The following is a 56,461-nucleotide window of genomic DNA, read 5'->3' as shown; positions in this document are numbered from 1 at the left end:
GCGGCGCGGACCATGGGATACGGCGCGCGTCTACGGCATGTTCCCGCGCCTCAAGGAGCGCAGCCGCAACCTCGGCAACCAGCTTTCGGGTGGCGAACAACAGATGTTGGCCGTCGGCCGCGCGTTGATGCTCAACCCCAAGATTCTACTGCTCGACGAGCCACTCGAAGGCCTCGCCCCGATCATCGTCGATGAACTCTTGGCAGCGCTCCGCAACATCGTCACCGGCGAAGGCATGTCGGCGATCATCGTCGAGCAGAAGGCACGCAAGGTGTTGCCGTTGACCGACGAGGTGATCGTGCTGGAACGCGGCGGCATCATCTATCGCGACACGTCTGCGGCGCTGCTTGCCTCGCCCGAGACGCTGGAAAAGCACCTGAGCGTCTGATCACTCCAGGTTTCACTGTGGCCTTTCTGCACTTCAAGAGATGAGCAACCTCTGCTATCTCTCATCATGAAAAGCTTGGCATCCTGAGGTTCTGCTTTGCCGTCGTAAACACCGGTCTCATCCAGATTCACCCGCATGGGGCAGGATAGCATCCGCTATTCTGGCTCGTGATCTGTTCGCGGGGTGGTGGTCTGAGACCGGTTTGGCATCGTTGAAATGTGCCATGCGCAGCGCACCTGCTGCCGCCAACTCTTCAGTCACCCGAAACCTCGCCATGCCGTGCCCGTAACGGGCTGTCCCTGCCGCCATCCTGGTGAACTTCCCAAGGGAAGACCAAGACGGCATGTCCAATATCCTCAATGTAAAATGGACCATCATTCCGACCAACGCACCGCAACCATGGATGACCTGCAGCGGATGCGGCGGGCCAAGACCCTTCAAATGCAGTGACAAGCCGAGGCTCAACGCCAACGGCAGGCGGCTCGACGCGTGGCTGATCTACAAATGCACCGGTTGCGACAAGACTTGGAACCGCACGCTGTTCGAACGCCGAAACGTGCGGGATATCGACCCCGCCACGCTCGAGGCACTGCAAAGCAACGACCCGAACTGGATTCGCGGCCATGCATTCGACATTGGCGCGCTCGGCCGTTTTGCCAAGCGCATCGATGCGTGCGCGGATTGCCTTATCGACAAGTCGGAGGCATGCGATATCGAAGGATGGAACATACTCCAGATCGATCTCTCGGCGCCGTTCACCACTAGTCTACGGCTCGACCGCATGCTGGCGAACGAACTCGGCCTGTCGCGCAGCCGACTTCAGGCATTGCATGAAGCTAAAGCTCTGAGGATCGAGGCGTGTCGAAAACAGGCACTGAGGCGGCCAGCCCAGAACGGATCGCGCATCACACTCGATCTGCCTGATGAGGCCGATCGTCGATCGATCGGCGAACGCGCAACTGGCTCGTCGACCACAGAATAATAGTGTCGCGAAAAATAGAAACGGCGCCCTACCCCATAGGACGCCGCTCCTTCGCTGATCGCAAATCCGAGAAAGCGCTACGAGGCCTTCTTTGTCCGCCAGCTATCGGCATAGTGCTCACGGGCTTCCGCCGCATAAGGTGTCGGCGACACGCGCACGCGGATTTCCTTCTGCTTGTGGCGCTCGGTCGAGGTCTTGCCGGAGCCGCCATTCGGCTCGCCCCAGACCAGCGTCAGCACCTCGCCGACCTCGATATCGTGATTGACGATGCCGAGCGACAGCATGCAGCGTTCGTTGTAGGAATAGCCGTTGAACATCGACATGCCGACCTTCTTGCCGCCCTTGAGGATCAGGTCGGCGCTGGTCGAGGCGTAATTCGGCTGCGGGAAATCGATCCACTTGTAGTGATCCTCGCCCGGCCGGAAGGCGGAGGCGATGACATCGACGACGTCCTCGGCGTTCCACTCGAATGTCACCTTCTTGCGGTGCGTCTGGCCCTTCATCTTCTCGAGCGCGGCCTTGCCGATGAAATCGTCCTTCTTCCAGCCGACATAGAAATCATAGCCGAGTTCGAACGGATTGACGTAGTAGTCCTCGATATTGTCGGACACGAAGCTGCCGCCGATCGCCCCCATCGCCTCGTAGCTGTCTGCGCCGAGCCAGTCGCGATAGGCCGCCAGCATGCCGTCGCCGGTATAGATGCCCGGCAGCGGCGACGGGATCCAGCCCGATTCCAGCGTATTGGTCGAATAGGCGCGGCTGCCGCAACGGACAATATCGACGCCCGCGGCCTTGGCCGCTTCGAGGATGCAGGACAGGATATAGCTCTTGTCCTCGTACGGACCCCAGATTTCCAGGCCCGGTGCACCGGACATGCCGTGGCGCAGCGCCTTCACCTTCTTGGAGCCGACATTGATCTGATCGACATGGAAGAACTTGATGTCGGGGATCGGCCCGCCATTCATCTTTTCGAAGATCTTCGGCGCGTCCGGACCCTGGATCTGGTAGCGGTAATGCGTGCGGATGACCCGCTCGCCCTCGGGCCGCGACGGCGAGCGCGGATCGTATTTGAGCCGCACATTCCACTTGCCATAAGCGGCGCAGAACATCAGCCAATTGGAGGTCGGCGCCCGGCCGACGAGAACGAATTTGTCCTGCCGCTCACGAAACACGATCTGGTCGCCGATCACATGCCCGTTCGGCGTCACCGGCACGAAATGCTTGGCGCGATTGAGGTCGAAATTCGAGAACGCGTTGATGCCGTGATAAGCGAGAAATTTCTCGGCATCAGGCCCTTCTACCGTGAGTTCATCCATGTGGTGCGATTGATCGAAAAGCACCGCCGAGTTCCGCCATGCGGCCTGTTCGTCACGCCAGTTGGTGAATTCGCCCGCGACCACCGGGTATACATACATGCCGATCTTGGAATTGCGTAGCATCTCCACGGCACTGGAATTCTTGTTCAAGACATCGGTCAAGCTTGACATTGCCATCTGAGTTCCTCCCTCTGGGCATTTCAATATGTATACATTGAACGCCGATTGCGGGCCAATTGCAAGTCAAAAATTCGCCTGCACCCGGATCGAGAAGGCAAGAAAAAGGGGTAGCCCGAGGCCACCCCATTGAAAACGCCGGCTTTGCCGCGTCAGTGGCGAATGAATGCCAGCCCGCGAACCTTGGAAATCAGCCCCGGATCTTCCGCCAGAATATATTCAAGATTGCGCCGCGCCGTGCGCGCATGCTCCCGGGCAATCGCTTCGGCGCGACTGCCTTCGCGGGCCGAAATCGCCGCCACCATTAGCCGGTGCTGCTCCTGTGCACCGCGCAACGAACGCCGAAAGCTGGCGATGTCGGCCTTGTCAGGCAGAAAGGCCGAGGGTGACGCGAAAGGCAGCGAACTCGCCCGCTCGACCTCGCGCCGGATCATCTCGCTACCGGAGAGCGCCGCAAGCTGGTGATGGAAGCGTTCGTTGAGTTCCGAATAGGCGTCGAAATCCACCTCATCGAGCTTTTCGCCAAAACAGTCATCCAGCAATCTTACAGTTTCGCTAATCTTCTCAATCGCTTCCGTCTCGACACCGCGCTCGGCCGCCAGCCGTGCAGCCATGCCCTCCATCACGCCACGTACCTCTATGGCATCAATCACGTCGGAAAAACCGAAGCGTCGCACCACGAACCCCCCGCTCGGCAAACGATCGAGCAGCCCCTCTTCGGTAAGCCGCGAAAGCGCCTCGCGAACCGGCGTGCGGGAAATGTCGAGAAGCTCGGCCAGCGGCACCTCGAAGAGACGGGTTCCGCCCTGCAATTCACCGCTGAGAATCTTCTCGCGCAACTCAATCACGGCCCTTCGGCCATGCGTCGCGGTTTCACTCTGTTTCACCAACACCTCCAGGCGAGTCCCCATGCGGCACCAGGATATCAACTCCGGACCAATGGGTCACGCACGCATCGACCACCCTGCACTTGCCGTAGGATTGTATGCACGACGCTCACAATATCAAGAAGATGCCGAGCCACGTCCCCACAAACGCACATCCAAGCTAGAATGTATACATTCTAGCGCTGCTCGCCCAACCGAGCTGCAAGCACACGCGCCACCGTTTCCTCAAGAGTGACGCTCTTCCAAACACCTGATGCACCAGTCCTATCGTGCACCTGCGCGATCTCGCGAGCGAGATTACCGTTGAGTCCCAGGGCATCGAGGGTGGCGGCGCTTTCCTGCATCTCCGCCGCGCGACGCTTGCCATGGATCGCGGTCCGCTCGAACTGGTATTCCGCGAATTTCGGCCAGTCGAGACCGGGAAAGGAGCCGGAAAGCGATGCAAGAATCTCGCCGAAACATCCGGCGGCCAGCGCAGCCAGCAACGCCTCCACGGTGATCGCCTCCAGCCCTTTGATGAAAAGCGAACGCACCATCTTGATCGCGGTGGCCGCGCCGGGCGCCGAACCCGCGATCGAAGCGGAAAAGCCGAGCGCTTCGAGCTCCGGCAGCAACCGCTCCGCCGCATCGCCTGCGATCAAGACGGGCGTCCGGTGCTTGCGCGGATGGACCGGCGCCATCACGGCCATATCGAGATAAGTTGCCCCCGCAGCTTCCACAGCGACAGCGGTCTGCCGCTTGCGATCGGGCGAGACCGAGTTGATATCGATCAGCACCTGGCCCTGCCTGAGATGCGGCAGCAGCGGCTCGACCGCGAGCAGGCTCTGGTCGGCGGTGACGGCGCTGAAGATCCAGTCGGCTTCGGCCAGACCGGCGATCGCGCTGGCGACAATGCCGCCGCGGCTTTCAATCGCCCGGCTCATCGTTTCGTCATCGCGGCCGAGAAGAATGTCATAGGCGATGAAAGCCAGCCCTTGCCGCGACAGGCTTTCATGGAAGGCGCGCGCCGCTTCACCATATCCGAGGAAGCCGATCTTCATCCCCTCACCTCACCCGAAAACGCGGCCGTCGAACAGCTTGCGCGCCGTCCGCAGCACGGCCGCGTTCGTGACCTCGCCGTTTTTCACTGTCACGATCACAGTCATTTCACCCGTGGGATGTTCTACCGAAATCAGTTTCTCCCCGCCCTTGGGAATGACCGCAATTTCGGCGGCCGGTCCCTCCGGCAACAGGCAGGCGGTGGCAACACTGACCGCCCCCAGCACGCCGATGGCGTCGTGGCATTTGTGCGGAATGAAGGTGCGGGTCGAGATCGCCCCGGCGGCTCGGGCGGGCGAGACCATCGTCATCTTCGGAACGCTCTTTTTGGTGACATCGCCGAGATTCATCATCGGCCCGGCCGTCAGGCGGATCGCCTCGAGTTTTTCGCGCAATGCGGCGTTCGCCTCCAGTGCCTCCGGCGTCTCCGTGCCTTCGATCCCGAGATCGGCAGCCCGCATCACCACACAAGGCATGCCGTTGTCGATCAGAGTGCATTCCACGCCGTCGATCACATCGATAGCGTTGCCTGTCGGCAGCAGCGCGCCGCAACTCGATCCGGCCGTGTCGGCGAAGGTGATTGGCACCGGTGCTGCTGTGCCCGGCACGCCATCTATCCGCGCCACTCCGGAGTAGCTCACCCGGCCATTCGGTGTGGAGACCCGGGCCGTCGCGATCTGCCCGGTATTCTCCATGAAAATCCGCACCTCGCTCTCGCCCTCCCTCGCTTTGATCAATCCGCGCTCGATCGCAAACGGGCCGACCCCGGCGAGGATATTGCCGCAGTTCTGCGCGTCGGTGACGATAGGCTGATCGACGAAAACCTGCAGGAAGAGATAATCGACATCGACACCCGGCCGCTCCGAGCGCGTGACCACGGCAATTTTCGAAGTCAGCGGATCGGCGCCACCCATGCCATCGATCTGCCGCGGATCGGGTGAACCCATGACGCGGAGAAGGAAGCTATCGCGATCCTCGGGCAGGTCGCCGGCGAGGAAATAGCCGCCCTTCGAAGTGCCACCTCGCATCCACATGCAAGGCACGCCATCGTCAGGACCGACCAGCCCGCCGTCAGACATATTTCAGCCCTTTCTCGGCGAGGCGTCCGCGCATGTCGTAGATGTCGAGGCCAAGCTCGCCAGCCGCGAGCCGCTTGCGCTTGCCTTCTTCCGCCGCCACGCGCGCCTCGGCCTTGTCAGCCACCCCAGCCGCTTCCTCGCGCCGCACGACGCAGACGCCGTCGTCATCGGCAACGATCACATCGCCCGGATTGACCAGTGCGCCGGCGCAGACGACGGGGACATTGACCGAGCCGAGGGTCTCCTTGACAGTTCCCTGGGCGAAAATTGCCTTGGACCAGACCGGGAACTTCATCGCCGTCAGATCCGCCACATCGCGGACGCCGGCATCGATGATCAAGCCCCGGCAGCCCCGCGCCATGGCCGAGGTCGCGAGCAGGTCACCGAAATAGCCGTCCTCGCACGGACTGGTCGGCGCTAGCAGAAGGATATCGCCCTGCTTCAATTGCTCGATCGCCACATGCACCATCCAGTTATCGCCCGGTGGCGCAGAGATGGTGACCGCGCTCGCCGCGATCCGCGCACCCGGATAGATCGGCCGCATGTAACTGGCGAGCAGCCCCTTGCGGCCCTGCGCCTCATGCACCGTCGCCACGCCGCAGGCGGCCAGGCGATCCACCACGGATTGGTCGGCACGCAAGACATTCTGCACAACGACACCCATCAGAGTTCATCCACCGTGCGCGGGAACACGGACTGAAAACCCTCGGCATGGGTAGATTTGCGCCCGCCCGACTGACCGCCGGAATTGCGCATGAAGTGATTGCCGCGGTTCTCGGCGACGTTCTTGTAATAATGCCAGAGGTGCTCCTGCCCTTCCATGCACTGGATGGCGGCCCATTTCTTCTCCCAGACGCCTGATATGTCGAGGAAGACATCCGGTTTCCATTCCATCTGCTCGGTCTGGTGTGGCTCGAAAAGATAGAGCTGCGGCGCGCCGAGAATTGTCTCGCCGGGGTTGTGGCCCCAGGCCTGGGCGATCATCCGCGCTTCAAGCGCCACCTGCGTCGCATACATGTGGTCGGTATTGTAGGAATCCCATTTCGAATGGGAGAGCATGAAATCAGGCTGCACTTTGCGGATGACGTCGACCAGCCGGTATTTCGCCTCGCGGTCGACTTCCAGCGGATAGTCTCCGAGATCGAAGAACTGGATGTCGTGCACGCCAAGCGCCTGGGCCGCATTTTCGGCCTCCTTGCGGCGCGAGGATTTCACCAGGTCCAGCGTCATGCCGGCATTCTTCCACAGTTTGGCACTCTCGCCGCGCTCGCCGTAGGAAAGGCAGACCACGATGACTTCATAGCCCTTCTCCGCATGCAGCGCGATCGCGCCGGCGCAGCGCCAGACGAAATCCGCCGAATGCGCGCTGATCACCAATGCCGATTTTGCCATGGTTTCAATCCTTGCTTGCGACTGGCGGCGTGCCATGGGTATGGAATGTCTCGATCGTCTTGAGGCCCCAAGCTTGGCCTCTCTTCCGCTCCGTCTCGGTCCAGGTCACGGTCGGCCAGTCGGGCCTGAGGATCAGCCGCGCGCCGGCATTGGCGAGTTCGACACGGTTGCCGGCCGGCTCCCAGACATAGAGGAAGAACGTGCCCTGGATCGCGTGCTTGTGCGGGCCGGTCTCGATATGGACGCCGTTTTCGAGGAAGATATCGGCGGCGCGGAGTATGTCCTCGCGCTGGTCCACGGCATAGGTCACGTGGTGGAAGCGCCCCGGCGTGCCGGTATGGTCCTCGGAATAGGCGATGTCGTAGGTCTTGTTGTTGACTGTGAACCAGCAGCCGCCGAGCCGGCCATTGTCGAGCTGGATCTGCTCCGTCACCCGGCTGCCGAGCGCCTTGGTCATGAAGTCGCGGATCGCGCTGACGTCCAAGGTGAGCAGGTTGAGGTGGTCGAGCCTGCGCGGGCTCGCTCCCCGCCCGTGATAGCGCTGGGCGATGTTCTTCAGCTTCGGCCGCTCCTCGGGCGGCGCTTCATAGACACGCGTGTCGTAATAAAGCTCGAAGATGTGCCCATCCGGGTCGGCGAAACGATAGGCGCGGCCGTGGCCCTCATCGCCTTCGACCCAGCCGAGGCCGCAGCCCATCTCCTCGATCACCTTGACCCGCCGCGCGAGCGCCTCTGGCGACGACGTCCGGTATGCTACATGGCCGACGCCGGTCGTATGGTGCCGCGTCAGTTTCAGCGTGTGGAATTCGTAGTCGTCGAAGGCCCTGAGATAAGCGACGCCGTCCTCGACCAGGCTCGCCGTCAGGCCATAGACACGGGTGAAGAAATCGAGGCTATCCTCGAAGCGATCGGTATGAAGCTCGACATGGCCGAGATGCGCGACATCGAAGCAAGGCTCAGCCATGCCGCCGCTCCACGAACCCTGAACTGCGCGTTGCTAATTCCGTCATCGTCGCCTCCCGCGATGGCGCAGCTTGGCCTGCGTCAGTGCGCCAATCTATGGCAATACGCGTTCACTCGGCAATTTCGTTCTCCTGACGGAGCATAAGCTCAGGTTACAGACGAACGAAAACTACCTATCCCGTCACCAGATCGAGCGCCTCCGACGCTTGGCAAGCCTGCGATAAAATGTATTCCTGCAGAGCCGCACAATTTGCGAATAGAGCGGAAAATGTCGCATATCTGCAATCGAGGCGTTGAAATTGCCTCCATAATGTATACATTATTTTGATGTCGTTCATGGAGGTAGGTCGTGGCCTGGTTGAATTTCGCCGATAAATCCGGGGCGGAAACGCCTGAACCATTGCTGTCCGACATGATCGACGGCTGGTCGATCGAAGTGATGCCGCGCACATCAGCCAAGATCGACAACTTCCGCGCCATTCTTCCCCAGGGAACCCGGGTCTATATCGCCCATATCGATGGCACACCGATCGAGGACATGGTCGCCACCGCCAGGCGCCTGCATGCCGAAGGCTTTTCCGTCATGCCGCACCTTCCGGCGCGCAGCATTGCCAGCCGCCACATTCTTGAGGATTGGCTGAAGCGCTACCAGGGCGAAGCTGACGTCAAGCAGGCGCTCCTGCTCGGCGGCGGCGTGACAACACCGGCCGGCGAATTCGACAGCTCGATCCAGATGATCGAGACCGGCCTGTTCGACAAGATGGGCTTCACGCGCCTGCACATCGCGGGCCACCCCGAAGGCAACAAGGATATAGATCGCGACGGTTCGAACCGCCTCGTCGATCAGGCGCTGCTCTGGAAGCAGGATTTCTCGACACGCACCGATGCGAAAATGGCAATCGCCACGCAATTCGCCTTCGATGCGAAATCCGTCACCGCCTGGGCAGACCGCATCCAGGCCGCTGGCGTGACAATCCCGATCCATGTCGGCATTGCCGGCCCGACCAGGCTGCAGACACTGATCAAGTTCGCCATTTCATGCGGTGTCGGCCCGTCCCTGAAGGTGCTGCAGAAGCGCGCCATGGACCTCAGCAAGCTGCTCGTGCCCTATGAACCGACCGAGGTCGTCGCCGGTCTTGCCGAACATAAGGCCGCCAATCCGCACAGCCTGATCGAGCAATTGCACGTCTTCCCGCTCGGCGGTATCAACGCTGCAACCGAATGGATGCGTAAGCACGGTTCCATTGAAGCCATGGCTGCGGTAGCCTGAGAGCGTCTTGCTTTCAGGAAAACCCGTGCCCCATCTGCCGAATCTGCGCCATTTACGGCTGTTCATAGCCTTCGCCGACGGCGGTTCACTGACCGCCGCGGCGGAGGCTTTGGCCGTGACACAACCTGCAGCGTCCCAGGCAATCCGAAGCCTTGAACAATCGCTGGATGCGACCCTGATCGACCGTGCCGGCATGGAAATGACCGGCGAAGGCAGAATGGTCCTCGAGCGCTTCCGGCGTATCTTCGATTTTCTCAGGCAGGCAGCCGGGACCTCGAAATCGGCGACCGCCCGGGTGGAAAGCCGGTTGGCATGGCCGCATGTCAGGTCGGTTGCGGCCTTTGCCGTGCATGGCAGTTTCAGCGCCGCCGCACGCTCGCTCGATCAATCCGAACCGGCCGTGCAGCGCGCCGCCCGCGAGGCAGAGGTGGTGGTCGGCACGCCGCTCTTCGAGGGTTCGGGTCGTGCCATCGATCTGACCCCGGCTGGCGCAGTTGCCGCGCGGCAGTTCAGCCTCGCCCTTGCCGAATTCGAGAGCGCCCGCATCCAGTTGATGGAAGCGCGCCACAGGTATGAAGGCCGGGTGTCGATCGGCACGTTGCCCCTCACCCGCACCTTCCTCGTGCCCGACGCCGTGGCAGTTCTTGCAGGCCGCTACCCGCAGGCACAGTTCGAGATACTGGAAGGCAGCTATGACGCGCTGATCGGCGACCTCGAACGCGGCCGCATCGACATGCTGGTCGGCGCGCTGCGTGACGGCTTTGCGTCCAAGACGCTGCATCAGGAGCGCCTGTTCGATTATGAACTGAAGGTGGTCGGACGCGCTGGGCATCCACTGATGGGAAAGGCGCTGATAACGCCAGGTGATCTCGCTGAATTCTCTTGGGTCGTCGCGCGGCACGGCACCCCTTCACGGCATGTCTTCGATACCATGGCGGCCAGCTTTCCCGACAATCACCCCGCGCGGCGAAGTGTCGAATCCGGATCACTGAATGCCATACGCGGTGTATTGCTGAAATCCGATCATCTCGCCCTGTTGTCGCTGCACCAGATGCGCTACGATCTCGAGGCTGGCTTTCTTGCCGCTCTCGATTGTCCGCTACCAACGTCACGGCGCTCTGTAGGCCTCACGCTCCGCCGTCATTTTCTACCGACGCGGCTGCAATCGGAATTTCTCACCACACTTCGCGAGGCGTCTGCTGGCCTCTCGGAATGACGCAGGTCCTGCTGAATCGAACACTCAGGCAATGGTGTTAAGCTGATACGATTCAGGAATTCGGCCGCGCTAACGTGCCCGTGTCTCCGACGGGCTTTCCTGGAACTGCGTACGGTAGGCGCGCGAAAAAGCCGACGCCGAATTGAAGCCCGTGCCCGCCGCGATATCGGCGAGAGATGCATCCGTCTCGATCACCCGCCGGCGGGCGGCGTTCAACCTGAGTGCCAGATAGTGCACATGCGGCGAAACGCCGAAGGATTTCTGGAACAGCGTCTGCAAATGACGAGCACTGATTCCGGTGCGGGCGGCGAGGTTTTCCAGGCTCAAGGGCTGGTCCACCGTGTCCTCCATCAACTTGACCGCCTGATAGAGCCGCCGGTCGAGCATGCCGACGCTGCTCGGCGCCGATGGCCGGATCTCGCCGCCACCGCCGCCCCGCTCATAGAGGAACGAGCGCGAGACTTCGAGCGCCATGGAATAACCCTGCCGTCGGCGGATGATCTCCAGCATCATGTCGAGCGTCGGCAGTGCGCCGCCTGATGTCATCCGCCTGCGATCGATGACGAAACGCTCCTTGACCACGTCGATCTCGGGATAACGGGTCGAAAAATCCTCCTGGTCTTCCCAGTGGACCGTGACCTTGTGATTGTCGAGAAGACTGGCCTCCGCCATCAGCCATGTGCCCGATTCGACGCCCACGATCATCGAACGGTGCCGGGCGGTTCGCGACAGCGCCATTTTCACGGCAGTCGTGTTGCTGCGCCGCCAGTTGTAGCTCGACACGACAAATAGAGGATTTTCCTCGTTTCCGGGCTTGAAGGCACCGTCCACCGGCATGGCGATGCCAGCCGTGGTTTCCACTGGCTTGCCATCGAGACTGAGCAACCGCCAGCCGTAAAGCGTGCGGCCCGCGATACGGTTTGCCGCGCGCAATGGCTCGATTACCGAGGCGAGCAGGATCACCGTCGTCTCGGGAAATGCCAATATATCGATCTGGACCGGCCGGTCGGGTGCGTCGAACATGCTCTCATCCAATGCTTCCGATAATGTATAGGATGTTGCCGATAATGCAAAGCACGTATGCGGCCGTTGGCACAGACTGCGCCAACATTTCCCGAGGGAGGGTCGATCCAATGCCGCTCAATATGAACCGCGACGTCTTCATCACCTGTGCCGTGACCGGCTCGGGCGACACTGCCGGCAAGTCACCGCATGTGCCGCGTTCACCCAAGGACATTGCGGCTTCCGCGATCGATGCCGCCAAGGCCGGCGCGGCCATCGTCCATTGCCACGTGCGCGATCCCGAAACCGGCGCGCCCTCGCGCCTCAATGCGCTTTACAAGGAAGTCACCGACCGCATCCGCCAAGCCGACACCGATGTCGTACTGAACCTGACCGCCGGCATGGGCGGCGACCTGATATTCGGCGATGTCGAGCAGCCGCTGCCGCTCAAGGAAATCGGCACCGACATGGCCGGCGCCACCGAGCGTGTCTCCCACGTCGCCGAATGCCTGCCCGAGATATGTACCCTCGATTGCGGCACGATGAACTTCTCCCTCGGCGACTATGTGATGACCAATACGCCATCGATGCTGCGTGCCATGGCCAAGAAAATGACCGACCTCGGCGTCCGCCCCGAAATCGAAGCCTTCGATACCGGCCATCTCTGGTTCGCCAAGCAGCTGGTCGAGGAAGGCCTGATCGAGGATCCGGTGCTTGTCCAGCTCTGCATGGGCGTGCCGTGGGGCGCTCCCGACGACCTCAACACCTATATGGCGATGGTCAACAACGTGCCCGCCAACTGGACCTATTCCGCCTTCTCGATCGGCCGCAACGCCATGGCCTATCCGGCGCTCGCCATCCTCGGCGGCGGCAATGTCCGCGTCGGCCTCGAAGACAATCTCTATGTCGGCAAGGGCCAGCTCGGCACCAATGCACAGCTCGTCGAAAAGGCCGTGCAGGTTGTTGAGGGCATGGGCGCCCGGATCATCGGGCCGGCGGAAGTGCGCGAGAAGCTGAAGCTCAAGAAGCGGTAAGGGGATCACCCCTCACCAACTTCGGCCAAGGGTTCGCAATGCTCACCCGGCCTTCGTATCCTCTCCCGCAAGGGGAGAGGTAGGGTGCCTCAAGCTCGGCCTCTCCATTGAGGCGAGGCGGTGCCACAAGTTTTACCTCTCCCCTTGCGGGAGAGGATAGCAAGCCCGAACGAGACGAAGTCGAGTTCCTGGGCGCGCTTGGTGAGGGGTTATCAAGCCGCGAGGTCGGCACAGGGATTTGAAGGTGGAACAATGACAAAAATCAACAAGGCAGCCTGCATCGGCGGTGGCGTGATCGGTGGAGCCTGGGCGGCACGTTTCGTGCTTGCAGGTATCGACACCAAAATGTTCGACCCGCATCCGGAAGCCGAGCGCATCGTCGGCGAAGTCATGGCCAATGCCGAGCGCGCCTATGGCCTGCTGACCACCGCGCCGCTGCCCAAGAAGGGCAAGCTGACCTTCGTCAAGACCATCGAGGAAGCCGTCGAAGGCGCTGATTGGATTCAGGAAAGCGTACCGGAACGCATCGATCTCAAGCGCAACGTGCTGACCCAGATCGACGCTGCCGCCGACCCCAAGGCCCTGATCGGCTCCTCGACCTCGGGCATTATGCCAACCGAACTGCAGCGCGACATGAAGCATCCAGAGCGCATGTTCGTCGCCCACCCTTATAATCCGGTATATCTGCTGCCGCTCGCCGAACTGGTCGGCGGCGAAAAGACCTCGCCCGAAACGCTCGAACTGGCCAAGGCCCGGCTCGCGCCGATCGGCATGAAGGGCGTCATCCTCAAGAAGGAAATCGAGGCCTTCGTTGGCGACCGCCTGCTCGAGGCAGTCTGGCGCGAAGGCCTATGGCTGATCAAGGACGACATCTGCGATACCGAGACGCTCGACGACGTCATCCGCTATTCCTTCGGCATGCGCTGGGCACAGATGGGCATGTTCGAGACCTACCGCATCGCCGGTGGCGAAGCGGGCATGCGCCACTTCATCGCCCAGTTCGGCCCCTGCCTCTCCTGGCCCTGGACCAAGCTGATGGACGTTGTCGATCTCGATGACGCGCTGGTCGAGAAGATCGCCAACCAGTCGGACGCCCAGTCCGGCGCCTATGGTTTCCGCGAGCTCGAGCGCATCCGCGACGAGAATCTCGTCGGCATCATGCAGACCCTCAAGACCTCGAATGGCGGCCAGGGCTGGGGTGCCGGCAAGCTGCTCACCGAGTTCGAAGCCCATCTCTGGAAGAGCGCGCCGAAGCCTGAAGCCAAGCCGAGCGCCGAGCCGATCAAGCTGCTGGAAACCAAGGTCCATCCGTCCTGGGTCGATTACAACGGCCACATGACCGAATTCCGCTACAACCAGTGCTTCGCCGACGCGGCCGACTCGCTGCTCCGGATGGTAGGCGCCGACCTCGATTACGTCGCCGCCGGCCACAGCTATTACACGGTCGAGGCGCATAATCAGTGGCTCGACGAAGCCAAGCTTGGCGATGCGCTCTACGTCAAGGCACAGATCCTGCCTACCGATGGCAAGAAGATCCACACCTTCATGTGGCTCCATCGCGCCGCCGACGACGCGCTGCTGGCAACCTGCGAGCACCTGATGCTGCATGTCTCCTCGAAAGAGGGCAAATCCGTGCCGCCGCTCGCTTCGGTGCTTGAGAAGCTGCAGCCGATGATCGCCGTCCATGCGAGTATGCCGCTTCCGGCGACCGCCGGCCGGGTGGTGGGGCAGAAGAAGGCCTGAGGTATTGGGGGTGAGAACCCCTCATCCGGCCTTCGGCCACCTTCTCCCCAAGGGGAGAAGCGGGAGCCCGTGGAAAGCGCCCGGATGGAATAGACGTTGAGAATAAGCCGAGGGGGCGCGGCGAACGCCCTCTTCTGCCCTTGGGGAGAAGGTGGCGCGCATGCGCCGGATGAGGGGTTCCAACCCTCCATTGACAACGCTTTTGGGAGGACCACTCCATGAATTTCGGATTGACCGAAGAACAGGACATGATCGTCAACACGGTGCGGAGCTTCGTGGAAACCGAACTCTACCCGCTGGAAGACGAGGTCGAACGTCAGGGCTTCGTGCCCAAGGAAGTGGGTCAGGAGATCGCCAGGAAGGTCAAGGATCTCGGCTTTTTCGGCTGCAACATGCCGGAAGATGTCGGCGGCGCCGGTCTTGATCACCTCACCTTCACGCTGGTCGAGCGTGAACTCGGCCGCGCCTCGATGGCGCTGACCGTGTTCTTCGGCCGCCCCTCCGGCATCCTGATGGGCTGCAATGAAGACCAGCGCGAGCGCTACCTGATCCCCGCCACCAAGGGCGAGAAGTTCGACGCGCTCGCCATGACCGAGCCGGGCGCTGGCTCCGACGTGCGCGGCATGAAGTGCTTCGCCAAGCAGGACGGTTCTGACTGGATCGTCAACGGCACCAAACACTTCATCAGCCATGCCAACATTGCCGATTTCGTCATCGTCTTCATCGCCACCGGCGAGGAAGAAACGCCGCGCGGGCCGAAGAAGCTGATCACCTGCTTCCTGGTCGACCGTGGCACGCCGGGCTTCGAGATCCGCGAAGGCTACAATTCCGTCTCCCATCGCGGCTACAAGAACTGCATCCTGAATTTCGACGATTGCCGCCTGTCCTCGGCCCAGATTCTCGGCGAGCCGCACAAGGGTTTCGACCTCGCAAACGACTGGCTCTACGGCACCCGCCTCACCGTCGCCGCCAATTGCGTCGGCCGCGCCCGCCGCGTCTTCGACATGGCCGTGCCCTACGCCGCCGAACGCAAGCAGTTCGGCAAGCCGATCGGCGCCAACCAGGGCGTATCCTTCAAGCTCGCCGACATGATCACCGAGATCGACGCCGCCGACTGGCTCACACTCGCCGGCGCCTGGCGCCTCGACCAGAAGCTTCCCGCCAACCGCGAGATCGCGTCCGCCAAGCTCTACGCGTCGGAAATGCTGGCCCGCGTCACCGACGAGGCGATCCAGATCTTCGGCGGCATGGGCCTGATGGACGACCTGCCGCTCGCCCGCTTCTGGCGTGACGCGCGTGTGGAACGCATCTGGGACGGCACATCGGAAATCCAGCGCCACATCATCAGCCGCGACCTGCTACGTCCGTTCGGAGCGTAATGGCATGGTGAAGCAGCTAGCTGAAGGCGCCCTCTCCCGCCTGATCCGCCCGAAATCGATCGCCACCTTCGGCGGCAAGGAAGCCGGCCGCGTCGTCGAACAGTGCAGGAAAATGGGCTATACCGGCGATATCTGGCCGGTCCATCCGACCAAGGACGAGGTGCATGGATACAAGTGCTATCGCTCCGTCGCCGACCTGCCGGCGGCGCCCGACGCGGCCTTCGTCGGCGTCAACCGCACGCTGACCATCGAGATCATGCGCCAGCTCCGTGAACGCGGCGCCGGAGGCGCGATCTGCTACGCCTCGGGTTTTTCCGAAGCCGTCGCGGAACTCGCGGACGGCCACGATCTGCAAGCGCAACTCGTCGAGGCCGCTGGCGACATGGCCGTGGTCGGCCCCAACTGCTACGGCTTCATCAACATGCTGGACGGCGCCCTGCTCTGGCCCGACCAGCATGGCATGATCCGCACCGAGCGCGGCGTCGCAGTGCTGACGCAGAGCTCCAACATCGCCTGCAACGTCTCCATGCAGATGCGCGGCCTGCCGCTCGCTTACCTGATGACCGCCGGCAACCAGGCGCAGACCGGCCTGTCAGCATTGGCCGTCGCAGCACTCGAAGACCCGCGCGTCACCGCCGTCGGCCTGCATATCGAAGGCTTCGACGATATCGAGACGCTGGAACTGCTCGGCCGCCGCGCCCGCGAACTCAAGAAGCCGGTCGTCGCGCTCAAGATGGGCAAATCCGAGGCCGCGCAGAAAGCGACTGTCTCCCACACCGCATCACTTGCCGGCAATGACAAGGTCTCGGGCGCCGTGCTCGAACGTCTCGGCATCGGCCGCGTCAACTCGCTGCCGGAACTACTTGAAACATTGAAGCTTTTTCATGTCGCAGGTCCGCTCGCCACCAACGAGATTTCATCGATGAGCTGCTCGGGCGGCGAAGCCTCGCTGATCGCTGACAGCGCCGTCGGCCGCAAGGTGAACTTCCGTGACCTCAAGCCAGAACAGCTCCCTGTTCTGCGCGAAACGCTCGGCCAGATGGTGACTTTGTCGAACCCGCTCGACTACCACACCTTCGTCTGGGGCAATGGCGAGAAGCAAACCACCGCCTTTACGACGATGATGCAGGGCGGCTATGCACTGAACCTCGTCATCCTCGATTTCCCACGTTCGGATCGCTGCGACCCTGCCGACTGGATGACAACGGTCAATGCCATTATCGCGTCCAAGAAGGCCACCGGCGCCAATGCCGGCGTCGTCGCCTCGATGGGCGAGAACCTGCCTGAGGATGTTGCCTTCACGCTGGTTGCCAACGGCGTCACGCCCTTTATGGGCATCGACGAGGCACTGGTGGCCGCCGAAACCGCTCATGCAATCCATCTGGCATGGTCGGCACCCACCATCGCGCCGTTGCTGAAGGCTGTTGCCTCCGAAGGTGAGGACGTGACGCTCAGCGAATACGAATCCAAGCAGGCGCTGAAACCGTTCGGCCTGCCGGTTCCCAAGGGCAGGCTCGCCGCAACACCCGAGGAAGCTGCCAAGGCCGCCGCCGAAATCGGATTTCCGGTTGCCCTCAAAGGCTCCGGCGTCGCCCACAAGACCGAAGCCGGCGCGGTCAAGCTGAACCTCAAGTCCGAGGCCGAAGTCATCGAAGCGGCGAAGGCGATGGCCAGTGTCGCCAAGGGTTTCCTCGTCGAGCAAATGGCAGCCAAACCCGTCGCGGAACTCATCATCGGCGCACTCCGCGATCCGGTCACCGGTCCGGTGCTCACCATCGGCGCCGGCGGCATCCTCGTCGAACTGATGGACGACTCCGCAATCATCACGCTCCCGACGACGAAGGCCGACATCGAAAAGGCGATTGCCGGATTGAAGATCACCAAGCTGCTGGCGGGTTATCGAGGTCAGGCCAAGGGCGACATGATGGCACTCGTGAGCGCGGTTTCCGCCGCCGCCGATTTCGTCATCGCCCATGCCGCCAACATAGAAGAACTGGACATCAACCCGTTGATGGTCCTGCCTGAAGGCCACGGCGTCGTTGCGGCCGATGCATTGGTGCGGATGCGGAAGAACTAAGGGATTAACCCCTCACCAAGCGCGTCCAGCATTCGGCTACGCCCAATGCGGACTTGCTATCCTCTCCCGCAGGGGGAGAGGTAGGGTGCCCACACGCGTTGCCTTTGCTGGCGGCAGCGTGGGTGCCGCGAGTTTACCTCTCCCCTTGCGGGAGAGGATACGAAGGCCGGGCGAGAGCAGTGAGCCCTTGGCCGAAGTTGGTGAGGGGTGAACCCCTCGAGTAAACAAGAACCGAGGGAGACCACCCATGACCGACGAACCCATAAAAACCCGCCGCGAGGGCGGTATTCTCGAAGTCACCATAGACCGGCCCAAGGCCAATGCGATCGACCTGATCACATCACGCATCATGGGTAGGATCTTCGCCGATTTCCGCGATGACGATACCTTGCGCGTCGCCATCATCACCGGCGCAGGCCCGAAATTCTTCTGCCCCGGCTGGGACCTGAAGGCGGCGGCGGCCGGTGATGCGGTCGACGGCGATTACGGCGTCGGCGGCTTCGGCGGCATGCAGGAACTGCGCGACCTCAACAAGCCTGTGATCGCAGCGATCAACGGCATCTGCTGCGGCGGCGGCCTCGAGATCGCGCTCTCGACCGATATGATCCTCGCGGCTGAACACGCAACCTTCGCGCTGCCCGAAATCCGTTCGGGCACGGTGGCCGATGCCGCTTCGATCAAGCTGCCCAAGCGCATCCCCTATCACATCGCCATGGACATGCTGTTCACCGGCCGCTGGCTGGATGCCACCGAGGCGCATCGCTGGGGCTTCGTCAACGAGATCCTGCCTGCCGACAAGCTGATGGACCGCGCCTGGGAACTCGCCCGCCTGCTCGAAAGCGGCCCGCCTCTCGTCTACGCCGCGATCAAGGAAGTCGTGCGCGAGGCCGAGGGCAACAAATTCCAGGACACGATGAACAAGATCACCCGCCGGCAGCTCAAGACGGTGGATGTGCTCTACGGCAGCGAGGACAATCTCGAAGGCGCTCGGGCGTTCGCCGAGAAGCGTGATCCGGTTTGGAAGGGGAAATGAGGCGTTGTCTGACTGGGTCGTTCGATGCCCAAACGCAGCGGGCGTTTGGGCCGCTCAATCAGTATAACGTCCTTCTGTAATCGTCTTCGAGTTGGTCATCCATTTTGCGCATCTCGTCATCGCTCGGCGCGCCTGTTGTCTGGTCCAGAATGATCTTCACCAGTGACGGCATTTCGCGGCGATCCTGAAAATGATCCGGGTTCCACAATTGAGAGCGCCGAAATGCCTTGGCGCAATGAAGGAATACCTCGTTCACCTTGACGATAACGGCAAGTTTGGGAATGCGGTCGTTGACTCTCATACGCCCGAGAACTTCCGGGTCATTCACCAGACTGGCCTGCCCGTTCACGCGCAAGGTGTCGTCGAAGCCGGGAATGATGAACAATAAACCGACGCTGGGGTTGGCAAGAATGTTGACCAGAGTGTCGAGCCGGTTGTTGCCGGGCCGGTCCGGTATTGCCAATGTATATGGGTCAAGAATCTCGACAAAACCAACGGGGTCGCCGCGAGGGCTGACATCGGCTTTTCCGTCCAAATTCTGTGTGCCGATGCATAGAAATGGCGAACGTTTGATGAAGGCTTGGGCGTGCTTGTCGAGCGAATTCTGGCACTTCACGATGGCCAGTTCATGTGTCGCATGAAAAAGACTTCGAAGAGACTTCTCGTCGGATATGACGAATTCTGGATTGGCCTTGAAGTCCTTCATTATATTGCCTTTCGACGACCTGTTTTGGTTGATCAGCCCCATCCAGACATTCGCAGTGACAGTCGCCACAAATGAGGTACGTACATCAGAAATAGCGATATACATTCGTTTGGGGGTGTAATCAAGGTAGCAGAATGGTTATTCCCGAACGCATCGCAGGGAAACTCGCGTCAATCAGTCAAACCTCGCCCCGTCATGCTCGCCGAGCTTCGGCGAGGACCGATCCAGCGACAGCGGCGTATCCGAAAACGTAATCGGCGTCCGTATTCCCGGCACGCCTTCCGGCGTGATCTTCATGCCGCGATGGATGAATTGCGGGTCCTCGAAAACATCGGCCACCGAATTGATCGGACCGGCGGGGACGCCCGCTTTTTCCAATGCCGCCAGCAGGTCGTCGCGCTGCCAGAGCTTTGTCTTTGCTTCCATCGTGTCGTTGAGCTGGTGCCGGTTGGCAACACGCGCAGCATTGGTCTTGAAGCGCTCATCCGAAGCCATCTCGCCAAGCCCGAGAATTTCCGCCAGCCGGCCGAACTGGCTGTCATTGCCACAGGCGACGATCAGGTGGCCATCCGCCACCGCGAACGTCTGGTACGGCGAAATATTGGGATGCGCATTGCCCAGCCGCTTCGGTACGTTGCCGGAGGCGAGGAAGTTCATCGCCTGATTGGCCAGAACGCCGGTCATGCAGTCCAAGAGCGCCATGTCGATATGCTGGCCCTGCCCGGATTTCTCGCGCGCGATCAACGCCGCCTGGATCGCTACCACTGAATAGACACCCGTGAAGATATCCGCGAAGGCAACGCCGATCTTCTGCGGTTCGCGCTCCGGTTCGCCGGTCAGGTCCATGATGCCGCTCATGCCCTGGATCATGAAATCGTAGCCCGCGCGCGGCGCATACGGTCCGTCCTGGCCGAAGCCGGTGATCGAGCAGTAGATCAAGCGCGGATTGACGGCCTTGAGGCTCTCATAGTCGAGGCCGTATTTCTTCAAGCCTCCGACCTTGAAGTTCTCGATCAGCACGTCGGCGTGGCGCGCAAGATCGAGCACCAGTGCCCTGCCCTCATCGGTCGTGAAATCGGCAGTGACCGAACGCTTGCCCCGGTTGGCGGCATGGAAATAGGCGGCCGTCTCCTCGCCTTCGCGCTCGATATAGGGTGGCCCCCAGCGGCGGGTATCGTCACCTTCGGGGCTCTCGACCTTGATCACGTCGGCGCCGAGATCGGCCAATGTTTGGCCGCACCACGGGCCTGCAAGAATGCGGGCCAGTTCCAGTACCTTGATGCCCTTGAGCGGCGCATCCATCAGAAGAATGCCTGGATGCCGGTCTGCGCGCGGCCGAGGATCAGCGCGTGGACGTCATGCGTGCCTTCATAAGTGTTGACCGTTTCGAGGTTTTGCGAATGGCGCATCACGTGGTAGCCGATCTGGATGCCGTTGCCGCCATGCATGTCGCGGGCCTGGCGGGCGATGTCGAGCGCCTTGCCGCAATTGTTGCGCTTGACCAGCGAGATCATCTCGGGCGCGAAGCGATGCTCGTCCATCAGCCGGCCGACGCGGAGCGAGCCCTGCAGGCCGAGCGCGATTTCGGTCTGCATGTCGGCGAGTTTCTTTTGGTAAAGCTGGGTACCGGCGAGCGGCTTGTTGAATTGCTTGCGATCGAGGCCATATTGACGCGCACGGTGCCAGCAATCCTCGGCCGCACCCATGACGCCCCAGGAAATGCCGTAGCGGGCCCGGTTGAGGCAGCCGAACGGACCCTTGAGGCCAGAGACGTTGGGAAGCAGCGCGTCCTCGCCGACTTCCACGCCTTCCATGACGATCTCGCCGGTAATCGAGGCGCGCAATGACAGCTTGCCGCCGATCTTCGGTGCGCTGAGACCCTTCATGCCCTTTTCCAGGATGAAGCCGCGGATCTCGTTGTTATGCGCCTCGGACTTGGCCCAGACGACGAAAACATCGGCGATCGGCGCATTCGAGATCCACATCTTGGAGCCGCGCAGACGGTAACCACCAGCGATCTTCTCGGCACGCGTCTTCATGCCGCCGGGATCGGAGCCGGCATCCGGCTCGGTCAGGCCGAAGCAGCCGATCAGGTCGCCCGAGACGAGGCCAGGCAGGTACTTCTTGTGTTGTTCCGGCGAGCCATAGGCATGGATGGGATGGATGACCAGCGACGACTGCACGCTCATCATCGAGCGATAACCGGAATCGACGCGCTCTACTTCCCGCGCCACGAGGCCATAGGCGACGTAGTTCGCATTGGCCGCGCCGAATTCCTCGGGCAGCGTCACGCCGAGCAGGCCAGCCTGCCCCATCAGCTTGAACATGGCGGGATCGGTTCTCTCTTCGAGATAGGCGTCCTCGATGCGCGGCATCAGTTCGGCCTTGGCAAAGGCCGCCGCCGAATCCCGGATCATGCGCTCGTCGTCGCTCAACTGGTCTTCGATAAGAAAGGGATCGTCCCAGACGAAGGATGCCGCGGCCATGATTTGCTCCTGAGTTTTTGTCGCCCGCAACATGCATCAGGATCGGCCGGAGTACAAACCATGTTTACTAATCCCGCTATGAGCTTTACTCATAGCGCATGAAGCCAACCCAGAGACGTCTCCTGCCCTCTACCTCAGCGCTCGCCGCCTTCGATGCGGTGGCGCGCACCGGCAGTTTCAGCGCCGCCGCCTCCATGCTGCACCTTACCCAGGGCGCGATAAGCCGCCATGTTTCGCTGCTCGAAGAGCAGCTTGGCGTGACGCTGCTTGAACGGACGGGTCGCGGCGCGCGCTTGACTGAAAAGGGCAAGGCCTACGCGGAAGGCGTCGCCGATGTACTGGCGAAGATCCGATCCCTGTCGCTGGCGGCGATGTCCGGATCGGAGGAAACTCGGCTGCGGCTCGCGATCCTCCCCACATTCGGCACGCGGTGGCTGATGCCCCGCATCCCGGATTTCGTGCAGAAGAACCCCGAGATCACCATCAGTTTCGCGACCCGTATCGGGCAATTCGATTTTCGCGCCGAGAATATCGATGCGGCCATCCATGTCGGCCGACCGAACTGGCCGGACGCCGATTGCAAATTCCTCATGGGCGAGACCGTCGTGCCGGTTTGCAGCCCGGATTTTCGGGATGATCACCCTGTCGAAGCGGCTGCCGATCTGCTGGGCATGCCGCTTCTCGAAATGGTATCTCGCCCCGGCGCCTGGCGCCACTGGTTCTCGACGCTCGGAATATCGAAACAGCACCGCGAAGGCATGGTCTTCGAACAGTTCTCGAACGTGACCCAGGCCTGCATAGCCGGCTTGGGTGTGGCATTGATGCCAATTTTCCTCATAGAGAGCGAGTTGGCGACTGGAAGGCTGGTGCGGGCCTTCGATTGGGCGATCGAGAGCGAGAGCGCCTATTACCTCGTCCGGCCCCATCACAAGCTGGATTTTCCGCCAGCGGTCAGGTTCGCCGGCTGGCTGGAAGACCAGGTTACCCGGTTCAAGCAGCCGTAATCCCCATCGACTTCCATAAGCCATCGAGCGGAACCAGATCCACCTCCCCACGTTATGCTGTGGTGCAGCATAAATGTCGGGGGTTAGAGTTAAGCATGGACGCAAAAGTGTCTCAGTTCTCCATTCACGCAGGCGAGCCGACGCCGCTCGGGGCCACTTTGGTGGACGGAGGTGTCAATTTCAGTGTTTTTTCCGCCCATGCCGAGCGCATCGAGGTTTGTATCTTCGATCCCTTGGGCACAATCGAACTCCAGCGGTTGACGCTTCCGGAAAACACCCACGAGCTTTTCCACGGTTTCATCCCCGGTCTGACCAAAGGGACGCTCTACGGACTCCGTGCGCATGGCCCCTTCGACCCCGAGAATGGTCATCGCTTCAACGCGAATAAACTGCTTGCCGATCCATTCGCCCGCAGCTTTTACGGCAAGCTCGAGAACTCGGATACCCATTTCGGCTACGATCTCAACGCCGAGGAAAAAGACCTCACCTTCGACGACCGCGACAACGCCCGCTTCATGCCGAAGTGCCGGGTCATAGCACCCCGCACGGCCAAGGAAATCCTGCGGCCATCCATCCCGTGGTCCCGGACCATGGTCTACGAGACCCATGTGAAGGGCTTCACCAAGCGCAATCCGCTGATCCCCGCGGATCTGCGCGGCACATTCGATGGCCTCGGCCACGAAGCGGCGGTGGACTACATCAAGAGCCTCGGCATCACATCGGTCGAACTGATGCCGGTGCATGAATTCTTCGACGACTTCCACCTCGCCGACAAGGGACTGACCAATTACTGGGGCTACAACACGTTCGGCTTCTTCGCGCCCGCATCACGCTATTTCGGCCCGTCGGGCCAGGATGGATTTCTGGCCATGGTGCGAGCCTATCACGATGCTGGAATCGAGGTGATCCTCGATGTCGTCTACAATCATACCGCCGAGGGCAACGAACTCGGCCCGACCTTGAGCTTCAAGGGCCTCGACAATTTCTCTTACTACCGCACGATGCCCGATAATCACCGCTACTATGTCAACGACACCGGCACCGGAAACACGGTCAACACCTCCCATCCCCGTGTGCTGCAGATGGTGATGGATTCGCTTCGCTATTGGGTCGAGGAGATGGAGGTCGATGGCTTCCGCTTCGATCTCGGCACCATCCTCGGCCGCGAGCCGGAAGGTTTTGACGAGCGCGGCGGTTTCTTCGATGCGGTGCTGCAGGATCCGGTCCTGGCGCGTGTAAAACTGATCGGCGAGCCTTGGGACATTGGACCGGGCGGCTACCAGGTCGGCGGTTTCCCGCCCGGCTGGGCCGAGTGGAACGACAAGTACCGCGACAGCGTCCGCGAATACTGGAAGGGTGATGAGCACACCGCGCCCGATTTCGCCGCCCGCATCCTGGGCTCGGGCGACTGCTACGACCAGCGCGGCCGCCGCCCGTGGTCATCAGTCAATTTCATCACCGCCCACGACGGCTTCACGCTCAATGACCTCGTCTCATATGACGGCAAGCACAATGAAGCGAACGGCGAGGACAACAAGGACGGCCACGACCACAATCGCAGCCATAACTATGGCGCTGAAGGCCCGACGGACGATCGGTCCATCAACGATATCCGCGAACGCCAGAAGCGGAATTTCCTCGCGACGCTGTTCTTCTCGCATGGCACGCCCATGCTGCTGGCCGGTGACGAATTCGGTCATGGGCAATCCGGCAACAACAATACCTATTGCCAAGACAACGAACTGACATGGCTCGACTGGGAAGGTATGTCCGGCGCCAATGAAGAGCTTCTGACGTTCACCAAGCGCGTGATCGCGCTCCGTGTGGCGCAGCCGCTGCTCCGTCGGGAAAACTGGCGCGATGGCATGATCGTCAACTGGTTCACATCCGAGGGCGGCGAGCAGCTTCCCGAGCACTGGCACGACGAGCCGACACTCTGCCTGCATCTGCAACGCCCCGATCTGAAGGACGATACGGAGCTATGGTCGGAAGTCCTGATCATTTTCAATCCACGCGCCGAGGACGTGTCCTTCACGCTGCCGGATTTCGGCGAGGACGACTGGAATTTCGCACTCGCGACATGCGACACGCCGCTGTCCGAGGGACCCGTGAAGGCCAAGAAGCCTGTGCTGGCCACAGCGCGCAGCCTCATGCTGTTCTACCGGTGAACCGCACGCGGCAGCCAATCATCCGCCTGCAATCATTCACTTTCTCACCAGCATGTGGAACTCCCGGCCACTCCCGGCAGTTTCCGCACATTGCCGCGACATAGGCGTCGGCATTTGAAACGCGACAGGGAATTCATGCTGCAAGCCGAAGATCGTTCCAGCATCATCAATATCGAGAGCAATGCCTGGCGCTCGGACCCGGCCGAGAAGGTCGGCTTCATCATTGATGCCGCCGAATATTACCGCAGCCTCCGGGAGATTCTGCCAAAAGCAAAAAGTGCGATCTGGATCATCGCCTGGGATTTCAATCCCGATATCTACCTCGATCCCGAGCGACCGGACGCCACGCTCGGCGCGTTTCTCCGAGCGCTCGTCGATGACAATGCAGATCTGGAGATCCGCATTCTGGTCTGGGCGATGGGGCCGATCTATTCTGGAAAATCGCTGCGCCTCTTCCGCGAGAACACATGGTCCAATCACCCGCGTATTCATCTGCGTTTCGATGGCAAGCACCCGCTTCGCGGATCGCACCACCAGAAGATCGTGGTCGTGGACGATACCATTTCATTTCTCGGCGGCATCGACCTCACGTCGAGGCGCTGGGACACCCAAGCCCATGATTTCGATAATCCGCTCAGGGTGTCGCCGGATGGCGAACCTTTCGACCCCGTGCATGACCTCCAGTCCGTCGTCACCGGATCGTCGGCAGTCTCCATCGGCGATCTCGCACGCAAGCGTTGGGAACGCGCCACGGGTGAAAAGCATGAGAGGGTAACCGCGGACAATGATCTCTGGCCCTCCAATATCGAGCCCGCTCTTGTAGGATGCGAGGTCGCACTGTCGCTGACAGAGCCCGGCCCCACCAAGCGAAAGAGCAAGAAGCAGGCGATGCAACTGACCATCGACGCACTTCGCTCGGCACGCCGGCATATCTATATGGAAACCCAGTATTTCGCTTTCTTCGGCATAGCCGATTGCATGAGTGAACGCCTTAGGGATCCGGATGGTCCGGATATCGTCGTCGTGCTCACCCGCGCGTCGCACGGCTTTCTCGAAAAAGTCGTCATGGGCGGCAATCGCGACCGTTTGATCCGCAGACTGAAGCGCGCCGACATCCACGGCCGGCTGCGGGTCGTGTATCCTGTCGTGCCCAAGCCGGATGGAACCGAGCAGGACGTGCTCATTCACTCCAAGCTGTTGGTCGTCGATGATAGCTTCGTCCGCCTCGGTTCATCGAATCTCAACAACCGCTCCGAGGGAATGGATACCGAGGCGGATATCGCTATTGAATCCACCTCCGAGGGGTGTGGCGCGTCGATCACCAGCCTTCGCAACCGCTTGATGGCCGAACATCTCGATGCGAGCGAAGAGGCTGTCGCGGAGGCGATCGCGCGGACGCACTCGCTCACGAAAACGATTGACGAACTCAACACCGGCCCTCGCGGACTCCGCGACATGCAGGTACGGGTGGACATGGGCGAGATCGAGCCGATCTGGGGTACTGACCTCGTTGACCCCGCAAAGCCTTTCCGACTGTTTCAGCGATTGAGAAAGGGCCTCGACGCGGCAGCCACGAGGCTATTTGGCATTTTCATTTAATTCAGGACCGGATTTTAGCACAAACTCGCTGCCAACCAGCAGCGAGAGGCCGATTGCGAGCGGGATGAAATAATAGATCACCCGAAAGGCGATCACAGCGGCGATCGATTCCGCGCCCGGCAGGATATGTACGATCGTTGCTTCGAGCACACCAAGCCCACCCGGAATGTGACTGACGATCGCCGCGATATTCGCCGTGATCGAAGCCGTCGCCACCTGGAGATAGGCAGCTTCTCCGAACGCGGTGAGCATTTGGTGCAAGCTCGCCGCGACAAGCGCGAAATTCACAGTTCCAACAACTGTCTGACCCACCGCGATCGGCAGCGACGGCATCTGGAAGCGCCAGTTGCGGATATGCAAGGGTGTACGCAGAAACGCGGAGAGAAGGAGATAGAGAACCGGAAACGTGAAGCAGCAGAGTGCTGCGACCGAAATTGCCTCGTCGTTCAGCCCTGCCATCCGGGCGACGTCATCCGGTCGCAGAAAAATCGCTGCCGCGCCAAGCGTCGCCAATCCCAGCCCCACCGTCATGCCGCAGAACAGGATGACCTTTGCGACCTCCTCCGTGGTCAGCCCCCAGCGCGAATAGAAGCGGTAGCGTATCGCCCCGCTGCTGAGTGCCGCGACACCGACATTGTGGCCGATCGACAGGCCGGTGAACGAGGCAAGCGCTGTCTGGTGGAACGGCAGCGGTTTGCCGGCATAGCGCACGGCAAGCGCATCATTGCAGGACAGGCAGAAATAAGACCCGGCAGCGAATGCCAGGCCGAGCATCAGGTTCGATGCGGGTATCGATCGCAGCGCCCGGCTGATTTCGTCGAAGCTATATTGCTGCAGGGTGTTGTAGAGCAGATAGAGGGCGCCGGCTACGGCGACGACAATGATGATCCTGAACAAGTATCGGAGAAACATTCGCTAATCCCGCAAATGGCTGCCCAGATGGGGAACGAATGGCCCCCTTGCGGGTTCCCCAGCCATGCAAATAACGCCAAACGAAATGCCAGGGGGCGGCCCGCTTCGCGTGCTGACCTACAATGTCCATAGCTGCCGTGGCCGCGACCGGCGGCACGATCCCGCCCGCATCGCCGAAGTGATCGCCTCGGCCAAGCCGCAGGTCATTGCACTTCAGGAGTTGGATGTCGGACGCCTCCGCACCGGCGGCATAGATCAGGCGTACATGATCGCCGAACATTTACGCATGGATTCTCATTTCCATCCTGCCTTGCATGTCGATGAGGAAAAATACGGCGATGCCATCCTCACCGCCTTGCCCTCGCGGGTGGTCCGGGCCGCCGCTCTGCCGTCGGTCGGCGAACCGCGCGGCGCGATCTGGGTGGAAGTGGATTATTTCGGCGCAAAGGTCCAGATCATCAACACGCATTTCGGCCTCTGGCGGCGCGAACGCATGCTTCAAGCCCGGACGCTTGCCGGCCACGAGTGGCTGGGAAGCACGGAGTGCCGTGCCTCGCCATCTTTGCTTGCCGGCGATTTCAACGCGGGTCCACGCTCCCGCGCATATTCAATTCTCGCGGAAGGACTATCGCGGCGGACGCTGACAATCCCGGCACGACCGACCTTCCCCGCGCGCTTTCCAGTGTTGCGGCTCGATCATATCTTCGCCAATCCCAACGCGCGGATCATAGGTTACGAAGTCGTGGACACGCCGCTTGCGCGCCAGGCGTCGGACCACCTGCCGCTGCTGGCGACGGTCGAATTTGTGCCGGAGGAACATACGGCTGCAACCAGAGACAAGCCGAAAAATGCGGAGACATTGATCATCCATGGTTAGCGCCCGCTCCGAAAATCTCGGCCTCACCACGCCGTCGTCGACCTACAGGCTGCAGTTCCGCAACGGCATGACATTCGACCGGGCGATCGGTCTCATCCCACATATCAAAAGCCTTGGCGCGAGCCATCTCTATGCATCCCCGATCTTCTCCGCCGTCTCCGGTTCGACCCATGGTTACGACGTGATTGATCCGAATGAAATGGATCCGGCGATCGGCGGCATGGAGGGCTTCGTGCGCCTTTCGGATGCCCTGCTTGGCGCAGGTCTGTGCCTGATCCTCGACATCGTGCCGAACCATATGGCCGCGTCGCTTGAAAACCGCTGGTGGGCCAGCGTGGTGAAATGGGGCCGTGCGAGCCCTTATGCCGCATTTTTTGACAACGATTGGGACCAGAAACTGACACTTCCCGTTCTTACCGGATCGATCGAGCGGGAGATTTCCGAAGGGCATGGCGGCATCGTGCTTGGAGGCTCCACTGGGACGGTTTCGTTCGACTACAGAGGCACTCATTATCCATTAAATCCAGCAACTTATTCATCCGTCTTCAAGTCGGAAGAGATACGGCATTTGCTCAAAACCATCTCGGCGATGGCTAATCCTGAAGACGAGGTTGCATTTCATGATGCTACCCGAAACATTCTGGCAACGCACGGTTCAGACCATGCGCTGGTCAGTGATATCGAGGACATTTGCCGGGTGCTGGACTTCCAGCCATGGAAACTCATCCACTGGCGAGAGGCGGCAAATGGTCTGAGCTATCGTCAGTTCTTTGAGGTCACCGGGCTGGTCGGCCTACGCGTTGAGGACGCCACCGTGTTCGACGCTGCCCACCAACTCACGCTCGATCTGGTGCGAAAGGGCCGCGTCCATGGATTGCGGATCGACCATGTCGATGGACTGGCCGACGCCGCAGCCTATCTCCAGCACCTTCGCGACAAAGTCGGACAGGACATCTACATCGTCGTCGAGAAAATCCTCGAAGGCGACGAGACTTTGCCGCCCGACTGGCCCGTCGCGGGCACGACCGGCTACGAATTCATCGCCGCGCTCGCAGGCGTGTTCACGGACCACGAGAGCCAGACACTGGACAAGGCCTGGGCCGAGGCGGCGCCGGGCTTCTCGGAGCCGGAGCAGGAACTGCAAAAGGCCAAGCGCTTGCTGGCGGATGTCAATTTCCGTGGTGAAACCAGTGCCCTGGAGAACTTGGCCGCCAGGATCGCCCTAGCCGATGGCCGAGAGAGCCTCGCAACGGATGGCAAGCTCTCCGAGGCTGTCCGCGAGCTGATAACGGGCTTCCCCGTCTACCGCACCTACGGAACCGAGGCAGGGTTGAGCGAGACGGACAGGCACCTGCTGGACCAGGTGTTCGAGACATTGGAAGCCCGAAACCCTCATCTTTGCGACGCCTTGTCTTTCCTCCATAACATATCGTCAGGCAAGGTCAGCGAAACTCCTCGTCCCGATGCCATCCGCTTCCGCACCCGCCTGCAGCAACTCACCGGACCAGTGCTCGCCAAGTCGCTAGAGGACACATTCTTCTACCGCCACAACAGGCTCGTCGCGCTCAACGAGGTCGGCGGCGATCCGATTGGCCGCGAAGGCGGCGTGACCCGCTTCCACGCCAGCATGCAGGAACGGCTGCACACACAGCCCTTCGCGCTGACGACGACATCGACCCATGATACCAAGCGTGGCGAGGATGCCCGCGCCCGGCTCTACACGCTGAGCGAGGCACCCGAGAACTGGATCGCTGCTGTCAGGCGATGGCGCGGTCTGCATCAGCTCTTGGTCACTCTGTTGCCCGATGGCCCGGCACCCGGACCCGCCGACGAATGGCTGATCTACCAGGCGCTTGCCGGCTTTATGCCGCTCGATTTCGACCCCAGCAAAGAAATACAGCTGGCAGAAATCAGGGAGCGTTTTCTGTCCTATCTCGAAAAGGCCCTCCGCGAGGCGAAGCTCCGGACGAATTGGTCCGACATCAACGAGCCATATGAGGCCGCAGTGAAATCCTACGCCGGCCATCTGCTTTCGCCATCTAACCACGCATTTCTCGACGATTTCCGCACGGTTCTGGCACCCTATGTCGCGGCCGGCATCGTCAACAGTCTCGCGCAGACGCTGCTCAAGCTGACCGTTCCCGGCGTGCCGGATATCTATCAGGGGTGCGAGGGCTTCGATTTCAGTCTCGTCGATCCCGACAACCGCCGCATTCCGGATTTTGTGGCTCTAGCTCCGTCCGAAGGGAAACCTTCAATCAATGCCCCCGTGGCGCTGAAGTCATGGCTGATAGCCCAGACACTCAAGCTGAGGACACGTCACCGTGAGCTCTTCACCTTTGGTGAGTATATTCCAATCGACGTTCGGGGTCTGAGAAGCGGCAAAATCCTTGCATTCGAACGACGCCACGCCGGCACCTCGGCAATCGTTGCCGTACCACGCCTGATCTTCGATGCCGTGGCCGGTGGCAAACACCTCTCCCGGGACTATTGGGGCGATACGTCGCTGACGATCCCTGGCGGCGTCCCGTATAGGGACGCATTCGGAGATGGCGGCGGGTCGTTCGGCCGCGACGTGCCGGTAGCAAGAATCTTCAGCCAGCGGCCGTTTGCGCTCCTCATGACGCCGGACCAATGAAAGGGAACTTTCTTCCGCCAGACTTGAATCGAGGAACTCCCGACCGCCCCGCCGGGTTAATCACGCACGAAATGGAGGGCTGCGCAATTGCAGAACTGGCGTCATCTTTGCATCGACATGCAACGTGTCTTCGCTGAGGACACACCTTGGCACGTCGAATGGATGGATCGAGTCTCACCGCAGGTCTCGGAAATCGCCGGACGTTTTGCCAATTCCACCATATTCACGAGATTCGTGCCACCAATCCACGCCAGCGACCTGCCCGGCAAATGGCAGGATTACTACACGAAATGGCGGATGATGACGGGTGAACACTTGTCGCCGGAACTCATAGATCTGATAGCCCCCCTCAAGCAATTCGTGCCGCCTGCCCGCATCTTCGACAAGTTCACCTATTCGCCTTGGCACGGCGGACATCTTCATCAGCGATTGACCGAGGAACACGTGACCCAACTGGTCATCAGCGGGGGAGAAACGGATGTCTGCGTGCTCGCCACGGTGCTGGGAGCGATCGACCATGGCTACGATGTCATTCTGCTGGAAGACGCCGTCTGCGGCGGCGCGGACGAAACCCACGAAGCGTCGCTCACGCTCCTGCGAAACCGGTTTTCGGTGCAGTTGTCCGTGGTGACGACGGGCGAGTTTCTGTCTCAGGCGACCGCGCCGGCCTGAGTGGCCGGCGCAACAACTATTGATCTTCCTTGGTCTTGAAGGCGTCCGAGACATTGCGCTTGCGAGGATCGCGGAGGTTTTCGCCGGCCGCATCCCGGTCATGCTCCGGGTCATCCTTGGCGGGCAGATAGCCGCGCGGTCTGCTGGCCTCGGGTCCTTCCCACCGCGGTGACTGCTCGGTGGTTCCGGGGGCGCCGTTCTTGGGACTGTTGATTGCCATGATTTGTCTCCTTTCGATCATGAAGGAAATGACGGCGAATCCGGATGGTTCCATGCCGCACGCGTCAGGGCTCGGTGAACCAGATCATCGTCCAGGGCGACATCCACAATACGGAAACGCCATCTCGGGGGTAGAAGACGTTGGCCTTCGGCGGCACATCCATTTGCACGTCTCCATCGCCGAGATTTGCCATCAGCGTCAGCCTGCGCTCACCCTCGGCAAACCAGGTGACCCGGACGACGCCGTCGCCGACCCCATATTCCGCAGGACGCGTTCCGAGCGTGTCCAGCAAGGGCTGAACATGGATACGGCGAAGCTCAAGCAGGGATTTGTAGAATGCCAGCCGTGCGGCGCCTGCAGGCGTGTCGCGCTTTTCCCAGCGAAGCTTTGCCGACAGGAATGTCTCCAGCTGGGTCGGATCGGGGGCATCGTCGGCATCGCCCGCAAAACCCGGCATGCGCGCGAGCTCGCCCTTCCGACCTTCGCGCACAACGGCATTGAGTTCGTCATCGAAGTCGCAAAAGAAGGGAAAAGGCTCCAGTGCCCCCCATTCCTCGCCCATGAAAAGCATGGGGATCTGCGGAGCAAGCAGATAGATCGCCGCGAGCGCCCGCAGCCGGACGGAGTCGATCGAAGCGGATAACCGGTCGCCATAGGCCCGATTGCCGATCTGGTCATGGTTCTGGATGAAGGCGATGAAGGCCGTCGGCGGCAGATGCGCGCTCGGCTCGCCGCGTGGCGTTCCGCGGAACGGCATCACCTCACCCTGGAAGACGAAGCCCTCGGCCAGCGCCAGCGCCAGCTTTTTCAAGTCGCCGGCATAGTCCGCATAGTAGCCGACGCGTTCGCCAGTGGCCGCCACGTGCAGCACGTGATGCATGTCATCGTTCCATTGGGCGGTAAAATGCTTCGGCTTTCCGTCCGGAGCACGCTCGAGCAGCGATGCCTCGTTCTCCTCGTTCTCGAGGATCAGGTGGACATGCCGGCCCTTGATTTCCTCACGGATACGGCGCGACATTTCAAGCAGGATGTGTTCTTCACTATCGTCCTTGATGGCATGGACGGCATCGAAACGCAGGCCGTCCATTCTGAATTCATTGAGCCAGTAGAGCGCATTCTCGATGAAAAAATCCCGTACGGCGCGCGAACCATCCCCATCGAAATTGATGCCTGCGCCCCAAGGACTGCGGTGCCGTTCAGTGAAAATCGGCGCGTAGAGCGGAAGATAGTTTCCATCCGGGCCGAGGTGATTGTAGACGACATCGAGAAACACCGACATCGACCGCAGATGCGCTTCATCGATCAAGGCTCTCAGATCGCCAGGATGGCCATAGCTCGAATCCGGCGCATAGGGCAGCACGCCATCATAGCCCCAGTTCCGCCCACCCCGGAAATCCGCGAGCGGCATGATCTGGATCCCGGTGATGCCGAGTTCGTTGAGATGATCGAGTTTTTCAATCGCGGCCCGGAATGTGCCCACCTCTGTGAACGTGCCGATATGCAGTTCGTAGATCACCGTCTCGGCCCAAGGTCGGCCGGCCCAATCGGGGCATTTCCATTGATAGGCCAGTGGATCGATGACCTCGGATGGGCCGTGGACATCGTTCGGCTGATAGCGCGATGCAGGATCGGGGACCTCGGTTCCGTCCTCGAGGACAAAGTTGTATCGCGTGCTGGCGCCGGCATCGGCGAGATCAAGGATGTGCCAGCCGTTTTCGTCGCGGCGCATCGGCTCAGGGCTGCGACCTTCAATCAGAACGTCGATGCGACCCTGTTTCGGCGCCCAAAGCCGGAAAGTCGTGGAATGATCGCCGAGGACCGGTCCAAAGCTGTAGAATGCCAACGCTCGCCCTCGCTGCTGATCACCTGATCGAACGAGAAAAACCGTGTGTGCGTTCCAAATTTTCTTCGGCTAATCCGCGGGCCGCACGGCATCGGGATGGGCGGCGGCGAAAGCGGGAAGCGCTCGGCAGCGCTCGGCGATTTCAAGCAAGCGTTTGCAGCCCGACAAATCCGCGCGCCAGCGTTCGGCGTTGTAGACCTGCGGCACGAGGCAGAAGTCCGCCATTCCAGGTGAATCTCCATGGCAGAACGTTCCCGTCGCGGGATCATCGAGCATCGCCTCGAAGGCCTTCAGCCCCTGCCCGATGAACCTCCGCATCCATTCCGGCCGCGCTTCATCCCTGCCGGTCAGTTCGACGACATGCGCAGCTACATGGCTGTTGCAAATCGGATGGATATCCATCGCGATGGCGTAGGACAGCGCCCGGACGCGGTGCCGGCCGAGCGCGTCGGCCGGCAGGATATGCGCCTCTGGATGCATCTCGGCGAGATATTCGATGATCGCCAGCGACTGGGTCATCCTGTGCCCATCGAGCTCCAACGTCGGAAGGAGGCCCTGCGGATTGAGATCGAGATAGGCGCTTTGTCTCTGCTCGCCCTTCAGGATATCGACCGGCACGGACTCATGTTTCAGCCCAACCACATTGAGCGCGATGCGCACCCGATAACTGGCGGACGACCGCCAGTAGTCGTGGAGAACGACGTCGCTCATGCAGCGCTGGGTCCATTGGCTTCGGTGACCGTCTGCTCGATCGCACCGAATATCGAGTGCCCCGTGCGATCCTTCATCTCGATGCGGACGGTGTCGCCGAATTTCAGGAACGGCGTCTTGGGTGCGCCGGTTTCGATCTTCTCGATCGTCCGAATTTCGGCGATGCAGGAGTAGCCATCGCCGCCATCGGCAATGGATTTGCCATGGCCGCCGTCGCGCTTGTTGGACACCGTGCCCGAGCCGATGATCGATCCCGCGGAAAGACTGCGGGTCTTCGCGGCATGCGCGACCAGCTGGCCGAAATCGAAGATCATGTCGACGCCGGCATTCGCCTTGCCGAAAGCCTTGCCGTTGCAGCTGACCAGCAGCGGCAGATGCAGTTTACCGTCCTTCCAGGCGTCACCCAGTTCGTCGGGCGTTACTGCCGCCGGCGAGAAGGCGGAGGCGGGCTTGGCCTGGAAGAAGCCAAAGCCCTTTGCGAGTTCATTCGGAACGAGGTGCCTCAGCGACACGTCGTTGACCAGCATGACCAGCCGGATAGCATCCCGCGCCTGCTCCGGCGTGGCGCCCATCGGCACGTCGTCGACAATCACCGCCACCTCGCCTTCCATGTCGATGCCGTAGCCTTCGTCCGCGACGACGATGGGGTCACGTGGACCGATGAAGCTGTCGGAGCCGCCCTGATACATCAGCGGATCGGTCCAGAAGCTCTCCGGCATCTCGCCATCGCGTGCCTTTCGGACAAGTTCGACGTGATTGACATAGGCCGAGCCATCCGCCCACTGATAGGCACGCGGCAATGGTGACGCGGCATCATGCTCGTGAAACCGCATCGATGGCTGCGAACCGACCTCCAACCCCTCGGCGACCCGCTCCAGACGTGGACCGACATGGGCCCAGTCGTCGAGTGCCGCCTGCAGCGTGCGCGCGATATGCCCGACTTCCGAGCAGAGCGTCAGATCCTTGGACACGACCACCAGCCGGCCGTCGCGCGTGGAATCCTTCAGTGTCGCCAATTTCATGAGCAGTCTGCCTCCCGTTTTGATTCTTCTCCCGGATACAAGCCTACTTGATGCCGGGCGTCCCGTCGAATTTCCTTTCGAGCCCATCCCAGCACTCGAGATAGTCGTCCTGCAGCGTCTCCAGTTCGGCCGCATACCGGGTCAATTGCTGAGGGTAGCGGGTCTCGAACATGAAAGCCATCGTATGATCGAGCTTGACCGGCTTGAGTTCGGAATTCGATGCCTTCTCGAAGCCCATCGCGTCCGGCCCATGCGGCAGCATCATGTTGTGCAGGCTGATGCCGCCGGGTACGAAGCCCTCTTCCTTCGCATCGTACTGGCCATGGATCAGGCCCATGAATTCGCTCATGATGTTGCGATGGTACCAGGGCGGCCGGAAGGTGTGCTCGGCCACCAGCCAGCGCGGCGGGAAAATCACGAAGTCGACATTGGCCGTCCCCGCCTCCTCGGTCGGCGCGGTCAGCACCGTGAAGATCGAGGGATCGGGATGGTCGAACAGGATCGCGCCGACCGGCGAGAAAGTGCGCAGATCGTATTTGAACGGTGCGTAGTTGCCGTGCCAGGCGACGACATCGAGCGGCGAGTGGCCTATCTCGGTGATGTAGAACTTGCCGCACCACTTCACATGCACCCGGCACGGCGTTTCCTTGTCCTCGTAGGCTGCAACCGGCGTCTTGAAGTCACGCGGATTGGCGAGGCAATTGGCCCCGATCGGGCCGCGATCGGGCATGGAGAACTTGGCGCCGTAATTCTCGCAGATATAGCCCCGCCAGCCCTCGCCTTCGCCGAGCCGGCTGACCTTGAACATCATGCCGCGCGGCACGAGGCAAATCTCCAGCGGCTCGACATCCATGATCCCCATTTCGGTGAAAACCCGGATCGCCCCGACCTGAGGAACGATCAACAACTCGCCGTCGGCGTCGAAGAAATAGTCGTCCACCATATCGTCGTTGAGAACATAGACATGTGCGGCCATGCCGACCTGGGTCATGACGTCGCCGGCAGCCGTCATCGTGCGCATGCCCTGGAGAAAATTCGTCGGCTCGGACGGCATCGGAATCGGACCCCAGCGCAGTTGCCCGAGCGGCAGCGCGTGATCGTCGAGACATGGCGCGGATTTCCACCGGGGATAGCTGGAATTCGAGAAGCGCCGTGTGTGCCGAACGCTCGGCCGGATGCGGTAGAGCCACGAGCGCTCGTTGGTTCCGCGCGGCGCGGTGAAGGGCGAGCCGGAGAGCTGCTCGGCATAGAGGCCGTAATTGCATTTCTGCGGGCTGTTCTGGCCCTGCGGCAGCGCGCCGGGAAGCGATTCGGTCTCGAAGTCGTTGCCGAAGCCCGGCATATAGGCGGGCTGGTTGGCCCCCCTGGCGGAGGCGGCTGCAAGGCTCTCGGTGTTCGTGTCCATGACGGTTCCTCCCGTTGCAGGATCTCGCGATATTAGTTACAGACGTAACTATTGATTTTGTAACTATCAAGGCACCATGGCCGATCGCTTCGAACTCGAACACTTCCTGCCCTACCGGCTGAACCGTGCCGCTGAGTCAATCAGTCTCAATTTCTCCCGCATCTACAAATCGCGCTACGACATGACGCGGCCGGAATGGCGGACGCTCGCAGCGCTTGGTGCAGTAGGCCGTATGACGGCTACTGCGATTGGCGCCCATTCCAGCATGCACAAGACCAAGGTCAGCCGCGCGATCAGTGCACTTGAAGGGCGCCGCTGGATCAAGCGAACCGAGAATGAAGATGATCGCCGTGTCGAACATATCGAACTCACTCCGCTCGGCCGCAAGGCTTATGACGACCTTGCCGCGCATGCCGATGCCTATCAGGCCGAACTCGCTGCAATACTCGGCCGCAAGGGATTGAAATCATTCGAAGACGGATTGGATGCCGTAGAGTCAGCCATCCGGCTGGGAAAGCTGCCGGGTTAGGACCGATCGACATTCAGCTGAGGCTGAATCGAAAATGGTGGTTTTCGAGAACCGGAGCGGAGCGTACTTAAGGTACATGAGCACCGGAAGCGCAGAAAATCGCCATTTGCAGACCGGCATCAGCTGAATGGCGATCGGTCCTAACGGATCTCGGGAAGCGGCAGCGCCCCATCCCGCTTCAGCGTATTCAGCACGATCGAGGTCTTCACATGCTGTACCGATTCATGCGGCAGCAGCACATCGTTGACGAATTCCGATAGACCGCTCAGGTCTCGCGCAGCGATCTTGAGATGATAGTCCATCTCACCGGTGAGAGCGAAAGCTTCCAGCACCTCGGGCAACGAATTCACCAACTGCGCGAAGCGCCGTGCATTGTCCCTGTTATGGGTGGCAAGCGTAACCGAGATCACCACCAGCAGTCCAAGCCCGATCTTCGCCGGATCGAGGCTTGCGCGGTAGCCACTGATCACACCCTCCGCTTCCAGCCGCGCCCGCCGGCGTGAACACTGTGATGCCGATAGCGCGATCCGCTCCGACAGTTCGATGTTCGTAAGCCTGCCATCCGCCTGCAATGCGTGAAGAATCTTGAGATCAAATCCGTCGAGTTGCGTCATCACGCATCACGCCTCCTATCCATGCACGTTTCATGCATAGATTGGTGCCAACGACGTCCGAATGCAAGCACATTGCACCACAGAAGTGGCATTATGCGCATTACCATTCGAGACGAGGAGAAAACGATGGGTCCCTTTCCGCACGATGCACCGCCGGCAGAGATTTCGGCCGACAATCCCGCCGGCACCGACGGCTTCGAATTCGTCGAATTCGCCCATCCCGAGCCCGAGAAGCTGAGCGAACTTTTCACCCGCATGGGCTATTCGGCCGTTGCCAGGCACAAGACCAAGAACATCACCGTTTGGCGCCAGGGCGACATCAATTACGTCCTCAATGCCGAGCCTGGCAGCCATGCCATGCGCTTTGTCGATGCGCACGGCCCATGCGCCCCTTCGATGGCGTGGCGTGTGGTCGATGCGCAATACGCATTCGAGCACGCCGTATCCAAGGGTGCCACGCCCTATGCAGGCGATGACAAGGCTTTAGACGTCCCCGCTATCGTCGGCATCGGCGGCTCGCTGCTCTACTTCGTCGAGCGCTATGGTGAAAAGGGTTCGGCCTACGAGGTCGAATTCGATTGGCTCAGCGAAGCCGATCCCCGGCCGAGTGGTGTCGGCTTTTATTATCTCGATCACCTCACCCATAATGTGTTCCGCGGCAACATGGACAAGTGGTGGGATTTCTACCGCGACCTGTTCGGCTTCAAACAGATCCACTTCTTCGACATCGACGGCCGTATCACCGGCCTGACGAGCCGGGCGATCACCTCGCCTTGCGGCAAGATCCGCATTCCGCTCAACGAGTCCAAGGACGAGACCAGCCAGATCGAGGAATTCCTCAAGAAGTACAAGGGCGAAGGCATCCAGCACATCGCCGTCGGCACCGACGGCATCTATGACGCCACCGACCGTCTCGCCGCCAACGGTTTGAAATTCATGCCCGGTCCACCTGATACCTATTACGAGCGGTCGCGCGACCGGGTGCACGGCCACGATGAGCCGATCGAGCGGATGAAGCAGCACGGCATCCTCATCGATGGCGAGGGTGTGGTGAATGGCGGCACGACCAAGATCCTGTTGCAGATTTTCTCCAAGACCGTGATCGGGCCGATCTTCTTCGAGTTCATCCAGCGCAAGGGCGACGAAGGTTTCGGCGAGGGCAACTTCCGCGCACTCTTCGAATCGATCGAGGAAGACCAGATCCGCCGCGGCGTCATCAAGCCGGCCGAGGCCGCGGAATAACCAGCGGGGAAACCGGAGCGGTGCCTGCTAGTCAGGCCCGCTCCGGACAATTCAGCCGATGAAGCGTGCGCGGTCGGCCTGAATATAGCTCATCGCCTCACCCGCCCGCTATGCGCTTGAACACCGCATCAAGCGCCTTCTCAAGCGCGACATTGCCACCGTCGCGGGCGAAATCGCGATGCACCTGCTCGTTCAACCCGCCCTTGGTGGAATAGCTGTCGCGCAATTCGCCGAACCGCTTGCCGCCCGTATCACCCGCAGCCTGCCCGAGACCGGCGAAAAGCTGGCCGAGATAGGCACCACCCTTCTCATAGGGCAGCCCCTGCCGCTCCAGCCAGAGGGTCAGTGTGTCGAGCATGCCGAAATAGCTGCCCATGACGGCGCCAGCAGCGGCAAGCGCATCATATTCGTGCTTGTTGTCCACTTCGACCGCCTTGCCAAGCCGTGAGAAGATCGCCGAGGAGACTTCATCGTGTGGGTGGATCGCGGTTGCGCCATTCAAACCCGCCACGAAAGGCAGCGGGATCGCCTGGCTGAGCGTCACGGGCTGGCCGATCCAGTCTTTCAGGTTCTCGAGCGACGTCGCGGCGGCGAAGCTGATGACGTGATGATCCGGCCGGAACTTCAGCGCCTTCGTCACCTCCTCGATGATCTGCGGCAGCACCGCGAGCACGACGATATCGGAGCGATCGAGCACATCCTGATTATCGGCGCCGATGCTGACATTGCCATGCTTTTCGGCCAGACGCCCGGCGATCGTCGCATTGCGCGGCGAAACGACGATCGGCATATCGCCGAGGTCCGTCTTGCAGATGCCCGTGATCACAGCCTCGACAATATCGCCGGTACCCACGAAGCCCAGCCGCTTGCCTGTCAAATCCACCATGTCATGTCCTTTATGCTTTCCCGGCTTCCGCCCGATGGCTCCGGCATGCCAATATCGGCCCGATGAATCAATCATGCAATGAAGGGAAATGCTCATGTCGTCAGGCAAAGTCGCAATCGTCACCGCCGGAGGCAGCGGCATGGGCGCAGCCGCGGCCAAGAGGCTCGCAGCCGACGGCTATCACGTCGCCATCCTGTCGTCATCCGGCAAGGGCGAGGCACTGGCGAAAGAACTCGGCGGCCTCGGCGTCACCGGCTCCAACCAGTCCAACGACGACCTGAAGCGCCTGGTCGATGCCACTATGGAAAAATGGGGCCGCATCGATGTGCTGGTCAACAGCGCCGGCCACGGCCCACGTGCACAGATCATCGAGATATCAGACGAGGACTGGCGCAAGGGAATGGAAGTCTATCTGATGAACGTCATCCGACCGGTGCGGCTGGTGGCGCCGATCATGCAGGCGCAGAAATCCGGCTCGATCGTCAATATCTCGACAACCTGGGTGTTCGAACCTTCGGAGATGTTCCCCACCTCGGCCGTGTTCCGCGCCGGCCTCGCCTCCTACACCAAGATCTTCGCCGACACTTATGCGAAGCACAATGTGCGGATCAACAACGTGCTCCCCGGCTGGATCGACAGCCTGCCGGCGACGGATGCACGGCGCGACAGCGTGCCGATGGGACGCTACGGCACCAGCGAGGAGATCGCAGCGACGATCGCCTTCCTCGCCTCGGATGGCGCGGGCTATATCACCGGCCAGAGCATCAAGGTCGATGGCGGTCTCACTCGCCACGTGTGATAAGGAGCGTTCGGGGGTGCCACTGGCGCCCCACATTCCTTCCTTACTTAAACGCAGCCGGCAGCCAGAGCGACAGCGCCGGGATGTAGGTCACCAGCAGCAGCACCGCGATGCTGGCGCCGAAGAACGGCCAGATCGTCTTCATCGCTTCCCGGATTGTAATCTTGCCGACAGCGCAGCCGACGAAGAGCACGGTGCCCACCGGCGGCGTGTTGAGCCCGATGCCGGCATTCAGGATCATGATCACGCCGAAATGCACGGGATCGATGCCGAAGGCCTTGACCACCGGCAGCAGGACCGGCGTCGCGATGATCACCATCGGCGCCATGTCCATGAACGTGCCGAGCAGCAGCAGGATCACGTTGATCATCAGCAGCACGAGGATCGGATTTTCCGAGACCGAGCCGATGGCGGCGACAATATATTGCTGCACCTGCAGGAACGCCATAAGCCAGCCGAAGGAGGCCGCCGTGCCGATGACGAGCAGCACCATCGCCGTCGTGCGCACTGCCTGCAGCACCGCCTCGACAAAGCCGCTCCAGTTCAGTTCGCGATAGACGAAGAGCGCCACCACCAGGGCATAGAGCACCGCGATGCATGAGCTTTCGGTCGCGGTGAAGACACCGGAACGGACGCCACCGAAGATGATGGCGATCAGCAGCAACCCCGGCACGGACACCAGAAGGTAGTAGCCGAGCTTGCTGAAGCCCGGGAACGGCTCCGAGGGATAACCGCGCCGGCGCGCGACCACATAGGCCGTGACCATCAGCGCTGCCGCCAGCAACAGGCCGGGTACGATGCCGGCCGTAAACAGATCCGCCACCGACACCGTGCCACCCGCCGCGATCGAGTAAAGGATCATGTTGTGCGATGGCGGGATCATCAGGGCGATGATCGCCGCATTGACCGTGACGTTGACAGCATAGCTGCGGTCATAACCGCGCGCCGCCATTTGCGGGATCATCAGGCCGCCGACGGCGGAGGCATCGGCGACGGCCGAGCCTGATATGCCGCCGAACAGCGTCGATGCCACGACATTGACCTGTCCGAGGCCGCCGCGCATGTGGCCGACGAGGCCCGCCGCGAAGCGAATGAGCCGCTCGGCGATACCGCCGCGCACCATCAGGTCGCCTGCGAAGATGAAGAACGGGATCGCCATCATGGCGAAGACATTCATGCCGGAATTCATCTGCTGGAAGATAACGATCGGCGGCAGGCCCATATAGAGCACCGTGGCGACCGAGGCGATGCCGAGGCAGAACGCGATCGGCATGCCGATCAGCATCAGAAGGGTGAAGGCACCGAAGAGAATAAGATAAGCCATTTACGCCACTTCCTGCACGATCACGTCGGCTGCAATCTGTTCATCGAGCGCCACATCGACGAAGCGCTCGAACGCAAAAATCGTGATCATCACGCCACCCGCGATCATCGGGATGAAATCCACCCCGCCCGGCCAACCGAGCACGGGAATGGTCGCCGACCAGGTGCCGGCAGCGAGAAGCGTCGAGTAAAAGGCCATGGCCATGCCGAAGAGCACGATCAGCCCCAGGCTCACCAGGTCCATCAGCTTCTGGATCGAAGGCGGCATGGCGTAGCGGACGATATCGAGCCCGAGATGGACGCTCTCGCGCACCCCGACGGCCGCGCCGAGCAGGATGAACCAGAGCATGAGGAAGAGCGACAGCGGCTCGGACCAGCTTGGCGTGTCGTTGAGCACATAACGGGCGAAAACCTGCCAGCCGATGATCGCGGTCATCAACACCATGCCGATCCCGGCGATATAAAGCGAGATTAGGCTGAGCCATGTCAGCCCCGGCCGTATGGCCAGCATGAATTGCCGCATGTCGAAAAGTCCTCCAGACGTCCTGCCCGCGACTTGCGCGGGAGCGAAAAGAGCCGGCCCAGTGGACCGGCTCTCGTGGCAAATTTATTGTACCGCCTGCACGCGTGCCAGCAGGTCCTTCTGCTTGGGATCGGTGACGAACTTGTCGTAGACCGGCTTCATCGCGTCGGAGAATTCCTTCTTGTCAACCTCGATGATCTTGTTGCCGGCGGCGCGGACCTTCTCCTCGGATGCCTTTTCGCGGGCGACCCAGAGCTCACGCATCTTGACCGTCGATTCCTTGGCAGCCTGCCTCAGGATTTTCTGGTCATCGGGCGACAGCTTGTTCCAGGAGATCTTGGAGATAACAAGGATTTCCGGGTTCAGCGAATGCTGGGTCAGCGTGTAGTTCTTGGCGATCTCGTAGTGGCGGGCCGATTCATAGGACGGCCAGTTGTTCTCCGCGCCATCGACGACGCCGGTCTCCAGCGACGAATAGACTTCGCCCATCGGCATCGGCGTCGGGTTGGCGCCGAAGGCTTCCATCATGGCGATCCAGAGGTCGGACTGCTGGACGCGGATCTTCATGCCCTTGAGGTCGGCCAGTTTCTCGATCGGCTTCTTGGTCGTGTAGAAGGACCGCGCGCCGGAGTCATAGAAGGTGAGGCCAACAAGACCGTGCGGTTCGAAGGCTGCCAGCACTTCATCGCCGATCGGGCCATCCACCGTGTGATGCATGTGTTCGGTCGAGCGGAACAGGAACGGCAGGCCAAGCACGGTGGTTTCCGCCACGAGGTTGTTGAAGGGCGCCGCATTGACGCGGTTCATGTCGATGACGCCGAAGCGGGTCTGCTCGATCGTGTCCTTCTCATTGCCGAGAACGGCATTGTTCATGACCTCGATCTTAATGCGGCCATTGGTGCGCTCGGACACGAGCTGGCCCATGAATTTGACCGCTTCGACCGTCGGATAGCCATCCGGATGGATGTCGGCCGAGCGAAGGGTGATCTCCTGGGCCGAGACGGCGCCTGCGGCGAGCGTCAAGCCGAATGCCAGGGAAAATGCGGGTAGAATTCTCATAGTCTCCTCCTTGTTGAAATTTGCCGGGGTCTCCCGCCCCGGAGCATGCACTCAGTCTTCCACGCCCCCGAATGGGGGTAGTCCAAACAGCTTTTCCGGGTTTTCCACGAGCGCCAGATGGCGCGCGCGATCATCCGGAAGCCAGCCGAGTATCGTATCGGTCAGCGCGGTATCGTCGGGATAGTCCTCCGTGGTGCGCGCCAGGTTGTGCGGCCAGTTGGTGCCCCAGACGATCCGTTCGGGTGCATGCGAGGCGATTTCCCGCGAGACGGCGCCGACATCCTCATAAGCCGGACCACCCGATTTCGAGGATTCGTATGCGCCGGCGAACTTGAACCAGCAGTCGCCGCCGTCGATCAGCCGCTTGACCGCCGCGACTTCGGGACCGTCCGGCGCTACACCGCCGAAGAACTTGCCGTGATGGTCGAACACCCAGCGGGATTTGATCGCCCGCAACCGCGCCTCGTGGTCGAGAATCTTGGTGCCGGCGAACTGCACGGCGATCATCCAGCCACGAGCAGTGGTCTTGGCATCGATCGCCTCGAGTTCGCTCAGGCCCACTGCCCCGCCCGGAAGATCCATAATGCGGGCACCAACCACACCGGCATTGGACAGCCGGTCGAGTTCCGCATCACTGGTCGTGCCATCGATGACGCCCACGCCGCGCGCGACATTGCCCATTTCGCCGAGGCAGGCGATGAGATTGGAATTATCGCGCTGATGCGCATTGCCCTGGGTGATGATGACCCGGTCTATGCCCAGCCAACGAATGACGCTGCGATACTGATCCGCATCCGGCAAGGCGCCTGCCGGCAGGTCCGGTCCACCGGGCTGGGCCGGGAAACCGGGCAGATACATATGCATCTGCGCATCGACCGCACCGCGCGGTAATTTGATCCTGGGAGGTTGGCCGATGACGGGTCTGACGATCATCTCAATCGTCCTTCATGCGGAATTCGGCGAGCGCATCGCGGTTGATCTCGATGCCAAGCCCCGGGCCGTTGGGAATTTGCACCACCCCGCCCACATGCTCGATCGGCGATTTGACCACCGCCTGCCGGAAGGGATTTTCCGTCCGGTCGAATTCCAGGATCGGCTCGACAGGATTGACGCGAACCGGATTGGGCACCATCGCCGCCATGAACTGCAATGCAGCCGCCAGATGCACCGCCGTGCCCCATACATGTGGCACCAGGCGGATGCCGTGGAGCGCGGCCATGTCGGCAACGCGCTTGGCTTCGGTAAAGCCGCCCACGCCGGCAAGATCAGGCTGGATGATATCGACCGCGCGCGTTTCCAGCGGTTCCTTCATACCCCAGCGGCTATGCCAGGTCTCGCCGGCCGCGACCGGGATCGGCTGCGATGCCTTGATCTCGCGATAGGCGCCGAGTTGCTCAGGCACGGCGGGCTCCTCGAACCAGTCGATATCGAGCTCGGCGGCGGCCCGCCCGAAACGCACCGCCTCGATGACGTCGTAGCCGTGATTGGCATCGACCATCAGCCGCATATCCGGGCCGATCGCCTCGCGCACCGCGCGGGCGACGCGCAGGTCTTCCTCGACACCGAAGCCGATCTTGATCTTGCAGGCATGGAAGCCCTCGGCGCGGTAGCGCGCCGTCTCGGCGGCATTGTCCTCGACCCGATCGACGCCATCGCGCTTGAAGCTTCCGGTGGCGTATGCCCTGATGCTTTCGCGAAAACGGCCACCGAGGAGCGTCGAGATGGACGCGCCAAAATGCTTGCCCTTGATGTCCCAGAGCGCGATGTCGATACCCGACAATGCCGTCAGCGTCAGCCCGCGCTGGCCCTGGTCGCGCAACGCATTATAAAGCCGCGCCCAGATCTTCTCGTTTTCAAGCGGGTTCTCGCCGATCAGCCAGTTCCTGTAGGCCGCGACAACAGCCGCATTGGGTCGCGCAGGCCCCAGGCATTCGCCCCAGCCGATCGTGCCGTCATCGCACTCGATCTCGACCAGCACATGGGCGCGGCGATCGAAGCGCATCGATGCGCTTTCGAACGGCACGGCCAGCCGGTGTTCGAGCAGATGAGTGCGGACGGCTGATATTTTCATCTCAGCGTTTCCACTTGCCGATCAAGGCTTCCAGCATGCGCTCTTCTTCCCGCGTCAGGTCGTCGAGCGGCGGGCGCACGCCGCCGGCATCGAAGCCCTGCAGCCGTACGCCGGCCTTGATTGCTGCGACCGCATAGCCCTTGCGGCGATTGCGAATGGCCATGAACGGATAAAAGAAATCCTTGAGCAGCGTCTCGCAACGCGTGCGGTCACCGCCCCGCAGCGCCTTGTAGAAATCCACTGCAAGCGCCGGCACGAAGTTGAACACGGCCGAGGAATAGGTGGTGAAGCCGGCGCCGAGATAGGCTTCGGCGAACAGTTCCGCCGTCGGCATGCCGCCAAGATAAGTCAGCCGGTCGCCCATCGTGGCGGTGACCTGGCGTACGGCGCCGATGTCACCAGTGCCATCCTTGAAACCCACGAGATTGGGGCATTCGTTGCAGAGCCGCTTCAGCGTATCGACGGAAAGCACCGAATTGTCGCGATTATAGACCATGACGCCGATGCCCACGGACTGGCAGATCGCCTTGACATGTTTGTAGAGACCTTCCTGCGGCGCATCGATGAGGTAATGCGGCAGAAGCAGGATGCCATCGGCGCCCGCCTTTTCGACATTGCGCGCCAGTTCGACGCCGACTTCGGTGCCGAAGCCGCAGCCCGAGACGATGGCCGTCTTGCCGGCGGCTTCCTTGGCTGCTTTCACGATACCGGGGATTTCATTCGGAGAGAGCGAAAAGAACTCGCCCGTGCCGCCGGCCGCGAAAAGCACCGGCGCATCGAAGCCCGACAGCCATTCGATATGACGGCGATAGCTTTCGGCCTGGAATTTATCCTCACGGTCGAAATGCGTCACGGGGAATGACAGAAGCCCCGCACCCAGCGCGGCCTTGATTTCTTGCGGCGTCATCAATTCTTGATCCTCTCCATGCCTCCTCAGGCATACTTGTCCTACACATCGGCAAAACAAGTGTCAAGAAGTTATCATACAGGTTGGCGCTGCTCTCTGAGCAATGCTCGATAACGCGCTTGGCTGCCGCGCAGATGCCGGCGCATCGCCTCGCGAGCGGCCTCTTCGTCACCGTTGGAAATGGCCGCGACGATGGCGTCATGTTCCTGGTCGATCAGCTTGATATAGGCGGACTGGTCGCTGTCGCCATCATCGGCCCGAAGTGCCGCACGGGGAATCACATTCTTGCCGATCATGGCGAGGAATTCGCGGAAGCGCGGATTGTTGGTCGCGTCGGCGATCGCCAGATGCAGCGCGAAATCCGCATCCGCGGTCGAGGTGCCCGCTTCGAGACAGGCGCGGACGGCGTAATGCTGGTCGAGGATCGCCTCTTCCTGAGCGGGAGAACGACGCAAGGCCGCCAATCCCGCGGCTTCGACCTCCACTGCCGTGCGCAGTTCGAGCATCTCGATCATCGAGGAAACCCGGTCAGGATCGACATTCCGCACCGACAACAGGCCGGCAGGCGCCACACCGGGCGTTTCGAGCACGAAGACGCCCGCTCCCTGCCGCGCCTCCACAAGACGGTCGGCGCGCAGCGCGGCAATTGCCTCGCGCACCACCGTGCGGCTCACCCCGTGGGCCTCGCTCAATTGCGCTTCGCTCGGCAATTTGCTGCCGGGAGGAAACTGCCCGGATGAAAGTGAGCGCCGGAGATTGTCGGCAAGGCGCGCGGTCAACGTGCTGGAACCCTGATCCGGTCTCGGTTGCACGCGCATGAATGTCTCCTCATCCCACAACCAGCAGCACGACCATGCTCCAGCTTGCCTGTCAAGTTCCCGTAGTCGTGATAGACATATCCGACTTGTTGACGCAAATCCACCAACCTGTATGATAAGTTGAAAATATTTGCAGATGGAGGATTCCTTGAAACGATTGTTGATGACCGGCGCCGCTGGCGGTCTGGGCCGGGCGATGCGTCAGCGCATGGCGCGGCATGCCGATGTCGTGCGCCTTTCCGATATCGCAGACATGGGTGACGCGGCACCGCATGAAGAGATCGTGCAATGTGACTTGGGTAATGCCGATGCTGTGATGAAACTCGTCGAGGGCTGCGATGGCATCCTGCATCTCGGCGGCATCTCGGTGGAGGATAAATTCTCCAAGATCCTCAACGCCAATCTGCTGGGTCTCTACAATCTCTACGAGGCGGCGCGCGCCCACGGTCATCCCCGGATTCTCTTCGCCAGTTCGAACCACACGATCGGCTTTTACCGCCAGGACCAGCATATCGATGTCACCGCGCCGATGCGGCCGGACGGCCTCTACGGCGTCTCCAAATGCTTCGGCGAGGCCCTCGCCCGCATGTATTTCGAGAAGTTCGGGCAGGAGTCGGCGCTAGTCCGCATCGGCAGTTGCATGGAAAAGCCCAAGAACCACCGCATGCTCTCGACCTGGATGTCCTATGACGATTTCGATTCGATGATCGAATGCATCTTCCGGGCGCCGATGCTGGGCTGCCCTGTCATCTGGGGCGTCTCCGACAATGACAGCAAATGGTGGGACAATTCCCACGCCGCCTATCTCGGCTGGCGCCCCAAGGACAATGCCGAACGCTTTCGCGCCGAGCTTGACGCGGCGATGGAAAAGCCCGGCCCCAACGCTGCGCTATCGCTCTATCAGGGCGGCGCGTTCGCGGAAGATCCTATCTTCCCCGAGGATTAGCGAATTGCGCCGGCTCAGGCCGCTGCATCTCGTTCTCGAAAATCGTACGAAGGAAGGATTCGCTCGGACGCGGCGCAGTCTGCGCGCTCGGTGAGCCTGACACGTCCCATAGTTCAAGCAACTGGCGGCTGAAGCGGGCGATATGCGCCCGCATCGCCGCGCGCGCCGCATCGCCATCCCCTGCCGAGAGTGCGTCCACGATTCGGCGATGATCGTCGACGAGCGCCGACTTCATCTCGGCGATCGGCACCCGATGGTGCATGGATGTCCACATCGGCGTCCTCAGGCGCGGCGTCCAGAATTCGCGAAGCGCCCGTTCGAGTGCGAGATTGCCAGCGGCTTGCGCGATCGTCAGGTGAAACTGCTCATCCGCATTGTCGCCCCAGAATTCGTCCGGCGTCTCGCGCTCCATCGCATCGGTCAGCGCCCTCAGCTTGGAAATGACCTCAGGCGTCGCCCGTGTGGCTGCCATCGAGGCGATCTCGCCTTCTACTATCAGCCGCGCTTCGAGCAGTTCGAACGGTCCTGGCCCATCGACTTCCTCGATCAGCCCACGTCCCGGCGGCATGGCGGCGACCGTCATGCCGGCACCAAATCTGTTCTCGACGAAGCCGGTGATTTCAAGCACGATCATCGCTTCACGAATGGTGGCACGCGAGACATTCAAGCTTTCGCAAAGCTCGCGCTCCGGCGGCATCTTGCTCTCGGGCAGGAGCTTTCGTGTCGCGATCAGGTCGGCGATCTGGCGGGCCACGAGCTTGTAAAGAGGCGTCTGCTCCACCGACTGAAACATGAAAAGTCCTTTGCCATTGACAGATTGCCTGACAATAAGGCAAAGTTTGCGAAATCGCAAGGATGATGGGATGGACATCCAGACACTTCTCAACGAGATGTTCGCCGCGGCGCTCAAGGCCGCCGATCCGTTTCACGCCATTCCGCCAATGCTGCCGGAGCGTCCGCGCGGCAGGACGGTGGTACTTGGCGCCGGCAAGGCATCCGCACGCATGGCGCAGGCCGTCGAGGCGGCATGGGGGCCATGCGAGGGGCTGGTCATCGTGCCGCACGGCGCGGCACTGCCGACGGCAGGTATAGAGCTGATTGAAGCCAGTCACCCCGTGCCCGATATCGGATCGGAAACCGGCGCACGGCGTGTTCTCCAGATGGCCCAAGAACTTGGACCCGACGATCTCGCCCTCTTCCTGATCTCCGGCGGCGGCTCCTCTTTGATGGCATTGCCGGGCGAAGGCCTCACACTGGCCGACAAGCAGGCCTTGAACCGGGCGCTACTCGCCTCAGGCGCGCCGATCAGCGAGATGAACGTCCTCCGTAAACACCTGTCCGCCATCAAGGGCGGTCGGCTGGCACTTGCCGCCGCCCCCGCCCGCTGCGTCACGCTGGTAATCAGTGACGTACCCGGCGACGATCTTTCGCTTATCGCCTCCGGGCCAACCGTACCCGACGAAAGCACCGCTGCCGATGCGCGCGCCATCGTTGAACGCGCCGGCATATCGCTGGCGCCAGCGGCGTCGGCATTCCTGAATTCGCAAGCCGCGGACACACCGGGCGCCCACCATCCGGCTTTCGCCCGAACAGAAGCGCATATTGTCGCCGCACCACAGGCCTCGCTCGAAGCAGCCGCCGCAATCGCTCGTGCCAATGGTTTCACGCCGATGATCCTCGGTGACGCGATCGAAGGCGAAGCGCGTGAGGCTGGCCGCGTCATGGCCGGCATCGCGCGCCAGGTCCGCAACCATGGACAGCCCGGCGACGCACCTCTGGCAATCATCTCCGGCGGTGAAACGACGGTGACCCTGCGCGGCGCGCCCGGCAAGGGAGGACGCTGCAGCGAATTCCTGCTAGGCTTCGCGCTCGCGGCGTGGGATCTGCCCGGCGTCAGCGCGCTCTGCTGCGACACCGACGGCCGCGATGGCTCCGAGCATAATGCAGGGGTTATCTGGGGCTCGGCCCAGCAAGCGAAGGCCGACCGGCGCAAGGCGTTCGATCATCTGTCGCGCAACGACGCCTACAGTTTCTTCGCCGAAATCGACGGACTGGTGATGACGGGACCGACGCATACCAATGTCAACGATTTCCGAGTGATCCTCGTGGAGGCATCGTCATGACAATTCATCTTCTCTACGGCCGCGATGGACTGGCACTCAACTTGCCGGCCGAGGCCCGTCCGCATTTGATCGAAAAGCCATCCTTCCCGCCCGCCGGCAGGCCGGAAGCACTGATCGCATCCGCCCTCGCCCAGCCGGTCGGCGGCAAGCCGTTGACGGAACTGGTGCGCGGACGTCGTTCGGCCTGCATCCTGATCTGCGACATCACGCGACCGGTGCCCAATCATCTCTTCCTGCGGCCGATGATCGAGACGATGATGGCCGCCGGCATTCCCGCCGACAGGATCACGGTCCTGATCGCCACCGGTCTGCATCGCCCGAATGAAGGCGCCGAACTGGAAGAGCTGGTCGGCGATCCCTGGGTGCTCGCCAATGTCAGGGTCGAGAACCATTTTGCCCAGCGCGACGAGGATCACGTCGATCTCGGCATCACCAAAGGTCGCGGCGTGCCGGTCAAGCTCGATCGCCGGCTGGTCGATGCCGATCTCAGGATCGCGACCGGGCTTGTGGAGCCGCATTTCATGGCCGGCTATTCGGGCGGCCGCAAGGTGGTGGCGCCCGGGGTCGCCGGCCACGAGACGATCCGCACCTTCCACTCCGCGCGCTTCATGGAGGACGTGGCGGCGCGCGAATGCAACCTCGCCGGCAACCCGCTGCATGAGGAACAGCTCGAAATCGTCCGCATGCTGGGCGAGGTCTATGCGCTCAACACCGTCATCGACGACAAGCGCCAACTCGTCTTCGCCTCCTTCGGCGAGATCATCGAGAGCCATCTCGCGGCCGTCGAATTCGTCCGCGGCTTCACCGAAATCCCCGTCGCGCGCAGGTTCAAGACCGTCGTGACGTCTGCGGCGGGCTATCCGCTCGACCAGACCTATTACCAGACCGTCAAGGGCATGGTGACACCGCTCGATATTCTCGAACCCGGCGGCACCCTGATCATCGCCTCGGGCTGCAAGGAAGGCATCGGCTCCCGGCATTTCCGCGAGGCGCAGGAGCGATTGATTGCCTTGGGTCCGGATGCTTTTCTCGCGACGCTTGTGGCGAAATCGCTCGCTGATGTCGATGAATGGCAGACAGAAAAACAGCTGAAGCCGATGCGCGCAGGCCGCGTCCAGCTCTTCACCGATGGGCTGAGCGAAGCGGACGCGGCGCTTACCGGCGTCGAACGCGTCGGCGACCTCACCTCGGCGATCTCTGCAGCGATAGCCTATCACGGCGACCCCGATATCGCCATCATTCCGGAAGGCCCTTACGTCGTGCCGATCTATCATTCCAATGGAGCGTCAGCATGAGCCTGCACGTCCATATGGATGCGCCGGGCGGCGTTGCGGGCGACATGTTTCTCGCCGCGATGCTCGATGCCTTTCCCGATCTTGAGGACGCGTTGCGCCAAGATCTCGCAGATGCCGGCATTTCAGAACACGCAAGACTTGAATGGAAGCCGATCCTCAAATCGGGCTTTGCCGCGCGCCATGTCCGGTTCGATATCGACAAGGCCGCGCCCCCGACACGGCACTGGCGCGACATCAGGGAAATGCTCACGCGCTCACGGCTCGAACCCGATATCCGCGACAAGGCGCTCGCCATGTTCGTGCATCTCGCGGAAGCCGAGGCCGCAAGCCATGCGATCCCCATCGACGACGTCCATTTCCACGAACTGGCCGACTGGGATTCGCTCGGCGATTTCGTCGGCGCCGCTTCGCTGATCGTCCGGAGCGGCGTGACGAGCTGGAGCTGCGGCGCCATCCCGCTGGGATCGGGCTTCGTCCAGACTGAACATGGGCGCCTGCCCGTTCCGGTGCCGGCCGTCACGGCCTTGCTCAAGGGCTTCCCGCTCGCACAGGATGATGCGGCGGGCGAGCGCGTGACGCCCACCGGCGCGGCCATCCTCAAGGAATTGATCGCCAAGCCCGGCGGACGCGCGCCGGCCGGCCGCCTGATCGCCAACGGCACCGGCGCCGGCACGCGGCAACTGGCCGGCGTTCCCAACATTTTTCGCGTGCTTGTCCTTGAGACAACCGACAACGCGCCGGAACTGATCTCGGACCAGGTGCAGCGGATCACCTTCGAGATCGATGACATGACACCCGAGGAGATGGGCGTCGCGCTCGACCTGATTCGCGCGGATGCCGCCGTGCTCGACGCCGGCTTTACGCTCGGTTTCGGCAAGAAGGGGCGACCGCGTTTTGCGGTGGATGTGATCGCGAAGGCCGGCAGCGCCGAAGACGTGGCGCTGGTCTGCTTCCGCGAAACCTCTACAATCGGATTGCGCTTCGCCGATATCGAGCGCCATATCCTGCCACGCGTGGAGACCGTCGGCGGCACGCTGCGCACCAAGCAATCCGACCGGCTCGGAGTCTTTACCGCGAAGGTCGAAAGCGATGATCTCGCCGGTATCTCCTCGCTTGCAGAGCGCCGCAGACTCGCGCGAAACGCGGAGCAGTGCGATGACTGACCCGGCCACGCGGCTCGAGCATGTGCTGGCGCGTTTTCCGCGCCTCGCGGTGGCGGTCAGCGGCGGTGTGGACAGCCTCACATTGGCAACCATCGCCGCACTCACCGTGCCGGATTTCGTTGCGGTCCATGCGGTCTCACCCGCGGTGCCGGTGCGCGCATCAGAGCGCGTGCGGGAAATAGCCCATCAACAGAACTGGCGCCTGATCGAGATCCGCGCCGGGGAATTCGCCGATGCGGACTATCTCAGCAATCCAGTCAACCGCTGCTATTTCTGCAAGAGCAATCTCTACAAGCGCATTGGGGAAGTAACCGACTTTCCGATCGCCGCCGGGACGAATCTTGATGACCTCTCGGATTTCAGGCCGGGACTGACGGCCGCAGGCGAAAACGGTGTCGTCCATCCCTTCGTCGAAGCCCAGATCGACAAGAAGACGCTCCGCGAGATCGCCGCCCGGGCCGGCCTCGGCAGCGTCGCCTCCCTGCCCGCGCAGCCGTGTCTCTCCAGCCGCGTCGAAACCGGTATCCGGATTTCGGAGCGCGACCTCGATTTCATCGACCGGGTCGAGCGGCTGGCTGAAGCGGCGCTGGGACCGGTCACACTGCGCTGCCGGATCACCAATGGCGGTGTCCGGATCGAAACCGATGTCAGGCTTCCACCAGCACTTGCCGACAATATCCGCGAACTCTGCGGCGCGGAAAGCCGCCCCTTCCTCGGCATTACGGCCTACAGCCGAGGCAGCGCCTTCTTGGGTGCGAAAACATGAAGGCGCATACGATGTTCGACTGGGAACGCGGTGAACGCACCGGCGTGCCGGAAGTGGTGCTCGCCGAGCACAAGAGTATTGAGCAGCTCTCCGACATCGCCACGGACGCGATCGATCGCGGGCGCCCGCTCCTCATGACGCGCCTGACGCCAGCGCAGATCGAGGGGCTCACACATCTGCCGCTGTCGTTCGATCCGCTCGCCAGAACGGCGACACTGAATGCCCCATCGCCCACGGCAGACGCCTGCGCGGTGGGGATCGTCACCGCTGGAACGTCCGATCTTCCCGTGGCCATGGAGGCCGCAAACAGCGCCGCTTTTCTCGGCCTCAAGCCAAGAGTGTTTGCCGATGTCGGGGTTGCCGGGCTTTGGCGGCTTCAGGGCGTCATCGATGAAATCCGGACATTCCCGATCTTGATTGCCGTGGCGGGCATGGAAGGCGCGTTGTTCTCTGTGCTTGCCGGGCTGGTCCGCGCGCCGGTAATCGCCGTGCCCACATCGGTCGGCTATGGCGTTGCCCAAGGCGGGCAAGCGGCGCTTCACTCTGCCCTCGCAAGCTGCTCGCCCGGTCTCGTTGTGGTCAATATCGACAACGGCTTTGGCGCCGCAGCGGCGGCGCGCAAGATCGCCCTGAGCTTCATGCAGTTCCAGACGCTGTCCGACGCGCCGGGGAGAGTCGGGTAGATCCCAGCGCTTGGCGTGCTCATATCCTGGCCAGGTTTTGGATTCGGCTGCGCCGTGAATCGGCTGGTCGCAAAACACCCAAAACAACCAATCCTGAAACAAGATTTCTCTTGATCGTCTGAAACGACGAAATTTTCGCCACCTCATACGCAACAAGAGAAATTTTATCCATCAGAATGTCTATTATTTTTATGTACTATATGTACGATATTAGGAGGAATTTGAAACCACTGGAGGGTGACATGCCGCAGACAGAATCCAATCCCATCGCCATCGGGACCAAGGCCGCCGATGTCCAACTGCCCGATTCCAGAGGGCGCGAACATCATCTCGTCGATTTCGAGAGCAAGCCCGCGCTGCTGGTCGCATTCATTTCCAACCGCTGCCCTTTTGTGATCCTTCTGCGTGAGGCGCTCGCCCAGTTCGGCCGCGAATATGGGGAAAAGGGCCTGCAGATCATCGCCATCAACAGCAATGATGCAGCCGCTCACCCCGAGGAAACGCTCGAACGGATCGGCCAAGAGGTCGATACCTACGGCTATACATTCCCCTACCTCAAGGATGAAGCGCAGGACGTCGCCAAGGCCTATGGCGCCGCCTGCACGCCGGATTTCTTCCTCTTCGGCGCCGACGGCACCCTCGTCTATCACGGCCAGTTCGACGATGCCCGCCCGGGCAACGGCAAGCCGGTGACGGGAGCGGATCTGCGCGCCGCCGTGGATGCCGTACTCGCCGGTTCGAAGCCCGCTGCGAGCCAGATCCCGTCGATCGGCTGCAACATCAAGTGGGAACCTGGCAACGAGCCCTCCTGGTTCTCGAAGGCCGCCTGAGGGCACGAGAGAACCAAGGGGCAGCGGCTCGCCATGGGCCGCTGCCTCCCCACCCCTGCGGCTGAGATGAGAGACGTGAGAATGACTTCAAGCCGAAAAAACCTCGACAAATCAGTCAATCTCCATCTCGAAGCCAATGTGCTGGTGATCGGCGGCGGCCCATCGGGCGCATGGTCCGCACTGTCCGCAGCCGAGAACGGCGCGAAGGTCGTATTGGTCGACAAGGGTTATCTCGGCACATCGGGGGCGACCGCGCCTTCCAACACAGGCACATGGTGCGTGGCACCGGGCGAGGACCGTGCCCAGATCGTCGAACGCCGCTGGCAGCGGACGGGCGGGCTTGCCGATCCACGCTGGATGCTGCGCTGCGTCGATCGCGCTTACGAAAATCTCCTCAAGCTCGTCGAGTGGGGCTATCCCTTTCCGAGCGAAGACGACGGCAAGCTCTATATCGCCAATCTGCGCGGCCCCGATTACATGGCCTTCATGCGCCGCCGGGTTCTACTCGCGGGCGTGACCGTGCTGGACCACCACCCGGCCCTCGAACTCTTCTCCGATGGCGAAGCGGTCACGGGTGCCGCGGGCGTCGATCGTCAGCGCGGCCGCGATTGGCGGGTCGATGCCAATGCCGTCGTGCTCGCCACC

The 56,461-nt window shown here is 61.5% G+C and carries 53 protein-coding genes (2 of these 53 running past the window's edge); 26 read left to right on the top strand and 27 right to left on the bottom strand.

What is annotated here, in order from left to right; all coding sequences use genetic code 11:
* Both ACSQ26_RS06910 and ACSQ26_RS06905 read left to right on the top strand, forming a co-directional pair.
* Nucleotides 1-388: the 3' portion of an ABC transporter ATP-binding protein gene (locus ACSQ26_RS06910; protein WP_436007558.1), read on the top strand. 311 nt of this gene lie to the left of the window's left edge; 388 of the gene's 699 nt are visible here — the last part of the coding sequence; its start codon lies beyond the left edge, outside the window; the stop codon is at nucleotides 386-388.
* 343 nt (nucleotides 389-731) lie between these two features.
* Nucleotides 732-1,370 carry a DUF1062 domain-containing protein gene (locus ACSQ26_RS06905; protein ID WP_436007556.1) on the top strand — a complete coding sequence of 213 codons (639 nt, stop codon included), beginning with the start codon at nucleotides 732-734 and terminating at the stop codon, nucleotides 1,368-1,370.
* Nucleotides 1,371-1,447: 77 nt separating this feature from the next.
* On the opposite strand, the gene ligM is transcribed toward ACSQ26_RS06905, so the two are convergent.
* The 7 genes from ligM to ACSQ26_RS06870 form a co-directional block, all read right to left on the bottom strand.
* Entirely contained in the window at nucleotides 1,448-2,863 is a 1,416-nt protein-coding gene (gene ligM, locus ACSQ26_RS06900) for a vanillate/3-O-methylgallate O-demethylase (protein ID WP_436007554.1), read from the bottom strand.
* A gap of 152 nt (nucleotides 2,864-3,015) precedes the next feature.
* On the bottom strand, nucleotides 3,016-3,750 hold the full coding sequence (locus ACSQ26_RS06895) for a GntR family transcriptional regulator (protein WP_436007552.1): 735 nt from the start codon (nucleotides 3,748-3,750) through the stop codon (nucleotides 3,016-3,018).
* 176 nt (nucleotides 3,751-3,926) lie between these two features.
* Complete coding sequence (locus tag ACSQ26_RS06890; RefSeq protein WP_436007550.1) at nucleotides 3,927-4,790, bottom strand: DUF1932 domain-containing protein; 864 nt, start codon at nucleotides 4,788-4,790, stop codon at nucleotides 3,927-3,929.
* 9 nt (nucleotides 4,791-4,799) lie between these two features.
* Nucleotides 4,800-5,867 carry a 4-oxalomesaconate tautomerase gene (locus ACSQ26_RS06885; RefSeq protein WP_436007548.1) on the bottom strand — a complete coding sequence of 356 codons (1,068 nt, stop codon included), beginning with the start codon at nucleotides 5,865-5,867 and terminating at the stop codon, nucleotides 4,800-4,802.
* Complete coding sequence (locus tag ACSQ26_RS06880) at nucleotides 5,860-6,531, bottom strand: 4-carboxy-4-hydroxy-2-oxoadipate aldolase/oxaloacetate decarboxylase (protein WP_436007546.1); 672 nt, start codon at nucleotides 6,529-6,531, stop codon at nucleotides 5,860-5,862. Before ACSQ26_RS06880 ends, ACSQ26_RS06885 begins: the two co-directional genes overlap by 8 nt.
* Complete coding sequence (locus ACSQ26_RS06875) at nucleotides 6,531-7,259, bottom strand: PIG-L deacetylase family protein (protein ID WP_436007544.1); 729 nt, start codon at nucleotides 7,257-7,259, stop codon at nucleotides 6,531-6,533. Before ACSQ26_RS06875 ends, ACSQ26_RS06880 begins: the two co-directional genes overlap by 1 nt.
* 4 nt (nucleotides 7,260-7,263) lie before the next feature.
* Nucleotides 7,264-8,223 carry a VOC family protein gene (locus tag ACSQ26_RS06870; RefSeq protein WP_436007542.1) on the bottom strand — a complete coding sequence of 320 codons (960 nt, stop codon included), beginning with the start codon at nucleotides 8,221-8,223 and terminating at the stop codon, nucleotides 7,264-7,266.
* A 348-nt stretch (nucleotides 8,224-8,571) separates the two neighbouring features.
* Here ACSQ26_RS06870 and ACSQ26_RS06865 point away from each other — a divergent pair, with 348 nt between their 5' ends.
* Both ACSQ26_RS06865 and ACSQ26_RS06860 read left to right on the top strand, forming a co-directional pair.
* Nucleotides 8,572-9,492, top strand: coding sequence for a methylenetetrahydrofolate reductase (locus ACSQ26_RS06865; RefSeq protein WP_436007540.1), 921 nt, complete (start codon nucleotides 8,572-8,574; stop codon nucleotides 9,490-9,492).
* Between the two features lie 25 nt (nucleotides 9,493-9,517).
* Nucleotides 9,518-10,708, top strand: a complete 1,191-nt coding sequence (locus ACSQ26_RS06860; protein ID WP_436007538.1) for a LysR family transcriptional regulator — start codon at nucleotides 9,518-9,520, stop codon at nucleotides 10,706-10,708.
* A 69-nt stretch (nucleotides 10,709-10,777) separates the two neighbouring features.
* On the opposite strand, the gene ACSQ26_RS06855 is transcribed toward ACSQ26_RS06860, so the two are convergent.
* Nucleotides 10,778-11,731, bottom strand: coding sequence for a GlxA family transcriptional regulator (locus ACSQ26_RS06855; RefSeq protein ID WP_436007536.1), 954 nt, complete (start codon nucleotides 11,729-11,731; stop codon nucleotides 10,778-10,780).
* Between the two features lie 110 nt (nucleotides 11,732-11,841).
* On the opposite strand from ACSQ26_RS06855, the gene ACSQ26_RS06850 reads away from it, so the two are divergent.
* The 5 genes from ACSQ26_RS06850 to ACSQ26_RS06830 all read left to right on the top strand — a co-directional run bounded on the left by ACSQ26_RS06850 (nucleotide 11,842) and on the right by ACSQ26_RS06830 (nucleotide 18,976).
* Entirely contained in the window at nucleotides 11,842-12,744 is a 903-nt protein-coding gene (locus tag ACSQ26_RS06850) for a 3-keto-5-aminohexanoate cleavage protein (RefSeq protein ID WP_436007534.1), read from the top strand.
* A gap of 252 nt (nucleotides 12,745-12,996) precedes the next feature.
* Entirely contained in the window at nucleotides 12,997-14,487 is a 1,491-nt protein-coding gene (locus ACSQ26_RS06845; protein ID WP_436007532.1) for a carnitine 3-dehydrogenase, read from the top strand.
* A gap of 218 nt (nucleotides 14,488-14,705) precedes the next feature.
* Nucleotides 14,706-15,866, top strand: a complete 1,161-nt coding sequence (locus ACSQ26_RS06840; protein WP_436007530.1) for an acyl-CoA dehydrogenase family protein — start codon at nucleotides 14,706-14,708, stop codon at nucleotides 15,864-15,866.
* A 4-nt stretch (nucleotides 15,867-15,870) separates the two neighbouring features.
* Nucleotides 15,871-17,943 (top strand): acetate--CoA ligase family protein, encoded by a 2,073-nt coding sequence (locus ACSQ26_RS06835; RefSeq protein WP_436007528.1) that lies wholly within the window; start codon nucleotides 15,871-15,873, stop codon nucleotides 17,941-17,943.
* Between the two features lie 247 nt (nucleotides 17,944-18,190).
* Complete coding sequence (locus ACSQ26_RS06830) at nucleotides 18,191-18,976, top strand: carnitinyl-CoA dehydratase (protein WP_436007527.1); 786 nt, start codon at nucleotides 18,191-18,193, stop codon at nucleotides 18,974-18,976.
* Nucleotides 18,977-19,034: 58 nt separating this feature from the next.
* Here ACSQ26_RS06830 and ACSQ26_RS06825 read toward each other — a convergent pair whose 3' ends face one another.
* The 3 genes from ACSQ26_RS06825 to ACSQ26_RS06815 all read right to left on the bottom strand — a co-directional run bounded on the left by ACSQ26_RS06825 (nucleotide 19,035) and on the right by ACSQ26_RS06815 (nucleotide 22,168).
* On the bottom strand, nucleotides 19,035-19,682 hold the full coding sequence (locus ACSQ26_RS06825) for a pyridoxamine 5'-phosphate oxidase family protein (RefSeq protein ID WP_436007526.1): 648 nt from the start codon (nucleotides 19,680-19,682) through the stop codon (nucleotides 19,035-19,037).
* 174 nt (nucleotides 19,683-19,856) lie between these two features.
* Nucleotides 19,857-20,984 (bottom strand): CaiB/BaiF CoA transferase family protein, encoded by a 1,128-nt coding sequence (locus ACSQ26_RS06820; protein WP_436007524.1) that lies wholly within the window; start codon nucleotides 20,982-20,984, stop codon nucleotides 19,857-19,859.
* The gene (locus ACSQ26_RS06815) at nucleotides 20,984-22,168 is read right to left on the bottom strand and encodes an acyl-CoA dehydrogenase (RefSeq protein WP_436007522.1); all 1,185 of its coding nucleotides are present in this window, start codon (nucleotides 22,166-22,168) and stop codon (nucleotides 20,984-20,986) included. The genes ACSQ26_RS06820 and ACSQ26_RS06815 overlap by 1 nt, the downstream gene beginning before the upstream one ends.
* Before the next feature lie 98 nt (nucleotides 22,169-22,266).
* Between ACSQ26_RS06815 and ACSQ26_RS06810 the strand changes: the two genes are divergently transcribed.
* From ACSQ26_RS06810 to ACSQ26_RS06800, 3 genes are all read left to right on the top strand, one after another.
* Nucleotides 22,267-23,172: a LysR family transcriptional regulator gene (locus tag ACSQ26_RS06810; RefSeq protein WP_436007520.1), complete on the top strand. Its 906-nt coding sequence runs from the start codon at nucleotides 22,267-22,269 to the stop codon at nucleotides 23,170-23,172.
* Between the two features lie 95 nt (nucleotides 23,173-23,267).
* On the top strand, nucleotides 23,268-25,340 hold the full coding sequence (glgX, locus tag ACSQ26_RS06805) for a glycogen debranching protein GlgX (RefSeq protein ID WP_436007518.1): 2,073 nt from the start codon (nucleotides 23,268-23,270) through the stop codon (nucleotides 25,338-25,340).
* A 114-nt stretch (nucleotides 25,341-25,454) separates the two neighbouring features.
* Nucleotides 25,455-26,939 (top strand): phospholipase D-like domain-containing protein, encoded by a 1,485-nt coding sequence (locus tag ACSQ26_RS06800; RefSeq protein ID WP_436007516.1) that lies wholly within the window; start codon nucleotides 25,455-25,457, stop codon nucleotides 26,937-26,939.
* Here the strand turns inward: ACSQ26_RS06800 and ACSQ26_RS06795 are convergent.
* The gene (locus ACSQ26_RS06795) at nucleotides 26,919-27,851 is read right to left on the bottom strand and encodes a lysylphosphatidylglycerol synthase domain-containing protein (protein WP_436007514.1); all 933 of its coding nucleotides are present in this window, start codon (nucleotides 27,849-27,851) and stop codon (nucleotides 26,919-26,921) included. The genes ACSQ26_RS06800 and ACSQ26_RS06795 overlap by 21 nt on opposite strands.
* A gap of 64 nt (nucleotides 27,852-27,915) precedes the next feature.
* On the opposite strand from ACSQ26_RS06795, the gene ACSQ26_RS06790 reads away from it, so the two are divergent.
* The 3 genes from ACSQ26_RS06790 (at nucleotide 27,916) to ACSQ26_RS06780 (ending at nucleotide 32,038) form a co-directional block, all read left to right on the top strand.
* Nucleotides 27,916-28,728, top strand: coding sequence for an endonuclease/exonuclease/phosphatase family protein (locus ACSQ26_RS06790; RefSeq protein ID WP_436007512.1), 813 nt, complete (start codon nucleotides 27,916-27,918; stop codon nucleotides 28,726-28,728).
* Complete coding sequence (gene treY / locus ACSQ26_RS06785) at nucleotides 28,721-31,366, top strand: malto-oligosyltrehalose synthase (protein WP_436007510.1); 2,646 nt, start codon at nucleotides 28,721-28,723, stop codon at nucleotides 31,364-31,366. The genes ACSQ26_RS06790 and treY overlap by 8 nt, the downstream gene beginning before the upstream one ends.
* A 117-nt stretch (nucleotides 31,367-31,483) precedes the next feature.
* Nucleotides 31,484-32,038, top strand: a complete 555-nt coding sequence (locus ACSQ26_RS06780; protein WP_436015137.1) for a cysteine hydrolase family protein — start codon at nucleotides 31,484-31,486, stop codon at nucleotides 32,036-32,038.
* Nucleotides 32,039-32,054: 16 nt separating this feature from the next.
* On the opposite strand, the gene ACSQ26_RS06775 is transcribed toward ACSQ26_RS06780, so the two are convergent.
* From ACSQ26_RS06775 to hmgA, 5 genes are all read right to left on the bottom strand, one after another.
* On the bottom strand, nucleotides 32,055-32,252 hold the full coding sequence (locus tag ACSQ26_RS06775) for a hypothetical protein (RefSeq protein WP_436015135.1): 198 nt from the start codon (nucleotides 32,250-32,252) through the stop codon (nucleotides 32,055-32,057).
* A gap of 70 nt (nucleotides 32,253-32,322) precedes the next feature.
* Nucleotides 32,323-34,101 carry a malto-oligosyltrehalose trehalohydrolase gene (treZ, locus tag ACSQ26_RS06770; protein WP_436007508.1) on the bottom strand — a complete coding sequence of 593 codons (1,779 nt, stop codon included), beginning with the start codon at nucleotides 34,099-34,101 and terminating at the stop codon, nucleotides 32,323-32,325.
* A gap of 69 nt (nucleotides 34,102-34,170) precedes the next feature.
* The gene (maiA, locus tag ACSQ26_RS06765; protein WP_436007506.1) at nucleotides 34,171-34,812 is read right to left on the bottom strand and encodes a maleylacetoacetate isomerase; all 642 of its coding nucleotides are present in this window, start codon (nucleotides 34,810-34,812) and stop codon (nucleotides 34,171-34,173) included.
* Complete coding sequence (locus ACSQ26_RS06760; protein WP_436007504.1) at nucleotides 34,809-35,834, bottom strand: fumarylacetoacetate hydrolase family protein; 1,026 nt, start codon at nucleotides 35,832-35,834, stop codon at nucleotides 34,809-34,811. Before ACSQ26_RS06760 ends, maiA begins: the two co-directional genes overlap by 4 nt.
* A 43-nt stretch (nucleotides 35,835-35,877) precedes the next feature.
* Complete coding sequence (gene hmgA, locus ACSQ26_RS06755) at nucleotides 35,878-37,239, bottom strand: homogentisate 1,2-dioxygenase (RefSeq protein ID WP_436007502.1); 1,362 nt, start codon at nucleotides 37,237-37,239, stop codon at nucleotides 35,878-35,880.
* A gap of 76 nt (nucleotides 37,240-37,315) precedes the next feature.
* Between hmgA and ACSQ26_RS06750 the strand changes: the two genes are divergently transcribed.
* On the top strand, nucleotides 37,316-37,768 hold the full coding sequence (locus ACSQ26_RS06750; RefSeq protein WP_436007500.1) for a MarR family winged helix-turn-helix transcriptional regulator: 453 nt from the start codon (nucleotides 37,316-37,318) through the stop codon (nucleotides 37,766-37,768).
* A 140-nt stretch (nucleotides 37,769-37,908) separates the two neighbouring features.
* Here ACSQ26_RS06750 and ACSQ26_RS06745 read toward each other — a convergent pair whose 3' ends face one another.
* Nucleotides 37,909-38,382 (bottom strand): Lrp/AsnC family transcriptional regulator, encoded by a 474-nt coding sequence (locus tag ACSQ26_RS06745; RefSeq protein WP_436015133.1) that lies wholly within the window; start codon nucleotides 38,380-38,382, stop codon nucleotides 37,909-37,911.
* Between the two features lie 126 nt (nucleotides 38,383-38,508).
* Here ACSQ26_RS06745 and hppD point away from each other — a divergent pair, with 126 nt between their 5' ends.
* Nucleotides 38,509-39,624 (top strand): 4-hydroxyphenylpyruvate dioxygenase, encoded by a 1,116-nt coding sequence (gene hppD, locus ACSQ26_RS06740; RefSeq protein ID WP_436007498.1) that lies wholly within the window; start codon nucleotides 38,509-38,511, stop codon nucleotides 39,622-39,624.
* A 97-nt stretch (nucleotides 39,625-39,721) separates the two neighbouring features.
* Here hppD and ACSQ26_RS06735 read toward each other — a convergent pair whose 3' ends face one another.
* A complete protein-coding gene (locus tag ACSQ26_RS06735) occupies nucleotides 39,722-40,510 on the bottom strand; it encodes a pyrroline-5-carboxylate reductase (protein WP_436007496.1) in 789 nt (262 codons plus the stop codon).
* A 94-nt stretch (nucleotides 40,511-40,604) separates the two neighbouring features.
* Here ACSQ26_RS06735 and ACSQ26_RS06730 point away from each other — a divergent pair, with 94 nt between their 5' ends.
* On the top strand, nucleotides 40,605-41,309 hold the full coding sequence (locus tag ACSQ26_RS06730; RefSeq protein ID WP_436007494.1) for an SDR family oxidoreductase: 705 nt from the start codon (nucleotides 40,605-40,607) through the stop codon (nucleotides 41,307-41,309).
* A gap of 43 nt (nucleotides 41,310-41,352) precedes the next feature.
* Here the strand turns inward: ACSQ26_RS06730 and ACSQ26_RS06725 are convergent, their stop codons facing one another.
* The 7 genes from ACSQ26_RS06725 to ACSQ26_RS06695 form a co-directional block, all read right to left on the bottom strand.
* Nucleotides 41,353-42,633 carry a TRAP transporter large permease gene (locus ACSQ26_RS06725; RefSeq protein ID WP_436007492.1) on the bottom strand — a complete coding sequence of 427 codons (1,281 nt, stop codon included), beginning with the start codon at nucleotides 42,631-42,633 and terminating at the stop codon, nucleotides 41,353-41,355.
* Nucleotides 42,634-43,155: a TRAP transporter small permease gene (locus ACSQ26_RS06720; RefSeq protein WP_436007490.1), complete on the bottom strand. Its 522-nt coding sequence runs from the start codon at nucleotides 43,153-43,155 to the stop codon at nucleotides 42,634-42,636.
* 84 nt (nucleotides 43,156-43,239) lie between these two features.
* On the bottom strand, nucleotides 43,240-44,214 hold the full coding sequence (locus ACSQ26_RS06715; protein ID WP_436007488.1) for a TRAP transporter substrate-binding protein: 975 nt from the start codon (nucleotides 44,212-44,214) through the stop codon (nucleotides 43,240-43,242).
* 51 nt (nucleotides 44,215-44,265) lie between these two features.
* Nucleotides 44,266-45,147, bottom strand: a complete 882-nt coding sequence (locus ACSQ26_RS06710) for an amidohydrolase family protein (protein ID WP_436007486.1) — start codon at nucleotides 45,145-45,147, stop codon at nucleotides 44,266-44,268.
* Between the two features lies 1 nt (nucleotide 45,148).
* A complete protein-coding gene (locus ACSQ26_RS06705; protein ID WP_436007484.1) occupies nucleotides 45,149-46,285 on the bottom strand; it encodes a mandelate racemase/muconate lactonizing enzyme family protein in 1,137 nt (378 codons plus the stop codon).
* A 1-nt stretch (nucleotide 46,286) separates the two neighbouring features.
* Nucleotides 46,287-47,192 carry a 5-dehydro-4-deoxyglucarate dehydratase gene (gene kdgD / locus ACSQ26_RS06700; RefSeq protein WP_436007482.1) on the bottom strand — a complete coding sequence of 302 codons (906 nt, stop codon included), beginning with the start codon at nucleotides 47,190-47,192 and terminating at the stop codon, nucleotides 46,287-46,289.
* A gap of 74 nt (nucleotides 47,193-47,266) precedes the next feature.
* Nucleotides 47,267-48,010 (bottom strand): FadR/GntR family transcriptional regulator, encoded by a 744-nt coding sequence (locus ACSQ26_RS06695; RefSeq protein WP_436007480.1) that lies wholly within the window; start codon nucleotides 48,008-48,010, stop codon nucleotides 47,267-47,269.
* A 148-nt stretch (nucleotides 48,011-48,158) separates the two neighbouring features.
* On the opposite strand from ACSQ26_RS06695, the gene ACSQ26_RS06690 reads away from it, so the two are divergent.
* The gene (locus tag ACSQ26_RS06690) at nucleotides 48,159-48,956 is read left to right on the top strand and encodes an NAD-dependent epimerase/dehydratase family protein (RefSeq protein ID WP_436007478.1); all 798 of its coding nucleotides are present in this window, start codon (nucleotides 48,159-48,161) and stop codon (nucleotides 48,954-48,956) included.
* Here the strand turns inward: ACSQ26_RS06690 and ACSQ26_RS06685 are convergent.
* Nucleotides 48,937-49,749, bottom strand: coding sequence for a FadR/GntR family transcriptional regulator (locus ACSQ26_RS06685; protein ID WP_436007476.1), 813 nt, complete (start codon nucleotides 49,747-49,749; stop codon nucleotides 48,937-48,939). The two genes, ACSQ26_RS06690 and ACSQ26_RS06685, sit on opposite strands and share 20 nt — an antisense overlap.
* A gap of 70 nt (nucleotides 49,750-49,819) precedes the next feature.
* Between ACSQ26_RS06685 and ACSQ26_RS06680 the strand changes: the two genes are divergently transcribed.
* The 7 genes from ACSQ26_RS06680 to ACSQ26_RS06650 all read left to right on the top strand — a co-directional run.
* Complete coding sequence (locus ACSQ26_RS06680) at nucleotides 49,820-51,079, top strand: glycerate kinase type-2 family protein (RefSeq protein WP_436007474.1); 1,260 nt, start codon at nucleotides 49,820-49,822, stop codon at nucleotides 51,077-51,079.
* Nucleotides 51,076-52,374 carry a nickel-dependent lactate racemase gene (larA, locus tag ACSQ26_RS06675; RefSeq protein WP_436007472.1) on the top strand — a complete coding sequence of 433 codons (1,299 nt, stop codon included), beginning with the start codon at nucleotides 51,076-51,078 and terminating at the stop codon, nucleotides 52,372-52,374. The genes ACSQ26_RS06680 and larA overlap by 4 nt, the downstream gene beginning before the upstream one ends.
* On the top strand, nucleotides 52,371-53,537 hold the full coding sequence (locus tag ACSQ26_RS06670; RefSeq protein WP_436007470.1) for a LarC family nickel insertion protein: 1,167 nt from the start codon (nucleotides 52,371-52,373) through the stop codon (nucleotides 53,535-53,537). The genes larA and ACSQ26_RS06670 overlap by 4 nt, the downstream gene beginning before the upstream one ends.
* Nucleotides 53,530-54,303 carry an adenine nucleotide alpha hydrolase gene (locus ACSQ26_RS06665; RefSeq protein WP_436007469.1) on the top strand — a complete coding sequence of 258 codons (774 nt, stop codon included), beginning with the start codon at nucleotides 53,530-53,532 and terminating at the stop codon, nucleotides 54,301-54,303. Before ACSQ26_RS06670 ends, ACSQ26_RS06665 begins: the two co-directional genes overlap by 8 nt.
* The gene (larB, locus tag ACSQ26_RS06660; protein WP_436007468.1) at nucleotides 54,300-54,986 is read left to right on the top strand and encodes a nickel pincer cofactor biosynthesis protein LarB; all 687 of its coding nucleotides are present in this window, start codon (nucleotides 54,300-54,302) and stop codon (nucleotides 54,984-54,986) included. Before ACSQ26_RS06665 ends, larB begins: the two co-directional genes overlap by 4 nt.
* A 242-nt stretch (nucleotides 54,987-55,228) precedes the next feature.
* The gene (locus tag ACSQ26_RS06655) at nucleotides 55,229-55,816 is read left to right on the top strand and encodes a thioredoxin family protein (protein ID WP_436007466.1); all 588 of its coding nucleotides are present in this window, start codon (nucleotides 55,229-55,231) and stop codon (nucleotides 55,814-55,816) included.
* A gap of 81 nt (nucleotides 55,817-55,897) precedes the next feature.
* Nucleotides 55,898-56,461, top strand: the 5' end (the start) of a protein-coding gene (locus ACSQ26_RS06650) for an FAD-dependent oxidoreductase (protein WP_436007465.1). Its footprint extends 1,071 nt past the window's final position; only the first 564 of its 1,635 coding nucleotides appear in the window; its start codon is at nucleotides 55,898-55,900; the stop codon falls past the right edge of the window.

This window comes from Rhizobium sp. LjRoot254 (assembly GCF_964254105.1).
Taxonomy (GTDB): domain Bacteria; phylum Pseudomonadota; class Alphaproteobacteria; order Rhizobiales; family Rhizobiaceae; genus Rhizobium_E.
Note: the sequence above shows the minus strand (reverse complement) of the source record. Positions and strands in the feature narration are given on the sequence as shown.

Coding starts and splice junctions, on each gene's coding strand:
- ACSQ26_RS06905 (WP_436007556.1), top strand. CDS start 732: ATGTCCAATATCCTCAATGTAAAATGGACCATCATTCCGACCAACGCA.
- ligM (WP_436007554.1), bottom strand. CDS start 2,863: ATGGCAATGTCAAGCTTGACCGATGTCTTGAACAAGAATTCCAGTGCC.
- ACSQ26_RS06890 (WP_436007550.1), bottom strand. CDS start 4,790: ATGAAGATCGGCTTCCTCGGATATGGTGAAGCGGCGCGCGCCTTCCAT.
- ACSQ26_RS06885 (WP_436007548.1), bottom strand. CDS start 5,867: ATGTCTGACGGCGGGCTGGTCGGTCCTGACGATGGCGTGCCTTGCATG.
- ACSQ26_RS06880 (WP_436007546.1), bottom strand. CDS start 6,531: ATGGGTGTCGTTGTGCAGAATGTCTTGCGTGCCGACCAATCCGTGGTG.
- ACSQ26_RS06875 (WP_436007544.1), bottom strand. CDS start 7,259: ATGGCAAAATCGGCATTGGTGATCAGCGCGCATTCGGCGGATTTCGTC.
- ACSQ26_RS06870 (WP_436007542.1), bottom strand. CDS start 8,223: ATGGCTGAGCCTTGCTTCGATGTCGCGCATCTCGGCCATGTCGAGCTT.
- ACSQ26_RS06855 (WP_436007536.1), bottom strand. CDS start 11,731: ATGTTCGACGCACCCGACCGGCCGGTCCAGATCGATATATTGGCATTT.
- ACSQ26_RS06850 (WP_436007534.1), top strand. CDS start 11,842: ATGCCGCTCAATATGAACCGCGACGTCTTCATCACCTGTGCCGTGACC.
- ACSQ26_RS06845 (WP_436007532.1), top strand. CDS start 12,997: ATGACAAAAATCAACAAGGCAGCCTGCATCGGCGGTGGCGTGATCGGT.
- ACSQ26_RS06840 (WP_436007530.1), top strand. CDS start 14,706: ATGAATTTCGGATTGACCGAAGAACAGGACATGATCGTCAACACGGTG.
- ACSQ26_RS06835 (WP_436007528.1), top strand. CDS start 15,871: ATGGTGAAGCAGCTAGCTGAAGGCGCCCTCTCCCGCCTGATCCGCCCG.
- ACSQ26_RS06830 (WP_436007527.1), top strand. CDS start 18,191: ATGACCGACGAACCCATAAAAACCCGCCGCGAGGGCGGTATTCTCGAA.
- ACSQ26_RS06825 (WP_436007526.1), bottom strand. CDS start 19,682: ATGAAGGACTTCAAGGCCAATCCAGAATTCGTCATATCCGACGAGAAG.
- ACSQ26_RS06820 (WP_436007524.1), bottom strand. CDS start 20,984: ATGGATGCGCCGCTCAAGGGCATCAAGGTACTGGAACTGGCCCGCATT.
- ACSQ26_RS06815 (WP_436007522.1), bottom strand. CDS start 22,168: ATGGCCGCGGCATCCTTCGTCTGGGACGATCCCTTTCTTATCGAAGAC.
- ACSQ26_RS06810 (WP_436007520.1), top strand. CDS start 22,267: ATGAAGCCAACCCAGAGACGTCTCCTGCCCTCTACCTCAGCGCTCGCC.
- glgX (WP_436007518.1), top strand. CDS start 23,268: ATGGACGCAAAAGTGTCTCAGTTCTCCATTCACGCAGGCGAGCCGACG.
- ACSQ26_RS06795 (WP_436007514.1), bottom strand. CDS start 27,851: ATGTTTCTCCGATACTTGTTCAGGATCATCATTGTCGTCGCCGTAGCC.
- ACSQ26_RS06790 (WP_436007512.1), top strand. CDS start 27,916: ATGCAAATAACGCCAAACGAAATGCCAGGGGGCGGCCCGCTTCGCGTG.
- treY (WP_436007510.1), top strand. CDS start 28,721: ATGGTTAGCGCCCGCTCCGAAAATCTCGGCCTCACCACGCCGTCGTCG.
- ACSQ26_RS06780 (WP_436015137.1), top strand. CDS start 31,484: ATGCAACGTGTCTTCGCTGAGGACACACCTTGGCACGTCGAATGGATG.
- maiA (WP_436007506.1), bottom strand. CDS start 34,812: ATGAGCGACGTCGTTCTCCACGACTACTGGCGGTCGTCCGCCAGTTAT.
- ACSQ26_RS06760 (WP_436007504.1), bottom strand. CDS start 35,834: ATGAAATTGGCGACACTGAAGGATTCCACGCGCGACGGCCGGCTGGTG.
- hmgA (WP_436007502.1), bottom strand. CDS start 37,239: ATGGACACGAACACCGAGAGCCTTGCAGCCGCCTCCGCCAGGGGGGCC.
- ACSQ26_RS06750 (WP_436007500.1), top strand. CDS start 37,316: ATGGCCGATCGCTTCGAACTCGAACACTTCCTGCCCTACCGGCTGAAC.
- ACSQ26_RS06745 (WP_436015133.1), bottom strand. CDS start 38,382: ATGACGCAACTCGACGGATTTGATCTCAAGATTCTTCACGCATTGCAG.
- hppD (WP_436007498.1), top strand. CDS start 38,509: ATGGGTCCCTTTCCGCACGATGCACCGCCGGCAGAGATTTCGGCCGAC.
- ACSQ26_RS06735 (WP_436007496.1), bottom strand. CDS start 40,510: ATGGTGGATTTGACAGGCAAGCGGCTGGGCTTCGTGGGTACCGGCGAT.
- ACSQ26_RS06730 (WP_436007494.1), top strand. CDS start 40,605: ATGTCGTCAGGCAAAGTCGCAATCGTCACCGCCGGAGGCAGCGGCATG.
- ACSQ26_RS06725 (WP_436007492.1), bottom strand. CDS start 42,633: ATGGCTTATCTTATTCTCTTCGGTGCCTTCACCCTTCTGATGCTGATC.
- ACSQ26_RS06720 (WP_436007490.1), bottom strand. CDS start 43,155: ATGCGGCAATTCATGCTGGCCATACGGCCGGGGCTGACATGGCTCAGC.
- ACSQ26_RS06715 (WP_436007488.1), bottom strand. CDS start 44,214: ATGAGAATTCTACCCGCATTTTCCCTGGCATTCGGCTTGACGCTCGCC.
- ACSQ26_RS06710 (WP_436007486.1), bottom strand. CDS start 45,147: ATGATCGTCAGACCCGTCATCGGCCAACCTCCCAGGATCAAATTACCG.
- ACSQ26_RS06705 (WP_436007484.1), bottom strand. CDS start 46,285: ATGAAAATATCAGCCGTCCGCACTCATCTGCTCGAACACCGGCTGGCC.
- kdgD (WP_436007482.1), bottom strand. CDS start 47,192: ATGACGCCGCAAGAAATCAAGGCCGCGCTGGGTGCGGGGCTTCTGTCA.
- ACSQ26_RS06695 (WP_436007480.1), bottom strand. CDS start 48,010: ATGCGCGTGCAACCGAGACCGGATCAGGGTTCCAGCACGTTGACCGCG.
- ACSQ26_RS06685 (WP_436007476.1), bottom strand. CDS start 49,749: ATGTTTCAGTCGGTGGAGCAGACGCCTCTTTACAAGCTCGTGGCCCGC.
- ACSQ26_RS06680 (WP_436007474.1), top strand. CDS start 49,820: ATGGACATCCAGACACTTCTCAACGAGATGTTCGCCGCGGCGCTCAAG.
- larA (WP_436007472.1), top strand. CDS start 51,076: ATGACAATTCATCTTCTCTACGGCCGCGATGGACTGGCACTCAACTTG.
- ACSQ26_RS06670 (WP_436007470.1), top strand. CDS start 52,371: ATGAGCCTGCACGTCCATATGGATGCGCCGGGCGGCGTTGCGGGCGAC.
- ACSQ26_RS06665 (WP_436007469.1), top strand. CDS start 53,530: ATGACTGACCCGGCCACGCGGCTCGAGCATGTGCTGGCGCGTTTTCCG.
- larB (WP_436007468.1), top strand. CDS start 54,300: ATGAAGGCGCATACGATGTTCGACTGGGAACGCGGTGAACGCACCGGC.
- ACSQ26_RS06655 (WP_436007466.1), top strand. CDS start 55,229: ATGCCGCAGACAGAATCCAATCCCATCGCCATCGGGACCAAGGCCGCC.